The organism is Candidatus Nitrospira salsa, from assembly GCF_965152625.1.
The window spans coordinates 1,554,915-1,612,585 of the sequence record NZ_CBCUCO010000002.1; the positions used below are offsets into that span (position 1 = coordinate 1,554,915).

At 47.2% G+C, this 57,671-nt stretch carries 52 protein-coding genes and 2 pseudogenes (1 of these 54 only partly in view); 21 read left to right on the top strand and 33 right to left on the bottom strand.

The genetic code is table 11. The features are described 5' to 3' along the window. The 3 genes in view from ACWQXP_RS08980 to ACWQXP_RS08990 are tightly spaced (at most 39 nt apart) and all read right to left on the bottom strand, a layout consistent with a single transcriptional unit that may run on beyond the window. Nucleotides 1-323 carry the start of an HD-GYP domain-containing protein gene (locus tag ACWQXP_RS08980; protein ID WP_454062483.1) on the bottom strand. Its footprint begins 556 nt before the window's first position, so only the first 323 of its 879 coding nucleotides appear in the window; it begins with the start codon at nt 321-323; its stop codon lies beyond the left edge, outside the window. Next, nucleotides 320-697: a response regulator gene (locus ACWQXP_RS08985; RefSeq protein WP_454062484.1), complete on the bottom strand. Its 378-nt coding sequence runs from the start codon at nt 695-697 to the stop codon at nt 320-322. Before ACWQXP_RS08985 ends, ACWQXP_RS08980 begins: the two co-directional genes overlap by 4 nt. 39 nt (nt 698-736) lie before the next feature. After that, nucleotides 737-1,630, bottom strand: coding sequence for a tRNA (adenine-N1)-methyltransferase (locus tag ACWQXP_RS08990; RefSeq protein WP_454062485.1), 894 nt, complete (start codon nt 1,628-1,630; stop codon nt 737-739). A 246-nt stretch (nt 1,631-1,876) separates the two neighbouring features. On the opposite strand from ACWQXP_RS08990, the gene ACWQXP_RS08995 reads away from it, so the two are divergent. From ACWQXP_RS08995 to ACWQXP_RS09010, 4 genes are all read left to right on the top strand, one after another. Beyond that, nucleotides 1,877-3,235 carry an NfeD family protein gene (locus ACWQXP_RS08995; protein ID WP_454062486.1) on the top strand — a complete coding sequence of 453 codons (1,359 nt, stop codon included), beginning with the start codon at nt 1,877-1,879 and terminating at the stop codon, nt 3,233-3,235. 14 nt (nt 3,236-3,249) lie between these two features. Further along, complete coding sequence (locus ACWQXP_RS09000; protein ID WP_454062487.1) at nt 3,250-4,029, top strand: slipin family protein; 780 nt, start codon at nt 3,250-3,252, stop codon at nt 4,027-4,029. Nucleotides 4,030-4,095: 66 nt separating this feature from the next. Then, nucleotides 4,096-4,797, top strand: coding sequence for a potassium channel family protein (locus ACWQXP_RS09005; RefSeq protein ID WP_454062488.1), 702 nt, complete (start codon nt 4,096-4,098; stop codon nt 4,795-4,797). 87 nt (nt 4,798-4,884) lie between these two features. Continuing rightward, on the top strand, nt 4,885-5,958 hold the full coding sequence (locus tag ACWQXP_RS09010; RefSeq protein WP_454062489.1) for an SGNH/GDSL hydrolase family protein: 1,074 nt from the start codon (nt 4,885-4,887) through the stop codon (nt 5,956-5,958). Nucleotides 5,959-6,077: 119 nt separating this feature from the next. Here the strand turns inward: ACWQXP_RS09010 and ACWQXP_RS09015 are convergent, their stop codons facing one another. Beyond that, nucleotides 6,078-6,800: a hypothetical protein gene (locus ACWQXP_RS09015; protein ID WP_454062490.1), complete on the bottom strand. Its 723-nt coding sequence runs from the start codon at nt 6,798-6,800 to the stop codon at nt 6,078-6,080. A gap of 513 nt (nt 6,801-7,313) precedes the next feature. Between ACWQXP_RS09015 and ACWQXP_RS09020 the strand changes: the two genes are divergently transcribed. Beyond that, nucleotides 7,314-7,841 (top strand): DUF2141 domain-containing protein, encoded by a 528-nt coding sequence (locus ACWQXP_RS09020; protein WP_454062491.1) that lies wholly within the window; start codon nt 7,314-7,316, stop codon nt 7,839-7,841. On the opposite strand, the gene ACWQXP_RS09025 is transcribed toward ACWQXP_RS09020, so the two are convergent. The 6 genes from ACWQXP_RS09025 to ACWQXP_RS09050 form a co-directional block, all read right to left on the bottom strand. Next, the gene (locus tag ACWQXP_RS09025) at nt 7,838-9,235 is read right to left on the bottom strand and encodes a glycosyltransferase family 4 protein (protein ID WP_454062492.1); all 1,398 of its coding nucleotides are present in this window, start codon (nt 9,233-9,235) and stop codon (nt 7,838-7,840) included. The genes ACWQXP_RS09020 and ACWQXP_RS09025 overlap by 4 nt on opposite strands. Nucleotides 9,236-9,333: 98 nt before the next feature. Further along, on the bottom strand, nt 9,334-11,088 hold the full coding sequence (locus ACWQXP_RS09030; protein ID WP_454062493.1) for an ABC transporter ATP-binding protein: 1,755 nt from the start codon (nt 11,086-11,088) through the stop codon (nt 9,334-9,336). 161 nt (nt 11,089-11,249) lie between these two features. Continuing rightward, nucleotides 11,250-12,455 carry a hypothetical protein gene (locus ACWQXP_RS09035; protein ID WP_454062494.1) on the bottom strand — a complete coding sequence of 402 codons (1,206 nt, stop codon included), beginning with the start codon at nt 12,453-12,455 and terminating at the stop codon, nt 11,250-11,252. Nucleotides 12,456-12,477: 22 nt separating this feature from the next. After that, nucleotides 12,478-13,470, bottom strand: a complete 993-nt coding sequence (locus tag ACWQXP_RS09040) for an SGNH/GDSL hydrolase family protein (RefSeq protein ID WP_454062495.1) — start codon at nt 13,468-13,470, stop codon at nt 12,478-12,480. A gap of 305 nt (nt 13,471-13,775) precedes the next feature. Further along, nucleotides 13,776-15,035: a glycosyltransferase family 61 protein gene (locus ACWQXP_RS09045; RefSeq protein WP_454062496.1), complete on the bottom strand. Its 1,260-nt coding sequence runs from the start codon at nt 15,033-15,035 to the stop codon at nt 13,776-13,778. Between the two features lie 507 nt (nt 15,036-15,542). Further along, nucleotides 15,543-16,733, bottom strand: coding sequence for a mitochondrial fission ELM1 family protein (locus ACWQXP_RS09050; RefSeq protein ID WP_454062497.1), 1,191 nt, complete (start codon nt 16,731-16,733; stop codon nt 15,543-15,545). Between the two features lie 217 nt (nt 16,734-16,950). Here ACWQXP_RS09050 and ACWQXP_RS09055 point away from each other — a divergent pair, with 217 nt between their 5' ends. The 3 genes from ACWQXP_RS09055 (at nt 16,951) to ACWQXP_RS09065 (ending at nt 20,346) form a co-directional block, all read left to right on the top strand. Further along, entirely contained in the window at nt 16,951-18,333 is a 1,383-nt protein-coding gene (locus ACWQXP_RS09055) for a surface carbohydrate biosynthesis protein (protein WP_454062498.1), read from the top strand. Between the two features lie 141 nt (nt 18,334-18,474). Then, nucleotides 18,475-19,437: a class I SAM-dependent methyltransferase gene (locus ACWQXP_RS09060; RefSeq protein WP_454062499.1), complete on the top strand. Its 963-nt coding sequence runs from the start codon at nt 18,475-18,477 to the stop codon at nt 19,435-19,437. Between the two features lie 27 nt (nt 19,438-19,464). Further along, on the top strand, nt 19,465-20,346 hold the full coding sequence (locus tag ACWQXP_RS09065) for a hypothetical protein (RefSeq protein WP_454062500.1): 882 nt from the start codon (nt 19,465-19,467) through the stop codon (nt 20,344-20,346). Between the two features lie 388 nt (nt 20,347-20,734). Here ACWQXP_RS09065 and ACWQXP_RS09070 read toward each other — a convergent pair whose 3' ends face one another. The 10 genes from ACWQXP_RS09070 to ACWQXP_RS09115 all read right to left on the bottom strand — a co-directional run bounded on the left by ACWQXP_RS09070 (nt 20,735) and on the right by ACWQXP_RS09115 (nt 29,809). Continuing rightward, a complete protein-coding gene (locus ACWQXP_RS09070) occupies nt 20,735-21,121 on the bottom strand; it encodes a type II toxin-antitoxin system VapC family toxin (RefSeq protein WP_454062501.1) in 387 nt (128 codons plus the stop codon). After that, entirely contained in the window at nt 21,118-21,369 is a 252-nt protein-coding gene (locus tag ACWQXP_RS09075) for a type II toxin-antitoxin system Phd/YefM family antitoxin (protein ID WP_454062502.1), read from the bottom strand. Before ACWQXP_RS09075 ends, ACWQXP_RS09070 begins: the two co-directional genes overlap by 4 nt. Nucleotides 21,370-21,554: 185 nt before the next feature. Further along, entirely contained in the window at nt 21,555-22,715 is a 1,161-nt protein-coding gene (neuC, locus tag ACWQXP_RS09080; RefSeq protein WP_454062503.1) for a UDP-N-acetylglucosamine 2-epimerase, read from the bottom strand. A 5-nt stretch (nt 22,716-22,720) separates the two neighbouring features. Beyond that, nucleotides 22,721-23,758: an N-acetylneuraminate synthase family protein gene (locus tag ACWQXP_RS09085; RefSeq protein ID WP_454062504.1), complete on the bottom strand. Its 1,038-nt coding sequence runs from the start codon at nt 23,756-23,758 to the stop codon at nt 22,721-22,723. 54 nt (nt 23,759-23,812) lie between these two features. Beyond that, nucleotides 23,813-24,541, bottom strand: a complete 729-nt coding sequence (locus ACWQXP_RS09090; protein WP_454062505.1) for an acylneuraminate cytidylyltransferase family protein — start codon at nt 24,539-24,541, stop codon at nt 23,813-23,815. A gap of 261 nt (nt 24,542-24,802) precedes the next feature. After that, nucleotides 24,803-25,999: a serine palmitoyltransferase gene (gene spt, locus ACWQXP_RS09095; protein WP_454062506.1), complete on the bottom strand. Its 1,197-nt coding sequence runs from the start codon at nt 25,997-25,999 to the stop codon at nt 24,803-24,805. Next, nucleotides 25,996-26,247 (bottom strand): acyl carrier protein, encoded by a 252-nt coding sequence (locus ACWQXP_RS09100; protein WP_454062507.1) that lies wholly within the window; start codon nt 26,245-26,247, stop codon nt 25,996-25,998. The genes spt and ACWQXP_RS09100 overlap by 4 nt, the downstream gene beginning before the upstream one ends. Before the next feature lie 71 nt (nt 26,248-26,318). Beyond that, nucleotides 26,319-27,254 carry an NAD-dependent epimerase/dehydratase family protein gene (locus ACWQXP_RS09105; RefSeq protein ID WP_454062508.1) on the bottom strand — a complete coding sequence of 312 codons (936 nt, stop codon included), beginning with the start codon at nt 27,252-27,254 and terminating at the stop codon, nt 26,319-26,321. A gap of 31 nt (nt 27,255-27,285) precedes the next feature. Next, nucleotides 27,286-29,076: a fatty acyl-AMP ligase gene (locus tag ACWQXP_RS09110; protein WP_454062509.1), complete on the bottom strand. Its 1,791-nt coding sequence runs from the start codon at nt 29,074-29,076 to the stop codon at nt 27,286-27,288. 310 nt (nt 29,077-29,386) lie between these two features. Next, nucleotides 29,387-29,809, bottom strand: a complete 423-nt coding sequence (locus tag ACWQXP_RS09115; protein ID WP_454062510.1) for an HIT family protein — start codon at nt 29,807-29,809, stop codon at nt 29,387-29,389. Between the two features lie 411 nt (nt 29,810-30,220). Between ACWQXP_RS09115 and ACWQXP_RS09120 the strand changes: the two genes are divergently transcribed. The 3 genes from ACWQXP_RS09120 (at nt 30,221) to ACWQXP_RS09130 (ending at nt 33,225) form a co-directional block, all read left to right on the top strand. After that, complete coding sequence (locus tag ACWQXP_RS09120; protein ID WP_454062511.1) at nt 30,221-30,964, top strand: sterol desaturase family protein; 744 nt, start codon at nt 30,221-30,223, stop codon at nt 30,962-30,964. Nucleotides 30,965-31,198: 234 nt separating this feature from the next. Further along, on the top strand, nt 31,199-32,407 hold the full coding sequence (locus ACWQXP_RS09125) for a GNAT family N-acetyltransferase (RefSeq protein ID WP_454062512.1): 1,209 nt from the start codon (nt 31,199-31,201) through the stop codon (nt 32,405-32,407). A gap of 41 nt (nt 32,408-32,448) precedes the next feature. Further along, nucleotides 32,449-33,225, top strand: a complete 777-nt coding sequence (locus tag ACWQXP_RS09130) for an NTP transferase domain-containing protein (RefSeq protein WP_454062513.1) — start codon at nt 32,449-32,451, stop codon at nt 33,223-33,225. Here the strand turns inward: ACWQXP_RS09130 and ACWQXP_RS09135 are convergent. Then, nucleotides 33,222-33,962, bottom strand: a complete 741-nt coding sequence (locus tag ACWQXP_RS09135; RefSeq protein ID WP_454062514.1) for a phosphocholine cytidylyltransferase family protein — start codon at nt 33,960-33,962, stop codon at nt 33,222-33,224. The genes ACWQXP_RS09130 and ACWQXP_RS09135 overlap by 4 nt on opposite strands. Nucleotides 33,963-34,256: 294 nt before the next feature. On the opposite strand from ACWQXP_RS09135, the gene lptF reads away from it, so the two are divergent. After that, nucleotides 34,257-35,339: an LPS export ABC transporter permease LptF gene (gene lptF / locus ACWQXP_RS09140; protein ID WP_454062515.1), complete on the top strand. Its 1,083-nt coding sequence runs from the start codon at nt 34,257-34,259 to the stop codon at nt 35,337-35,339. Nucleotides 35,340-35,402: 63 nt separating this feature from the next. Next, nucleotides 35,403-36,470, top strand: a complete 1,068-nt coding sequence (gene lptG, locus ACWQXP_RS09145) for an LPS export ABC transporter permease LptG (protein WP_454062516.1) — start codon at nt 35,403-35,405, stop codon at nt 36,468-36,470. Nucleotides 36,471-36,490: 20 nt separating this feature from the next. Here the strand turns inward: lptG and ACWQXP_RS09150 are convergent, their stop codons facing one another. After that, nucleotides 36,491-37,414 carry a metallophosphoesterase family protein gene (locus tag ACWQXP_RS09150; protein ID WP_454062517.1) on the bottom strand — a complete coding sequence of 308 codons (924 nt, stop codon included), beginning with the start codon at nt 37,412-37,414 and terminating at the stop codon, nt 36,491-36,493. A gap of 260 nt (nt 37,415-37,674) precedes the next feature. Between ACWQXP_RS09150 and ACWQXP_RS09155 the strand changes: the two genes are divergently transcribed. From ACWQXP_RS09155 to ACWQXP_RS09170, 4 genes are all read left to right on the top strand, one after another. Next, nucleotides 37,675-38,826 carry a CDP-alcohol phosphatidyltransferase family protein gene (locus tag ACWQXP_RS09155; protein ID WP_454062518.1) on the top strand — a complete coding sequence of 384 codons (1,152 nt, stop codon included), beginning with the start codon at nt 37,675-37,677 and terminating at the stop codon, nt 38,824-38,826. 60 nt (nt 38,827-38,886) lie between these two features. After that, nucleotides 38,887-39,864, top strand: coding sequence for a diacylglycerol/lipid kinase family protein (locus tag ACWQXP_RS09160; protein ID WP_454062519.1), 978 nt, complete (start codon nt 38,887-38,889; stop codon nt 39,862-39,864). Between the two features lie 11 nt (nt 39,865-39,875). Further along, entirely contained in the window at nt 39,876-40,829 is a 954-nt protein-coding gene (locus ACWQXP_RS09165; RefSeq protein ID WP_454062520.1) for a hypothetical protein, read from the top strand. A 259-nt stretch (nt 40,830-41,088) separates the two neighbouring features. Next, on the top strand, nt 41,089-42,315 hold the full coding sequence (locus ACWQXP_RS09170) for a CDP-alcohol phosphatidyltransferase family protein (RefSeq protein WP_454062521.1): 1,227 nt from the start codon (nt 41,089-41,091) through the stop codon (nt 42,313-42,315). A 127-nt stretch (nt 42,316-42,442) separates the two neighbouring features. Here ACWQXP_RS09170 and glnA read toward each other — a convergent pair whose 3' ends face one another. The 5 genes from glnA to ACWQXP_RS09195 form a co-directional block, all read right to left on the bottom strand. Further along, the gene (glnA, locus tag ACWQXP_RS09175) at nt 42,443-43,852 is read right to left on the bottom strand and encodes a type I glutamate--ammonia ligase (protein WP_454062522.1); all 1,410 of its coding nucleotides are present in this window, start codon (nt 43,850-43,852) and stop codon (nt 42,443-42,445) included. 169 nt (nt 43,853-44,021) lie between these two features. Next, a complete protein-coding gene (locus tag ACWQXP_RS09180; RefSeq protein WP_454063013.1) occupies nt 44,022-45,278 on the bottom strand; it encodes an ammonium transporter in 1,257 nt (418 codons plus the stop codon). Between the two features lie 97 nt (nt 45,279-45,375). Further along, on the bottom strand, nt 45,376-45,714 hold the full coding sequence (locus ACWQXP_RS09185; protein WP_454062523.1) for a P-II family nitrogen regulator: 339 nt from the start codon (nt 45,712-45,714) through the stop codon (nt 45,376-45,378). A gap of 96 nt (nt 45,715-45,810) precedes the next feature. Further along, nucleotides 45,811-47,112: an ammonium transporter gene (locus ACWQXP_RS09190; RefSeq protein ID WP_454062524.1), complete on the bottom strand. Its 1,302-nt coding sequence runs from the start codon at nt 47,110-47,112 to the stop codon at nt 45,811-45,813. 27 nt (nt 47,113-47,139) lie between these two features. Further along, nucleotides 47,140-48,390: an outer membrane beta-barrel protein gene (locus tag ACWQXP_RS09195; protein ID WP_454062525.1), complete on the bottom strand. Its 1,251-nt coding sequence runs from the start codon at nt 48,388-48,390 to the stop codon at nt 47,140-47,142. A gap of 498 nt (nt 48,391-48,888) precedes the next feature. Here ACWQXP_RS09195 and ACWQXP_RS09200 point away from each other — a divergent pair, with 498 nt between their 5' ends. Together ACWQXP_RS09200 and ACWQXP_RS09205 are read left to right on the top strand one after the other, a co-directional pair. Beyond that, nucleotides 48,889-49,809 (top strand): mechanosensitive ion channel family protein, encoded by a 921-nt coding sequence (locus ACWQXP_RS09200; protein ID WP_454062526.1) that lies wholly within the window; start codon nt 48,889-48,891, stop codon nt 49,807-49,809. A 218-nt stretch (nt 49,810-50,027) separates the two neighbouring features. Then, the gene (locus ACWQXP_RS09205; protein WP_454062527.1) at nt 50,028-50,831 is read left to right on the top strand and encodes a right-handed parallel beta-helix repeat-containing protein; all 804 of its coding nucleotides are present in this window, start codon (nt 50,028-50,030) and stop codon (nt 50,829-50,831) included. Nucleotides 50,832-50,979: 148 nt separating this feature from the next. Here the strand turns inward: ACWQXP_RS09205 and ACWQXP_RS09210 are convergent, their stop codons facing one another. From ACWQXP_RS09210 to ACWQXP_RS09220, 3 genes are read right to left on the bottom strand one after another with little or no spacing between them, the layout of a single operon-like run. Then, a complete protein-coding gene (locus ACWQXP_RS09210) occupies nt 50,980-51,369 on the bottom strand; it encodes a DUF423 domain-containing protein (RefSeq protein WP_454062528.1) in 390 nt (129 codons plus the stop codon). Nucleotides 51,370-51,403: 34 nt separating this feature from the next. Then, complete coding sequence (locus ACWQXP_RS09215; protein ID WP_454062529.1) at nt 51,404-51,625, bottom strand: DUF2061 domain-containing protein; 222 nt, start codon at nt 51,623-51,625, stop codon at nt 51,404-51,406. A gap of 15 nt (nt 51,626-51,640) precedes the next feature. Beyond that, complete coding sequence (locus ACWQXP_RS09220; protein ID WP_454062530.1) at nt 51,641-52,144, bottom strand: RrF2 family transcriptional regulator; 504 nt, start codon at nt 52,142-52,144, stop codon at nt 51,641-51,643. Between the two features lie 891 nt (nt 52,145-53,035). Between ACWQXP_RS09220 and ACWQXP_RS09225 the strand changes: the two are divergent. Continuing rightward, nucleotides 53,036-53,261, top strand: a pseudogene (locus ACWQXP_RS09225) (DUF433 domain-containing protein). A 1,539-nt stretch (nt 53,262-54,800) separates the two neighbouring features. Here ACWQXP_RS09225 and ACWQXP_RS09230 read toward each other — a convergent pair. Beyond that, nucleotides 54,801-55,307, bottom strand: a pseudogene (locus ACWQXP_RS09230) (FAD-binding oxidoreductase); the annotation flags it as partial. A 433-nt stretch (nt 55,308-55,740) separates the two neighbouring features. Between ACWQXP_RS09230 and ACWQXP_RS09235 the strand changes: the two are divergent. Beyond that, on the top strand, nt 55,741-56,133 hold the full coding sequence (locus ACWQXP_RS09235; protein WP_454062531.1) for a CBS domain-containing protein: 393 nt from the start codon (nt 55,741-55,743) through the stop codon (nt 56,131-56,133). 73 nt (nt 56,134-56,206) lie between these two features. Here ACWQXP_RS09235 and ACWQXP_RS09240 read toward each other — a convergent pair whose 3' ends face one another. After that, nucleotides 56,207-56,512, bottom strand: a complete 306-nt coding sequence (locus ACWQXP_RS09240) for a plasmid stabilization protein (RefSeq protein ID WP_454062532.1) — start codon at nt 56,510-56,512, stop codon at nt 56,207-56,209. Nucleotides 56,513-56,664: 152 nt separating this feature from the next. Beyond that, nucleotides 56,665-57,591 (bottom strand): SDR family oxidoreductase, encoded by a 927-nt coding sequence (locus tag ACWQXP_RS09245; protein ID WP_454062533.1) that lies wholly within the window; start codon nt 57,589-57,591, stop codon nt 56,665-56,667. Nucleotides 57,592-57,671: the final 80 nt, after the last annotated feature.

The following is a 57,671-nucleotide window of genomic DNA, read 5'->3' on the forward strand; positions in this document are numbered from 1 at the left end:
TGCCCTCCCGTCTCTTCATCTTTGTATCGAGAAGCCAAAGATAAACGGACAATGGTTTCCGCATAGGCCTGTTCTAATTCTTGGTTTTTTCGTTGCTCGGCATCGTAGGACTTTTTTAAGTCCCGGGCATAGGCTTTCAACTGTTGGTTGACTCGAGTGATTTGTCTCGCCTTTGCCGCCTCTCGCTGAAGCAAGGTTTTCAGATCTGTCGCATAGCGTGCGAGTTGAGAACGTGAAGCTTCTAATTGACGTTGAACCGCAAGATTTGCGTCCTCAGGGACTCTTTCAGGAAATGGGATGCCACCTGACACTTCGGACGTCATCCGGCTAACGCTTTCTGAACGGTCTGGATGAGTTCTAAAGGACTAAACGGTTTCTGAAGGTAGGAAAAGATTCCAAGTGTTTGGATTTCTTCTTGATGATCACGATTGTCTTGGCTTGTGAGCAAGACAACGGCAATACCGGCCGTGATGGAGTTTTCACGTAACTTCCGAACCACTTCAAGCCCCGTGAGCTCTGGCATCACCCAGTCCAAGATCACAAGGTCCGGTCGATGGGCTTGAATAGCCTTGAGGCCCGCGGCTCCATCTTCCGCCGTGTACAAACGATACTGTGAATCCTCTAGCGTAATTTCGACCAGTTCCCGTATATCATCGTCATCGTCCACGATAATGATGGTTTTCTCTCTGGATTCCATGTCTCTTGTATCCTTCGCAGTTCAACAATGACACAATCGTTAGGTCTGCGTTTCTTCATGCGGTTCTTGATCCTCCATGATCATCTCTGTGTTTTCTGGGCTGGCTTCGAGTTCCTGATCAGGCAATTGAGTTTCCCATGTCCCCCTATCTATCTTGCGAGCAACGGTGATAAATCCTGAATGGGCGACCATGCGATGATCAGGTCTTACGCTACGACCTTGAATATTCCATGTGCGGAATAATGTCTCAAATGTTTCAATGAGGGCAAACTCCCGCGTCTCCTCCAACGCCGCGACCGTTTGCATAACCTGCGGAATTGTTGGCACAAAGCTCAAGTACAGCCCTCCACACCGTAATCCTTGAACCGCATGTGGCACGACCTGCCACGGTTCCGATAAATCAAGCACAATACGATCAAAGAGACCTTCCCGAAGGTCGTCTTCATGAATCCCTTGAAAAATATCTCCCAACCTCAAGGTAAAGTTTGGGACTGCTCCCATATAGCGCTCAATGTTTTTGGTTGCGGTCCTGGCAAATTCGTCCCGCATTTCATAACTCACGACAGTCCCTTGATCGCCCACAGCCCGTAACAGGGCCATGGTTAACGAACCAGATCCGACGCCAGCCTCTAAAACACGAGCCCCCGGGTAGATATCGCCCCAAACAGTGATCATGGCTAAATCTTTGGGATAGATAACCTGAGCCCCTCGTGGCATTTTCACTGAATACTCTGCCAATGTCGGATAGATGGCTAGCATCGCTTTTCCAGTTGAAAGATGGACCATGGTTCCATCCGGTTGCCCAATAAGATCATCATGAGCAATCTTCTCTCCACTCAATTGGAAGACATCTCCAGCCTTCAACGTGAGAGCATAATGACGATCTTTTTTGTCCACTAAATGAATTCTGTTTCCTGCTTGTAAATGTTTCATATGGTGGTCATTCTAACAAGCAGCTTATCCATTTCACACCCACTCTTTTGAGGGATTCTGGTGGGGTGACATATCTCGTCGTTCGTATCTCGTATCTCGTATCTCGTTTTCCGTCTCACATCTCCCTTCTTACGCTTCACGCTTCACGAACGACGTTTCCCACCTGACGTCCTTGAGCCTTTTCCTTGACACCGTTCTAATAGGAACGTAAGATCCAAATAGACGGGCCCTCACTGTTGGAGCCCCATGATTTTCTTTCAGCCACCACCAACGTTCTCCATTTTCTTGAGTACCATTCGTTTTTTTTCTCACCTTGCATGGATTGTATTTTTCCTTTTGAATGGCTGGGACGCTCCCGTCGCCTATTCAAAGCCACACCAGGTCATCGTGGCAACGTATGAAGGTGTGATCAATCCTGTTGCGGTAGAGTACTTACAAGAGGCTATTCAGATTGCTCAAGACACTGAGGCAGAGACCTTGGTCTTTCAACTGGATACTCCAGGAGGGTTGGATACCTCAATGCGTATCATGGTCAAAGACATCACGCAATCGCAGGTTCCTGTTGTTGTTTACATTGCCCCCACTGGTGGCCGTGCCGCTTCAGCTGGTGTGTTTTTGACGCTCGCCGCACACTTTGCGGCCATGGCACCAGGCACCAACATTGGGGCAGCGCATCCTGTCGCCATGGGAGGCGGTGAAATGGATGAGGTGATGATGGAAAAAGTTGAAAATGATGCCGTGGCCTATATTGTTTCTATTGCAGAGCGCCGAGGACGCAATGCAGAGTGGGCTGAAAACGCCGTTCGCAAAAGCGTCTCAGTCACCGCTCAACAAGCCTTGGATCTCAAGCTCATCGATTTTGTTCCAGAAAACCTGAATCAACTGTTGCAAGACCTTGATGGAAAAACCAGTTCAATCAACTCGCAGGCGGTGACGTTACATACGGCCGATGCGCAAATACAAGCCTACCCGATGTCCTGGCGCTTGGAAGTCCTTAAGGCATTGAGCGACCCGAACATTGCCTATGTACTCATGACAATCGGGACCATTGGTGTCATCGCTGAGCTCTACAATCCCGGAGCCATTTTACCGGGCGTTGTTGGCGCCATTAGTCTGATTCTTGCGTTTTATTCATTACAAACACTTCCTATTAACTACGCCGGGGTATTACTCCTGATTTTGGGATTGGTGATGCTTATTTTAGAAGTCACCGTGACAAGTTTTGGCTTACTAGCCATCGGAGGTATCACATCACTCATCCTGGGTTCCGTCATGCTGATTAAAGAAGGCTATCCGTTTTACGAACTCTCCTGGTCGATGATTATTCCTGTTGTCGCCTTCACATCTGGATTTATTCTTCTCGTTGTGTCCTTTAGTATCAAATCTCTCAAGAGTCGCACCGTCACAGGAAGTGAAGGCCTCATTGGTATGACCGGCCTAGTAAAAACCGACCTGAATCCCGCTGGCACTGTTTTTGTGCATGGAGAACTCTGGGAAGCCAGGAGTGAGACCCCTCTTCGCACAGGAGATTCAATCGAGGTAACCAAGATCGAAGGATTAACGCTTCATGTCAAACCTTCAGTCTCACTGCATCCAAACGTGTAACTATGGAGGTTATCGTGAATCCATCGTATGTACTCATTCTCATAGGCATTATTGCGTTAATCACGAAGGGCTTCTATGTCCTCCGAGAATACGAACGTGCGGTCATTTTTCGGTTTGGACGATTGGCCGGTGGAATTATTGGCGCGCATGGGCCTGGCGTGATTGTTATTCTTCCGTTCATTGACAAGTTAGTCCGCGTGAGTCTTCGAACGGTCACGATGGACGTTCCACCACAAGATGTCATTACCAAGGACAACGTATCGGTCAAAGTGAACGCAGTGATTTACTTTCGAGTAGTCGACGCACAGAAAGCCATTGTTGATGTCGAAGATTATTATTACGCCACATCGATGATTGCTCAAACAACACTTCGCAGTGTGTTAGGACAAAGTCAACTTGACGATCTTCTTTCAAAACGCGATGAAATCAACGCAGATCTTCAACGCATTATTGATCAGGCTACGGAACCTTGGGGAATTAAGGTGTCAGCCGTTGAGGTCAAAAATGTTGACCTCCCTCATGAAATGCAGCGTGCCATTGCTCGACAAGCCGAGGCCGAACGAGAGCGTCGTTCAAAGGTCATTCATGCCGAAGGGGAATATCAAGCCTCTCAGCGTCTCGCCGATGCCGCCAACGTACTTTCTCAAAACCCTGCAGCCCTTCAGCTTCGATATTTAGACACCATGATGAACATCGCTGGAGATAAAACCTCGACTATACTTTTCCCGCTTCCAATCGATATCCTAAGCTCATTTGTGAAGGCAGTCGAAAAACCACAATCCGAAGATCGTTAAAAATTTCTCAGGTGTGAACATGTTCACTCAATACTTGCATCATCTATTCGTGAAGGAATATTTTGGATGAAACGTTTTTTTGCCGTAATTGGACTTGGCCGATTTGGCTACAGCGTGGCTGAAACACTGATCAATAAGGGATGTGAAGTCTTAGCCATTGATCGCGATGAGGAAAAAATCCAAGCCATTAGTGACATTGCCACCTTTGCCGTCCAATGCGATGCAACTGATGAACGAGCGTTGAAAGCGGTGAGTGCTCAAAATGTCGATGTCGCCGTGGTCAGCATTGGCGAGAATATTGAAGCGAGCATTCTTATTGTCCAAACTCTCAAGGAAATGGGCATACAATCCATTGTCGCGAAGGCTGTTGCGCCCATTCAAGGGAAAATCCTCAAGAACCTCGGTGTCAATGAAGTCATTTACCCTGAACGTGACACGGCCATTCGTCTCGCCCACCGACTCATTTCGCCAAATGTCTTGGAATACCTTGAACTCGCACCCGGATACAGTATCGAAGAAGTTTCCGTTTCTGATAAATTATCTGGGTTAAGTATCGGTGAATCCAAAATTCGTCAGCAACATAATTTAAATATCATCGGCATCAAAAAACAGGTCACACGCATGGTCAAAGGACGAATGATGGTCGGAGAATCATTTAATTTCACACCATCTCCCGATGAGATCATCGAAAAAGGCGATGTCTTGGTCCTTATTGGACGAGAAGAAGACTTTGACCGCTTCAGCGACGCCGAGGACGACAAGGGTTGATATTCCCCCAAGTACGACCAATACTGTAGACACCCACCAGAAAATCCTTTCTGATTCTAACTACTACCGTCTGTTCATAATAGGACAATGAAGACAATCACAAAGCTGATTTTGACGAATGTAGCGGTGCTACTGGTTGGCCTGTTATCAGTCAACTTCTTTTTCTCGATCATCATCGACGGAGTGTATCTCTATAACAAAACCTTTGTCCGGATAGGACAACCCCTGTATCGTGAGAGCCTGCCAGACCAAGAGTCGGCGCAACAAATCTTCCGGGAGCTTCGTCAATTGACGAAACAGTATGTTCCGTATATGGGATGGTCGCGCAAACCGTTTTCTGGTGTCACAACCCATGTGGATTCCCAACATGGGGAGCGCATGACCCCTCACACGACAAATCGACAAAGTAAAAACATTCACTTTTTTGGGGGCTCGACAATGTGGGGAAGCGGGGTCGACGACCACAATACCATCCCAGCTCACTTCCATACGCTCCATCCTGATTACCGAGTCTATAATCATGCGCAATCAGGATTTATCAGCCGACAAGGCTTGGCACGGTTAGTCAATCTCGTGAACCAAAGTCATCCGATGGATGTCATTGTGTTTTATGATGGGTGTAACGACCCACTGACGCTATGCCGAAGTGATGTCTCAATTAATGGACACCGAGAAGAATCAAAAATCATTCAAAAACTCGAGCATGGATGGGAGATGCCAAAAAGTTTATGGAATTCAACACAAAAAGCCATCCAAACGATTTTCAAGCAAGGACATCGTCCTCCTTCTCGATGTAAAGATAATCCTGACTATGCGAAAACTGTCGCGACCACTCTGGTCAATAATTGGAAAATTTCCAAAACCGTGGCAGCGATGAATGGGGCAGATTTCCATGCCATCCTTCAGCCAGTTGCAAGGTTCGGCAAACCGAATACTTCTTACTTAGATGAAGACTTCGATGGGTTAGAATGGAATGCGGTATATCCACATATCCAACACATCAAGCAACAAGAAAACCTGACCTGGCTTCACGATTTCTCCGATGCCTTTGATCGGAAAGAACCTATTTATATTGACCTGTGTCACGTCAACAGCTTGGGAAATGAAATAATTGCCCAAAAAATTAGTGACATCATTTCCCGTAGCAAACCTTCGTCATAAATTCGCATAGACATATTTCAACAGAGTGTTTTTAGGAATTTCTCAAGTAACCTCAGAAGACAAGGGGAATATGGGAAAACGAAAGAGAGTTCTGACACGCGAGGAAGAAACGGAAATCCCTAGTAACTTTCAGATGCTTGTTGTGAAACACCGAAAATCCGAGAAAGTCGATCAATGGAAGTCAAACGCTTAATCGCCACCATAAAAACTTTTCGCATACGACCTTCCGGACAATGAATTTCTTTCATGCCATGCCACGAATTGGGCGTTCGAGAAAAGAGCAGACTATAATTCCCCATGGCACGCGAAGGAATATTGTTATGGAATTCCTCAAAATCTGGGGCAGACTTGCGAGCAAGGGTTCCCCCATCATCAAGAATCAGTGTTTCCCCTCCCCATTCAGAATTCCAATCGGTCGGGGTACTAAAATAAAACAGGTGAGCGCCAACCTTATTTTTATGATCGCAATGGGGTGAGATGGAACAGCCATTCGGTGTGTAAAACCAGAAAAAATCCAGCTCAAACGAACGGCAATTAAGAAGGGATTTGAGGAATGCTTCATACCTTTTGCCTTGAAGCTCTCCGATAAATTCAGCCCATGGCGCGTTTAAGCTTAAACCCTGATGATACTTCAACGTATAACGATCATGACTTTTTTGACCGTATTTCCTCGCACGTCCAAACGTTGTGGTAAATAATGAGAGATCCGGCAAGGCATGAATCAAGGACTGATACGCCTCCTCATGCAACAGGCCATAGGGATTCACCCAAGGATAGGGCATTTGTTGCCGATAGGCATCAGCATCAATCGACTCAAGAACTTCTAAGTTAAGATAGGTCATATACGTGTACCGAAAATCAAAAATACATGGGAAACCATCTCGGACATCAACTATAGCAAATCCAAATAAGTTCCAGTTGTGCCTAGGCCACGAACGCTCAACGCATCACTGGCCTTGTCGTTTCAATCTTTACTGAGAATCCCTAGGTTCACTCACTATAGTGGTCATAGTGGCCCTAGACCACGAACGCCCAATGCACTACGGGCCTTGTATGTTCAATTTTTACTGAGAATCGTTAGGGTCACTCACTATTGTGCTCATAGGTGGTCTAGTGGCGACGATTGTTGTGTGATCATGCGTAACCTCAATAGCTAACTGACGTTCAACGCGGTCCTGCTCCTGAGGTGGCGACTTGAGGTCGCCAAGCCTGCGTCATTACCCACATCATACATTGGAAGTTAATTGAATCGGCAATAGCGCAAACTAAAGCTCACAACCCAAGATGTCAAGATATGACATGACGACAACACTTTTGAAGAATAGTGTGACGTTTTTCTTATCAGAGCAGAGGCTATGGACATTCACTCGATCTGGTTGACAAGGTTCAGAGGCCAACGGCAAAGAACGCCGGCTTGCCTACAGGCTTTAGCCCTCTTCGCATGCCTAGGCATTTCGACAACACTGTCGGCTCAACCGACATCAGAGACGATACCGGCGTACTGTGATCAGGCTTTACACCCTGTTATCATTACCGTTTTAGGTGTTCGCAACAACCAAGGCTCTATAAAAGCAAAACTGTATGGCGACAAACCAGAAGACTTTTTGGTGTCAGGCAAAAAACTTGATTCCAAACGTGAGTCCGCACAGGTTACATCGACACTGATTTGCCTGCAAGCGCCTCATCCAGGAACCTATGCCATTGTTGTCCATCATGACGAAAATAACAACAAAAAATTAGACCGAAACTGGATCGGACTTCCAATCGAAGGAGTCGGATTCTCGAAAAACCCTGAGCTTTTTTTTGCACCACCCGCTCACAATGATGTGTCGTTTCAGGTTCTTGATGGCGTGAACAGGCTGGACATCACCTTACAATATTAGGAACCACCTGGCGATTGAATCCTGCTTGAATTATCATGATTCGTACGACGCGGCCATATCTTTTTTTTCACAATGCCCAGTAACATGGAGAAGATCTGTGTCCAAACATTCAGATCATAGGGTTGTTCTTTTAAAGCCAATCCCACCAGTTCTCTTGCTCGACGCCATTCCCCTAATTGGATCAGCATTTTTGAGCCTCGTACATGCTCACACGCCTTCATCCACTGTTTTATTTTTGGTGTGAAATCATCAAAACACCCTGACGTATGCCAAGAGGCATGTCGCACTTGTTGGAACTCAACGCCGGGGTCCTTCTCATTCAAAACTGTTCGAGACTGGTTCACGCGAAAGTTTTCGATGGCTATTTCATAAAGTCTGGCTAGACGTACTTGGGTCTGACTCCACGAACGCTCTTGCATCATCGTGGCCCTGGCCTCTTGACCAATTCGTAGACTGAACTCACGATTGGCAGCAAGAGTTAATGTTGTTCTGACGAATTCGTCAGGACTATCAAATGGAACCACAAAGCCATTACGTTGATCTTTGACAATATCAAGAACAGCACCTACCGGTGTTGAAACACAAGGAATCCCGCTCGCCATCGCCTCAAGAAGCGGGACCGGCCCTCCTTCGATTCGAGAAGTCACCCAATAGACATCCAGGGCTCGATACATTCTAGCAATTTCATAATGGTCCAGTTGATAAGGAATGTGAACGGCCATAATGCCTTCTGCCTGAAGTCGACCTTCAAGGTCTTCCCATCCTGGCCCGATAATTAACGTGGCCAGATGGGGATAAGCCTGACGCATATTCTTCAAACTTTCGAGTAAACAATCAGTTCCTTTCCTCCCGTCATTATCACTCGTTCGTCTTCCCGAAAATCCAATCACAAAGGCATCTTCTGCGAACTTCAGTTCATGCCGAAGATGGCGTCGCTCGTCTCGACTTCCTGGATGAAAAGTCTCACAGTCAACCGCGAACGGGACAACCCCTAATCTCTGAGAAGAAATACCTAAGTCAATTAAATATTGATACCATTGGCCAGACACCGTCATGACCGCATCACAGTCCTCAAGATATTTGACGTTAGTACTGGCATCGATATGATGAAGCGTGGTGACAACGGGCAAACGACCACAAAATGGCTTCATCGTTTTCGTATTCAAAAAATGAACAAGGTCAAACGAAAGGGGAAAAGACCGATATCGCTTCGTATACTGCCTGATCACATATTGCGAACAAATGACAGCCTCGAGACGTGGGTTCTTCTTTGTCACTTGGTGAGCAAAATGACCAATCGTCCAATACATCGAATCGACAACTAAGAGAACACGAAGGCATGCACGTTCTTGAGGCCTCTCTGGATCACACGACTGAATTGACCACTGACTCAATGCTTAAACCTCCGGAATACTCTAGGCTTCATACAATATAGATTGTATTACAGAACGTGGGAGAATGGATTCGTCTCCATATAGGGAGGGCACGACTATTAGTGGCCAACAGACGGTCCAGATGCGGAACGATCCTCAACTAATATGGCTTGACGATGTTCTAAGCGATACACCCGATCAGCCGCATCAATGAGTCCAGCCTGATGAGAAATGGCTAAAATCGTGACAGTTCCTCGAAGCTCTCGTAACGTCTGGCAGATTTCAGCTTCGGTCTCCGAATCAAGGGCACTGGTGGCTTCATCTAAGATGAGAAGTCGCGGACGATGGGCTAAGGCCCGAGCAATGGCGATTCGTTGACGTTGTCCGCCGGAAAGACTACTCCCATGTTCACCGACAGACGTCTGGAGCCCTTCAGGAAGCTGCTGAACAAATTCCCAGGCTCCGGCCGCACGGAGGGCCAATTCAACATCACGATTCTGAAGATCCGGATCCCCTAATGTCACATTTTGATAGACCGAATCATGGAGTAGCAATGTTTCTTGCGGCACGTACCCGATGGTTCGTCGCCAGGCTTTGAGATCAACCGTTTCCAAAGGTAGGTCGTCAAGAAAGACTTCACCTTGCTGAGGTCGGATCAGGCCAATCACCAAATCAACAATGGTTGTTTTCCCGGCACCAGATGGACCGACGATAGAAGTAAAATCGCCTGCAGAGACTGTTAATGACACCTGCTGAAGCACCGTACGTTTGTCGTAAGAAAAGGTGACATTGTCAAATATTACTCCGCGGTCTAAGACTGGCATTTGATCACCGGAAACATCTTCACATTGCTGTTCTGCATGATCGATCGTTTCACGAAGTGACCAGTACGCACTCTCAAATATCACCATATCTTGATACTGACGTTGAACTTTCCCCAGTCGACTCACCATCTGAGCCAGCAATAAGATCAAAACCATAACGGTAGCAAATGGCATTCCCCATTTCACTAACGCAATATACAGTCCAAGAGCGACCAATATCGTCAGCATGGGTTCTTGAGACGCCCGTAGGGCTTCTCGACTTATAACCTGCTTTCTAATGGCTTTGTTTAACTTTCGTGTTTCGGTTTCCAACAGTGAACTAAACAAGGCTTCACGCGCCATCGCCTTGAGAGGTTTAACGGAACGCAGGCTGTCCGTCATCACAGCCAGCAACGATTTCAACAGCTTTGTTTGTCGCTTGCCAGCCCGCTTCGCCATGCGAATCAGTTTATTTAACACCAATAATAAACACACACTCGCGACAATCGCGGTCAACGTCACCTTCCATGACACCAAAAATGCCACACACATATAGACGAGAATTTGAATGGAAACAGCGGTAACATTGGCAGCAAAATGATAAGCACTGGCTGAACGTTGAGCTTCAGTAGCCACGGCATTCACCAACGTTCCCGCAGGTTGCCGAATATAATATTCCCATCGAGTTTTAAGCAACGCGCGAATGAGTGCCAGACGAAGATCGGTAGCCACATGTGCCATGGTATAGCCGACCTGCCGATTGGCTAACATTAAAAACACGTTTTTGAGCAGTATCCCGATTACAATGACGATGAGGAAAATCTCAAGTGAAGGTGAAAGCCCTACCTGACTCAACCCGTCCATAATCAACTGTCCAGGACCAACGTCAGGATCAGAACCGTTCCTGCTGGAAGCCGTTGACGGATGCTCTTGGTTATTAATGGCCGTACTTAACAATGGAAGAAGAGTCGACAAACTCAGTCCCTCCATAATGCCAGCTAACAACAGAGAAATGAGAGTGAAGAAGCTTGGCCAAGGGTAGGCACGACCGAACGCAAGAAGTAAGCTCATACCAATTTGCAGACAGTCTTTCTAGCTGGAGCGTTTAATAAATTGGGATGATCCTCAATTGAGACTGAGAGAAGAAACCCCAGACAGGGCATAGCACAGACAATCAGGCAATTCCAAGAAGGCGGCTAGACGACCTGAACCTCGACAGGTTCAGGCACTTATCACTTCTTGCTGAGTAATCCGTATTCTCGCAATTGCCGAGCCAATGAAACAGCAACCAACTGATGAGATTTGGCCGTCATATGTTCATCTTCAATGCTAAAATACAGGCCAGTTTCTCCCTGACGTTCCGCCTCAACCAACACAGTCAGTGAATCAAGCACTGGGATACCGGCTTCTTCACCAAATTCCTTAAACATGCGATTAATACGAGTAAGATCCAGCTTCAACTGTGGGTACACTTCTTGAACCTTGGCTTGATAGTCAGATTCAACTTGTAGCTTTGGGGCCATGACAGTCATGGCAAATGTTCCGCCTTGCGCTGATACTAATTCACGCATACGCAAGATCAGCGCTTTGGTCACCGACCACCCTTCTTCCCAGAGACGGGTATAGTCCTCAATTGACATATCACGCGTTGAATATTCAGGAGAAAACTCCGCAAGGAACGGCCATCCAATAAAGATATTCGGATCTTGAAATTTCGATGTTTTAAAACTACTCACAACCATTTTACCAAGACGATACAAGACCTGTCGTTTGTAATAAGCTTTCAAGCGTTCTTCCGGCAACCGGTCTTTCTCTTTTTCATAGAACGGCGAGACATGACTGAGATCGAGCTGTAGTTGCCCACGTTCATCAAGGCTCGCATACGCTCGAACCGTTTTCTTCTGGTGAAGTTGTTGTAAGGCTAACGTATTCGTTTGAATATCCGTATTGGGACTAAATGCCAGAATGACGAGATCTGGCTCATAGGAAAGACCTTCTTCTTCTAAAAACAATAACTCCTGTACGGTATTATAGGTGGCAAACCCACCGTTGATGAGCTCAACCTGATCAGTCCCAAGCTCTTTCGCCAAACGTGCAGGAATGATCTGATCAACCGGAACACCACTTCCAAACGTGGTGGAATCGGCGACAAGAAGAATTCGTTGACGATGATCTTTCGAGCCGATATCCGGCCCGCGCAACCCCTGTGCATTGATGTGCACAGATACATTAAAGTCCAGTTCCTGATGCGATCCGGTCAAACCAGGACCATAAGCAATCGTGCGCGTTGGATGAGGAACCGTAAATGAAGGACTGGAAAATGGCTGTGCAAGAGAACTAAAAAAATACAATCGAAGAAAACCTTCCATCACGACAACCATCATCACTATCGTCATGAAGACTAAACCCACATTGAGTAACGGCGTCTGCTTCTTCATGGAAATTGTCTGTTCACAAGATTTAGGGAGTAAAGAAACTAGGAAAATTTTCTGTAAGGGCCTTTTGCAGTCTGCGGGCGAATAAATTCCCGGCTTTGCCATTTGGATGCGCATCCGTAGGGGTCACCCAGAGCGAATGAGGCTCTTCATGTTCAACGGCAGGCAAAAGATCGAGAAATGGCACATCCAAAATCTCAGCGAGTGTCGCAATTCGCTCGGTGACTTGGGCAAAGGGATACGGAGAGACCTGGTGCAACTCTGGATAATTGACCACCATCAAGTTAATATCCTGTTCCCTGCAAAATTCAACGAGTTGTCGAATAGCCTGCTGCGCAGCCACCCACCCGGATTGATTCTCAACATAGAGATTTCGGTAATAATTCAACCAATCTCCTCGGTCAAAATAACTTCGCATGAAGACATCAAGACGACCGGCCAAGAATACTGCTGCATAGGAATGTTCCACGAATACATTTTGAGTGCGAGACGGAGTCGGCTCCGCATCATTAATGAAATAGTTTAACACCACGATGTCCGGACGATACCGAAAGCCTTCATGAAGGAAATACGCAGTTTGCATAGCCGTATTGGTGTTGCCAATTCCTGTATTCAATACCTCATACTGTTGCGGAGCCCCATCGCGATTTAGAATGGATTCGAGAACATTGGACGTGATGCCTTCTGGCGGAGCCCCCCACCCAAAGGTCACAGAATCTCCAAGCATCATAATGCGGACACGATTGCTTGGTTTTTCTAAATCATATTCTTGATCCCGCCACCCGACAGAATTGATCTCGACAGGTACGCCCATATAGGTTCCAGATCGATGGGGCACGTGCTCGTGCCCCATACCCGGGATCTCGCTAACACGTTTGACGTCACGCGCATAGCGCCACATTTCAATATCAAAATTATTGACATCCGATTGTGTCACCCTTACGTATGCCTCAAATACACCAAAAACCACAAACAGGCTCACGAGAGCCATCAACACCCCAAAGACAAAATTTTTCATGATATGTATAAGAACACGATAATAGATCCATACAATCTCCGGACAATCGAAGACCGATGATTGGCATTATGGCCAGCGAGTGTAAGCCTTGGCTCTTGATGAGACGGATCGTGATGGGAAGACCGGCTAAAGGCAAGCGTACTATCGCAAAGTATGTAGAAAACTTCTAGACTACCTCGTAGCGCACTCTTCTTTATCGAAAGTCAACACGGTTCGTCAACCGTATCTTGTGAAAACTATTTCAAATTTGAGGCGTATTTTATCGAATGACCGCAGAAGAATAAATAGGTCTCTTGACTCTACTTTTAAGAAAGGACGTCTCGTACATCCTCGATACAAACTGAAAAATTATCGCTCACGCGAGGATGCGAAATGACATCGCGGGTTGTAATACACCTATACTTCAAATTCAAGTCTACAGAAAGACGAAAATAGGCATCTGTTGCACGCGAGGGAAACAACTCAATCACTTGGGTCCCAGGATCGCAGAATACCAGATTAGCTAATCCAGAACCATGAGGTGCCACAATGACTTCAGCACCTTGAAATAACGCCACTTGTTCAACAAACGACAATTCTTCCAGGACGCAGGCTTCAAACCCTTGCTGACAGAGAAAATCGACTAACTCTTGCTCGTTCGTCACCATTCGTCTCTCGGCTAGTGCCCGGGACACATAAATCTTTCGTTTGGGCTTCAAACGGACATCTTGCATAGGCAAAAATGTTTCACGTAGCCAATTACACACCCACCGAGGGAAATGGTATCCAAAGAAAACTTGATGACAAGGGACCACAAGTTCATCACCACTGACCCAAGGAATCTGCATACTATTGATAATCTGATTTTCAGACATACACCTCAATTGATTGATGGTTTCGACTTGAAATGAATGAGAATATTGCAGGAAATAATAGTCGGTTTTTCCGTAAAACTCCTGAACCTTGGCAAGACGTGGGAGAACATCAAAGAGCCAATGCGAGTACTGATGTTGATTTTGAGATGTTAGAACCGCAATTCGCCCGGAAAAATGTCGAGGACGTAGATGACGCGTACGATAAGCGACCGGAACGCTATCCCGCCATCTCCGGCGACGATATTTTATTCGTTGCCTAAAAGGATGACACGCCTCTAGGACAGGTCGACTATTACCCTCAAACACAAACCCGTCCTGATCGGCAGATCCCTCGGGTATGAGCAGGGTATGATTGAGTGTCACATGAGAAGGCGTAGGACGATCCCAAAACTTTTCATCCAACACCACATGACAGCTGGCATAATCGAAACGCTCTGGAGGACTAAATGTTTTATCAATAAATTGCGAACCGGAGATTGGAAGATAGGGAACAATACCAAACCAATGGCCAACGCGTTCTACTCCGAAAAAGGGATAACACAGACATGCCAGCACATGCTTGAGCATCGCTCGGAATTTATCGACTTTCCAACGCTTTTGGGTCGGAGCGCTCTTAGGAGAAACGATTGCGGGATAGAGGGCATCCTGCTTAGCGAATAACCCATTGCGAGTCACAGGAGGCGAAGCATGGTCCTTTACCAGCTCAGGCACTATTTGTCCCTCTCAGTTTTCTGCACACATACTACGTGACGGACCCGAGTGATCCGAACACCCACGCGCGATGCAATCAGTTTCACCCTTGAGCATTCTGACAGTACGCAAGGTACCTCTCAGGAACCTGTACGAGAAACGATCTATCCAAGAACAGAACCCGACAACACAGGTTCAACTAGAATGGAAGTCCCGGTTCTGCCTGAGACCATTTCTGACATCTATCTCACGTCATGACCAGCACGACATCAATGTCAGAAAAACATTCTTGCCTCAAAGCAGATGATTCAACGTCCAGAACGGCAACGCAGGGGAAATATTTGATAAGAAAAAAAGGATAAATACAGGAAGGATGAAGGTAAAAACGGAGAATAAAGCATTGAAGAATATATTGTGAATAAAAAACCTACCGGAAAAATCAATAAAATCAAAAGACAGCACACGTAAAATAGTAAAATAAATGTTTAGTACAATTGAGATAATATTATTGTATCACAATAGCAAAGATTATGAGTTGAGAAAACCTAGAAGAGACTTCACTTTTTGGCTTACAACATTCGACTCACGAAGAGGTTTATGTGTTCGAATTTCATGATCTTGACCAAAAAAATATGCAAAACCCTGATCAACCAACACCTGGTGAAACGCATTCAGATCACGAAGCGGCCTCACAAACCCTTGACGCAATAAAAAGGCACTGAAACTTCTAAGTCCGCGGCTCCAGAAACTTCCTTGTTGATGTTCATATAACCATGCTCGACCTGCGACAACGATGGATTCACGCAGACGGGCAAATTGCGTCATGGGTTTTTCAGGTAATGCATATATAAAAACAGGTTTCCCGATTGAGACACTCTCGCCCACCATGGATTCACTATCTCCTGTCACAATAATGATATCGGCCACCGCAAGGTACCCCCAGTAGGGATTGGGTTGCTGCCCAGGCGTCCATCTATGCACAATGCCGGAGTTTCCGAGAGCTTTACTCAGGGCTTCTGTCGCTTGATTCCCCGTACGACGACTGGTCACAGCATGCACCATCCCGCCTGTTTTTTTGACAAATTCGGCGACATCCTTTCCTAACTGTCGCGCAACAGACTCATCCAAGACATTCCTCACTGTGCTCCCACCAACCAACAGCACCATATGAGGTCGAGGAGCGTCATGATAGAGGCCTGACCATTCTTGAGCTGCCGCTTCGAGCTGTTGATTGTTGACGCGATTTAACGGAGCCAAAGTCTCGATACGCTGCTCATTCGGCCACATACGGCAATATCCTGGAGCAATCGACACGTCGCCTGGCTGTACCGCTTGACTCCCCTTTCTTCCAAGCTGAATGAGCTTGGTTTTCTCCTGACTCTGCCTTCGTATCCACCGTGCGACAGGGGCCGTACGACGACCAGCACTGATCACCACATCGGGCCATGGGGGGACAAGTAACTGTGAAGACTCGCGATCCAAACAAATGGTGGTTGCACCAAGAAGACGTTCGTGAACTTTATGGAGCCACGCCAGACGAGAAAACCCAAGAGACTTAACGGTATAAGACCAGCCAAGCGCATCAGCTAACCCCAAGGACTGCGTGGAATTTCCAGGTCGATCATCTGTTAAGACCCAGACGGCCGGATGAAGTTGTGTCGTCGACGGATGATCAGCTTGGAACATGCGATCTTGTTGTGGGGATACGTTTTCACTCATAGCATAGAAATTCATAATGTCTGGCCAGTTATCGTGGTGTCACACCAGACAATAATCAATACCGCAATGACAGATCCAGATAGCAAGAGGCAATGGATTCAACCGCGATAATCCCAAAAAATCTTGACATTGAGACTGTAGGCGAAACACAATGCAAGACTGAACTCTCTCGTATTTGCGCAACAAACGCCTCCAGTAGCCTTATACACTCCATTCCATGTTCCAAGCCGATCTTATTTTACCCATAGAAAATCAAGTCCGTGAATTGGACGCCAAACTTCTTCTGGCTTGTACTGCAGCACAGAGAGGCTACTCCGTGATCATTGGGTGGAAAAGTGACATCGAACAGGGAATTTACCGTTTTCGTTCAGGGAGCCTCTACCTCGCAAAATCTTTTGCGCCCGTCAACTTGAAGATGTTGCGCATCTTAAAAGAATTAGGTCATTACGTCATCGCATGGGACGAGGAAGGTCTCGTGCATTACCCGCCCGACATCTACTTTGGTCGACGATTTTCAGGTGATGTTTTGCCGTATGTGGATAGAATTATTGCATGGGGAGAGGACAATGCCCAACTCCTCCGGCAATACCAATCTCCATTCCCTCTGCCAATACATGTCTTAGGTAACCCCCGGGGAGACTTATTACGGTCCGAATTGCGTCCATTCTTCGAATCAGCAGTCAAGGACCTCATTGATCAGCATGGACACTATATTCTCGTTAACACCAATTTTCCATCCGTCAACTGCTTTGATCCAGCCCTTAACACCTGCTATGAAGACATCAATGCGCCTGAAGGATTGGGGTTAGGAAGAGGAAGTCGCGGCATGCCGGAAGACTTTGCACGCGGCCGTTACTCGCATTTGAAACTGCTATTTGAGAAATTCAAAGAACTGTTACCATGGCTCGCAGAAACGTACCCAAATCATTCGATCGTACTTCGGCCCCACCCATCCGAAAACCAGGATTTGTGGAAACAAGAAGCTGATCGATATCCCAATATCATTATCAAAGCCACCGGGAACGTGATTCCCTGGATCTTGGGAAGTGCCGTCCTCATCCATAACGGCTGTACAACGGCCGTTGAGGCCTTTGCGATGGACAAACCAGTCATCTCATACGAACCTTATCAAAATGAACGCTACGACAACCATCTACCGACCGATTTAAGTAAATGTTGTACAACCTACGAACAAATCAAGATAAGCATCGACCAATACCTCAAGAATCCAACGCCTCATCCATCAGAGTTTCAGCGACTACAATTAACCAGATTTCTAGCGGCAACGGATGGAGCATTAGCAAGCGAACGCATTACGGACTTGATAGACTCGATGCAAGAAGACAGCTCTCTTTCACAGCCCACTCCTTCATCACGGATGAAAACCCTCGGCCAGGCAATGGTAAGACATGCTCGAAAAAAAATAAAACGTATCAGAGGCAATCTTCAATATAGTAAAGCTTTTCAGCAACAACGCTTTCCAGACTTAAACCAAGTGGATCTTGATCAGAAAGTACGTGATTTCAATCATTTATTAAAGTTTTCTAAGCCCGTAAAGTTGGATCCGTTAAAAACAAACATCATTAGAATAACTACCTAATTTGAGAAAAATGAGCGCTTCGCGTACAGTACGGCCTGCTAGCTGAGACCAAATCAAAGAAGCTTGAAAACTGAGTCGAATTTTACTCCTTCATACAAACACAGACTCTACCCTGTTAGCCGATTGAGAGGAACGTATCCCTTGTCAGATACATTAACCAATATCACAATTGAAAAATCCAAAGCGCAAGAAATTCTTGCACCATTCATCTCGAAACAATTACAGCCAAACGATCCAGAAATTCTAACCGAAATCGCGAAGCTTGATAGGCGATGGAAACGAAGAAGGTGGAAACGACAATTGTTAGGGTGGCTCCCTACTGGGATGCAAATCCCTCGATTGCTTCGTGGGGCGCGTAACCAACAATATGTACTGGAAAGTTATAACGCGAATTGGGAAAGAGTTGACTGGCCAAGCCCTTCGACCCCTCCCCGACCAAGAGAACTTGTATATGCCCAATGGGAAAATGGATACCTCTTCATTCGAAGCGGAGCATTATCACGAATTCATCTCGCGCTCATGGCCGATGTTATTGAGGAACTGAAACCACGCACAATACTTGAAGTTGGAAGTGGGAATGGATTAAATCTGTTCACGTTAGCGAGTCGTTTCCCCGAAATCGAATTTACCGGAGTGGAACTCACTGACAATGGTGTCGCACAGGCCCAAGCTGCACAACAAAGCCATCCATTACCTCACACGCTTGTTGAGTTTTTCCCATGGCCAATGAAGGATGAACAGGCATTGCGTCAGCTCACCTTTCGCCAGGGTGATGCCTGCGCACTCCCTTTTGAAGACTCAAGTTTCGACTTAATATTCACACGCCTCGCATTAGAACAAATGGAAACAATACGGGACAAGGCCTTACGAGAAATATCGCGAGTCGCACGTCATCACACCATGATGGTTGAGCCATTTGCTGAATTCAATCAGGATTCAACTCGATTCAATTATGTAAAGAGTAAGGACTATTTTTCATTACCCTATGCCCAACTCGAACAGTTTGGAATAGAACCCATTTATACCTTTTCGAATTTTCCACAAAAGTTAACACTTGGCGCTGGTCTTGTCGTGGGTAAAGTCGGGACTCATTCAGCTACATAATGACCACTTCATAATTTTCTAGTACATATGTCTCCTAGATTCCTTGATACTTTCCGCAAAAAATCACTTGATCCATCACGAAGCGATGCTGTTTTTGCCACGTACGATGAAGAGCGTGGCTATCGGGCATATCATGAGCATTGCCACACGTTGCTAAAAAAAACAATCAATAATGATGCGAATGATACACTCAGCCAGCAAGGCATTGAACACATACAGGCCATAGATACAACTGTGGCATCAGACACGCTCAGCACAATCATTTCTGAGTCCAATGTGTTAGCACAAAAGGAAACCATTGACTACTCTGAAATGCTGGCAATGCCAAATACACATTTCATCGAAAATCTGTGTGTGAAAATCTTTACGCCAGCGTTCGAGCAAAAACTAGTTCAGTATTTTAAAAGTGAATATTGTATCTATTGGCACACGATTCTCCGTGCCAGTCCCTCACCTCAAGCACGCCGTTCGTTTCTCTGGCACTGCGACAAAGGACCGAGCTGTCATATAAAATTATTACTCTACTTGAATGGCACGGAAGAGCATGGAGGAAATACTAAGTTCCTTGACCGCCATACAACTAAGCGCTTCGCTGAAACGGGCTATCTCTTTGGTCCTGTTGACGCAAGACAGCCAGACCTTTCCTCACTAGCGAAGGCCGCAAACATTGAGTATCACCCTCAGCAGTGGGACATGCAACCTGGAGATGGGATTCTCTTTGAACCGTCTCAAATCCTCCACTGTGGAATTCTACCAACCAAAGGCCCACGTTACGTAATCGCCTTTTGCTTACTTCCTAGTCCCCTACCATGGCATGAAGCACTTCAACGCACTCAAGGTAAGAGCATGAGCCAAGGCTACGCCTGGCACGCCAATGCTGACGACATTCGCAAAGTCCTACATAGCTAACACTTAAGACCTATATCTGAATCCCGTCGTAGTCATTGGCTCGAAAAATTTGTTGAAAAATGCGCCACTCTCATTTTTGTTATTACTGATGCACCTTGATGATCCTTTACGGGGCACCCACTCGGAATCAGCTGAACTCAAGACTCAATCGCTTCGCCGTCCGTTGTTTCCAGACCTGTCGACCAAACGATGAGTCTCGATTGACGCTTTGTCGAATGGCCTCGACTTTCATCTCTGAAAAAGGAAAATGAGGTGGCCCGGAATTAACTGATACAGGAAAAAGGGACACGACTCTCTTGGGAGATCTCACAGGAGCCTACGCAAGACTTTTACCACGAATGAAATGAGGTTCGATGCAATTTGAGAAAGCCTACGTATTGGGGTGGGCCTACCAAAATGCCCGAACGGGGTATTGAGTGATATGTTCATCAGGCGTGACAATTGTCAGTTGATGATGGATGGCTTGGCAGATGAGCATTCGATCGAAAGGATCTCGATGGTGGGATGGAAGTTTAGGTAAGTGAAGAGTTGCATGTTCTTCTAAGGGCAAGGCCATGATGCCATGTCGATCGCGTTGGTCCGTCATGAACTGATCGAACGGTATAGGTAGATGGAGTCGTCCAAGTGAGAATTTCACCATGATCTCCCAGACGGAGACGGCACTGAGAAACACTTCATTCGAAGGATCGCTGTAGACGGTTTTGCTGGCTGGAGAAAGTGTGTCGTCATCTGTTACCACCCAAAGGAAAGTACAGGTGTCGAGCAGAAATTTCATGAAGTCTGACCAGAGAACGCATTGACAAGATCCTCTGGCAGGGGAGTAAAAAATTCTGGGGGTATGGTGATTTGTCCTTTGGCCAAGCCAATTCTTCGTTTCCGAAAATCTTTTTTCTCGAGTGGTCGAATTTCGGCAATTGGTTCATTGCGTTTACACAGGATAAGAGTCTCACCTTGCTTGAGTTTGGCAAGATGTCGAGAAAGGTGCGTCTTAGCTTCATGAATGTTCAGCTTCTTCATGGTCATATATTAAACCATAAAGTTAGTTCAGTCAAATTCCTTATTTGTTGATACGATGAACAGAGCATTATATCGCTGATATTAAACGAGAATTTGAGACTTCTAGGCTTCGATCAGATAGTGGTGGCACAACGCAGAAAACCTATCGAGACAAGTCAATGAGGTGAGGTGGCCGCATTCTTCTTTTCGAATCAATACGTCAGTTTCTTCTCAAACGTCAGCGGCACATCAGCCAATAACTCGGCAATCTGCTTACCTGCATCCCCGGTTCCGTAGAGAGGATCCTCCTCTACTCTTCCCAGCGCCGCTTGCGTTTGAATGGCCGTAAGGATGTCGTGTCTGTCGTATTCCACATCGATCACATTGACACCCCGGTCACGTCCGGTTTGGCGACTGCCGATATTCACGGCAGGAACACCTAAATAGGAACATTCCCGAATGCCTGCACTAGAATTCCCGGCCAAGCATTTACTGTGATAGATGGTTTGCACAAAAACATCTGGTGGTAAATTTCTAAAAAAGTGGACATTGGGAAGCATATGATGCTCTCGAAACACACGAATCCCTTGCGATGTCCCGTCCGATCCGGCATCGACATTCGGCCAAAACCATAATGTCGGAAATCCGCTCGCGCTCACGGCATGCAATGTTTCTTCAATATGTTGCCGCGCTTGTTGAAACTCAGTCGTGACGGGGTGTTGTAAGACCACGATGTATCCCTTCGTCACATCAAATTCGTCCCCGACACCTCCATACTTCTTAAAAAACGTATCCACGCTCATCTGAGGACGCGCAATGGCGTGCTTGGCTAAATCAATGGATGGGCATCCGGTCACAAATACACGATCCGGCCGTTCCCCCATCCGCACAACTCGTTCCCCGGCTCGTTCAGTGGACACGAAATGCAGATCGGCCAACTTCGTCACAGCATGTCGAACTTTTTCATCAATCGATCCGGTGATTTCGCCCCCCTGAATATGCACCAAGGGAATATTCATATAGGCCGCACACACAGCAGTCGCCATCGTTTCAAACCGATCCGCAATCGTCACCACGACATCAGGCTTGAGATCATCGAATACGGTCGCCATCTCCGCAAGCCCTAACCCGGTCGACTTGGCAGAAGTCACGGGATTTTCACCTTCCACGATCATATAAACTCGACGATTGATGGTGAACCCATCTTTCTCAATTACGACATTCGTGCTTCCATAGCGGTCCAAAAGTGCGGAAGCGGCAACAACGAGTTGCAACTCAAGACCCGCATGATTTTGAATAGCCTCTAACGCCGACCGAATTCGTGAATAACTCGGTCTCGCCGTAATAACCACACAGACTTTACGTTTCCCCATACCGACTACTCCACATCCTCAATCTGAATACAGGCATCACGTTTCACTTCGCGACGAAGAGAACGGCCGAGCAATGTTGACAGTTGACTGGGCGGAACCCCTGTCCCAGGTTTTTTAATGGCGAGATGCTCACGGGCTAAGACCGTTCCTTTTGGCAAATCATCATTCGCCACAAGACTTTTCATGAAAATGTCTCGCAGAGACGCTATATCCTCAGGCAACGAGGATTTCACAACCGGATGCGCTTTCATCGTTTCGATCACACGAATACCGTCAACCAACTGTCGCAGTTCTTCTGTTGTAATGGAGGCCGGAACGTCAGGTCCAAACATCTCACGACTGAGCGTGACATGCACTTCTAATACTTCAATACCCGTCGTCGCTGCCGCTAACCCAGGATAGATTGTTCCAGAATGATCCGACAAGCCGACGGAACACCCATACCGCTCACGAAACATGGGCAACACATTCAACCCAATTTTCTCTGGAGGGCAAGGATAGAGTGACGTACATTGAAACACGGCTAAAGCTTCCGTCTGCTCACGCACATGTTGAACCGCGAGATCTATTTCATCAATCACGCTCATCCCTGTTGATAAAATAATCGGCAGATTCGTCGCGGCCATCGATTCCAATAAGGGAAAATTCGTGATCTCACCAGAGGGGACTTTCCAGGCTTCCACACCAACGTCGGTCAGCAACTTGACTGCCTCAAGAGAAAAGGGAGAGCTAAGAAAACACAATCCTCGCTCCTTCGCATGTTTGCGTAAACTCACCCATTGCTCAGGAGTAAATTCCATACGACGCCAATAGTCGTATCGTGTTTTATCTTGAAGACTAAATGACTTTCGCCAGGGTTCAGCAGCGGTACTTTCGGCTGCAGCAATATGGGTTTGAAACTTGACCGCATCGGCTCCCGCGTCGGCAATTGCATCAATAAATGCGTGCGCCAGGCCTAAACTCCCATCATGAGATTGACCAACCTCTGCAATAATGGCACAAGCAGAACCCGGGACGGGTTGTTGGAGCCACGTAGGATTCATTGTTTGCTCATTCGTAGGATTTAAAGGATTACGGTTGAATAATCATCATGGCGATTATTGCCCGGTCTTGGCGGCCTGTTCACGCTGCAACACCACATTGGCAAGCTCAAGCTCAAACGGCTCATCAATATTAATAATGTGCCGGTCTATCACCACTCCGACACAATCATCTTCGACAATATGTCCATTCGTCAAAAGCGTCTCTCTCGTCACGGCATAACACAATCCATTCCGCGAATAATAGGGAGGAATCGTTTGTCGTAGCGAATGCTGTGCCCCACCTTTCACATAAAAATCGAGGGAGCCAGACGGAGTCAATGTGAGCAATTTTTGAGGCGTAAAGTGACCCGGCACACGGCTCACCGTCGCGGCGGCATGATGCCCGCCGTCAACTAAGGCCTGCACCGTTCGCTCAACTTCTTCCGGCTGTCGTAAAGGAGTTGTGGGTTGCAAGAGAAGAGAAATCTCAAACCGACACTGATAGTAGTCTTCGCTTTGCTTCCAAGCATGTTGCCACATACCCACCGAAGATGCCTGATCATCTGCGAATTCTGCCGGACGAAGAAAGGGGACATCCAGACCATGGGCACGACCTTCTTCTGCCATTTCTTCATCATCAGTAGAGATAATGGCGTGGTCTATCCATTGAAGCGCCTTAACGGTTTGAGCCGCATGTGCAATCAACGAATACTCGCCCACCTTACATAAATTTTTCCTGGGTATTCCCTTACTGCCTCCGCGAGCGGGCACTACTGCCAAAATACGCTGTCCCTGCCAAGCCACAACATCTCCTGTGAAATATCATATCGCTACAGTAAAAAACGGATCACGTTCAGCTGAGTTATTCAATCGGCCATAACACAATTACATGATGCGAGTATCGAACGTTTATCGGAACAGCGCTAGACGGATTGATCAGGTCGCACAGCATTGACTGAATGGGCTCCGCAATCACGAAGTCGGGTGACACAAGTTTTTAGCACAAACGACAGAATGTCAGTACATGACTCAATCGTCGCGCCAAGACTTTTGAGCCCCCGAGGTCTATGCCTGCAATTCACTTAGCTTTTCTTTGAGGGAAGCAAAAGTCTCACAAATATACGTGAGCTGATCAGCGGTATGAGCTGCACTCACACTACAGCGCAGTAAACTGAGGCCATTGGGTGTCGCGGGGGGCAGCATCAGATTGACATAGACACCCTGTTCAATGAGACCATTCCAAAAGGCAATGGCATATTCCTTTGACGGAACAGTCGCCGCGACTACGGGAGAGACTTCCGGCCCAAGCGCGAAGCCAACCTTTTGTAACCCCTCATACAGGACATGACTATTTTCCCACAGTCGTTCACGCAATTGGTGATTTCCTTCAAGGATTTTTAAGGCCATTCGTGTTGAGGCCACCACCGATGGGCAGAGAGATGCTGAAAAAATATAGGGACGGCTCATGTATCGTATATAATCGAGTTCTGGCCGTCGACTCACGCAAAACCCGCCAGTCGATCCCAAGCTTTTACTAAACGTTCCCACAATAAAATCTACGCTGTCTTCCAACTTGGCCTCTTCGGCCAGCCCACGACCATGTGAACCGAGAACCCCAAGTGAATGCGCTTCATCAACGACTAAACAAGCGCCATATTTTTCTTTGATCGCGACAATAGCGGCCAAGGGTGCCCGATCACCCAGCATACTATAAATGCCTTCAAGGACAATCAGCGTTCTTGTTGCGCGTGCACCGAGTCTGACTAATCGCTTCTCAAGATCATTCACATCATTATGTCGAAATCGAATGATTTCCGCGCCGCCTAAACGACACCCATCGTAAATACTTGCGTGACTATCCGCATCAAGCAGGATGACATCTTCGGGACCTGCAAGGGTAGACAAAATTCCCAAGTTTGCTTGGTACCCGGTCGAGAAAACAATTGCGGTAGAACAACCATAAAATGCCGCAAGTTCCTGCTCAAGAGCCACATGGCCTTCAAAGGAACCATTCGCCATACGCGATCCAGTGGTCCCTGTCCCATGACGTTCCAACGCCTCGCGTGCCGCGGCAATGCATTGCGGATCAAACGTCAATCCCAAATAATTATTGGTACCAGCCAAAATGGTGCGGCGATTGTTGATCATGGCTTCTGTTGGAGAGAGGACTTGTTGGACAATGAGTCGAAACGGATCGACACCGTTGTCGACAATCGCCTGATGCGCGGTCCGAACCGGGGTAAATTTATCGAAGAGCGTCATGAGGATGGAACAAGCAGTTTTGAAATTTGAACAGCAAGGTCGTCAATCGTTCTCACGTCTGGAACAATATTGAGTGGCACGGAAATATCAAACTCATCTTCAATCGTTGACAACAGTTCCATGACTTGCATCGAATCAAGGCCGAGATCAGCCACGAGCTGTGTGTCTGGCCTCAAGGTTTTCCCTTCTTTGACAAAAGGGGATAGGACCTCGTAGAGCCTTTCGGTTATGTCACCATGATTGACCATCAAATCCCCCTTCTCGGTGTCGTGCATACCAGCATCAGATCATCAAGCAAAAGAACATCTGGAAGTCGAATTTAGGAAACGCGATCATCAGGATGCAATGAACGTCGCACCCCTTCTTCTAACGATATTGACGGCTCCCATCCTAACAACTCAGTCAGTTCTGTATTATCACAAACCCAATTAGGATGTCTCAATTCTCGCACTTTACCATAGGTCAATATTGGTTCATACTGAAAAAATTTTGCGAGTGTTTGGTTGATTGATGCCATCATACTCAGCACGGCTTTTGGAACCACGAATCGGAACACCGATTTCCCGCCCACCAATTCAAAGACCTCTAACCAGGAATACCCACTCGCATGTCCATCATGAAGCTCAAACGCCAAACCCGCGTGAGGTCCGCGTTCCAACCACATCATAACCGCGGAAGCTAAATCATCAACATACAACAATGAAAACCTGGAGTGCCTCTCCCCTAATTGCACGCCAATGCCTCGTTCAATCCATTGAAATAACGGAAGAGTTGCTCGGTCATGCGGTCCATAAACCGCTGGAGGACGAAAAATAATCCAATCCATCCCTCCTGCCACTTCTTGAAGGGCGACCTCTCCCTGCTGTTTACTCCAGGCATAGGCTGAAAGGGTTGGCTCTCTCGCTGCCAGTGATGATAGAAGGACGAAACGCGGAGGGCGATGTTGCGAGGCGGCGATACGTGCAATTCGACTCACACCCTCAACATTGCTTTCTTGAAACTGTGCGAGGTCAAGCCCTCGAATCCTCCCTGCACAGTGAACAACCGCGTCGACGCCATCGACAAGAGCGAATAGCCGCTCTTCATCTTGTAACGTCCCTTCAATATATTCTTTATGATGGAGTTCGTCTCGATGCCGATTGGCAAAAGAAGGACGGACTAATGCACGCACCGTCCACCCGGACTCTTCAAGACGCCGCCATAACACCTGACCGATAAATCCCGTACCTCCTGTTAAGGCAACTATTCGGGACATGGTCAGGGCAATGACGTATGGCGAATAATGATTAGAGAGAAGCTAAACTCTCAGAAGGAGCAGCACATAAGGCAAGATCTGGCGACTCGTTCCAATTGCCTCGTTTTAAAAAATCTTCACGAGCGCGAGATCTGGACAACTTCCCAGAAGAGGTTCGAGGCAAGGTTCGAGGAGGAATCAACTCAACAAAACAGTCAATTCCTAATTCTTTGTAAATAATTGGCTTTAATTGCTCAATTAAGTGTTCTCGTTTTTCAGAGTCTGTTTCACGACATTGAATGACGACCACAGCAGATTCTTCTCCACTCGACGATTTGACAGAAAATGCCGACGCATCACCTGGTCGAACACCTGGAAGACATTCTGCGAGGTACTCTAAATCTTGAGGCCAAATATTTTTCCCATTAATAATGATCAAATCTTTCTCACGTCCAATGATGACGAGACTTTCACCAATGCGATACCCAATATCGCCAGTATTTAACCATCCATCAGAGGAGAGAACTTCTTGGGTAGTGACAGGATCACCAAAGTATCCAGTCATCAGCCCTGGCCCTTTAACATAAATCACCCCGGCACATCGCTCAGGAAGGATGTCACCGAACTCATCACGGATTTCAACGTCACAATCCGGAATTGGGTTCCCGCAGTTCACATAGCTGCTTTCTCGAACATTGGTCTTTGAGCTTGGCGTGTCATCATCCAAGGGGATCGCTTCTTTATATTCCGCTAAATGATCCCCATCGACATAATCCACAATCAGACCTTGATCAAGTGGAGCAAAACTCACAGCCAATGAACATTCGGCCATTCCATAACATGCCACAAATGCCTTTTTATTAAAGCCACTGGGCTCAAGCGCTTTCGCAAACTGCAACAGGGACTCAGCGCGAACCGTTTCGGCTCCCACACCGGCGATACGCCAATTTGACAGATCGAATTGATCACGGTCCCGTTCGGCCAATCGCCTCAGGCATAATTCAAATCCGAATGAAGGACTGAACGATATCGTGGCCTTACTCTGCGTCATGAGATTCAACCATTGCCGTGGTCGCATCGCAAAATCTCGCGTGCTGAGATAATCCACAGACAACTGAGAAGCCAGTGGACCCAACACAAACCCCACTAATCCCATATCGTGATAGAAGGGCAACCATGAAACGCATCGGTCACCAGATCGGACCTGAAGTCCATGTTGGATGATCCCTGACAAATTGCTCAACACAGCCTCTTGCGTGATTTCCACACCACGAGGCCAGCGAGTACTTCCGGAGGTAAACTGTATGTACGCGAGTTCTGATGATCCCAGGGGACGTAACTCTTGCGCAGCTTCTGGAAGGCTGGCAAATACATCTGCCCCACCTTGAATCTCCAGATCAAGGCCTTGCGAAGCCTCCTCAAGATACGGAACAATTTCTTCCGGAGCCACTGCAGCAGAAGCTCCGCAGGTCATCAACAAACGATTCAATTGTTTGACGTACGCATCATGTCCGCCAAGGTGCATGGACACTGGGAGAGGAACAGGCACAAACCCAGCCATTTGACAAGCAAAGAAAAACCGAAGGAAATCAGGGGTTGTATCTGCAACTATCGCCACTCGTGCTCCACGTGGCAATTGAAGAGACAACAAACGCCTGGCAAGGGCACCGGACTGCTGATAGAGATCTCGATAAGAAAGGGCGACTGAAAGTTTCCCTCGGCTTGTGAAGAAATTACATCCGGTCGTTCCTTGTGCTGCATACTCAAGTGCATGCGACAAGCTTTGAAAGTTTCCCGGTCGAAGAGGAATTCCACTTTGAGTTGGGGTCACAATACTTTCCATTAATCTAGCCCCCTCATCTGCCACTTTCGTGAAGTACGAGACAGTACATTTCTCTCAACATCCATTTCCAACATTCTCCATCTATCCCTACCTATAAAAATACCTAAGTATATAATCTCATAGCAATTTACTTGGCACATGAAGACACAACCGAACCTAGGCTTTACTAAGCAATACACATACCAAAACGATAACGTGAAATTGTCATATATTACAGCCATTTTCTTTATTATTTTCACTACCTTATTGAAAAACTGTTGCTTAACTGCAACTGAAATGAGTCCATTTAGACACACTGCAAGCAAAAAATTTAATGAGACTTGAGGTGTGAAAGAATCAATTGATTGAGTTCGCTACCCGTCGTATTTGCTTGCTTAAAGTTAGGGGGGCCGGGCCAGCCATGATCCAAAAATTCTTGCTCAGCAAAGAGCTTGTGCCCAGAATATCTTGGGATGACATGAAAGTGCACATCTGGATCGACCATCATCAACATGAGGTAATTAATCTTTTCGTAAGAAAACGCACGAGCCAAAACACCTTCAACGTACTTCGCAACCTCACGTAACTCTAGAAAGGACTCTGCACTAAGCTCAGAAAAGGCTGAAACGTTTTCTTTGCACACGATCACCAAAGAACCGAGGGTTATCTGTTGCGGACGCAACAACACAACCCACTGATTAAATATTTTCAATCGAGTCTCTGGATCCCCGAATTTTTGCAAGGTCGCATTCATTCTCTCATTCTCCCTATTTTTTTTGAGGTTCCATCCTACAGACTTTGGACAGCAAGATGAAATTACCATATGATGAGAAAGGAACATATGGTGAGAAAGGATCATATTGCCACAGATCAATTGAACCGATAGGCCTAGACGCCTGTTCACGAATAAGAACCAAGACAAGCAAAAGTGAAGCGCCTGTTTAACCGATAGGGATACCGATAGGGATGTTGTATGAAAATGCGCTCAATCGTTTCAAGCTTCCACCAACAAAAACATCCTCCATCTTTTGCCGGGCCGATAAATACACCACTCGGAACAATCAAACGAGGTCCCAATCAGCGCCTGCTTGAGTTCACTTTCTCTGCTGCCTATAATTGTTACTCAAGATCAACATTCATCAGGGTAAGCCAAGCCATATAAGCCATGAATGCTTCAGGAAGTTTTTGGCGTGAACGCACGCATCACTTAGACAAGATGACCTTACGCGAACTCGTGATCGCGTACTTTCAATATCCAGCTGTCATCGCCTATATCATCTTACTTTTCCCAAGTTCCTACATGGCAATTGTTCCATGGCAAGAAAATTTTGCAACTCATTGGTCACTCTTGCTTCTTGCAGCCATGACAGCTGTCCTCGTCTATCCGGCTGTCTGGTACCTCCTCCACCGATTTGTGTTGCATGGCCAGTATCTTTACCGATCACCACTGACAGCCGCCTTATGGAAACGAATTCACTTTGACCATCATCAAGATCCCAATAATCTTCGAGTCCTCTTCGGGGCCCTCTACACCACCCTTCCGACCGTCGCCATCGTCACCATGACTGTTGGCAACCTTATCGGAGGTTATCAAGGTGCGGCAGCCGCATTTGCAGCTGGACTCGCGACGACGTTGGTCTATGAATTTTGTCATTGCATTCAGCACTTACGCTACGTGCCGAAATCTCAATTTCTTCGAAGGATTAAACGACTGCATTTGCTCCATCATTTTCACAACGAAAACGGCAATTATGGTATCACCAACTATTTCTGGGATAAACTGTCCGGTACGTTTTATGGACAATCAAATGATGTCCCTTCAAGTTCTACGGTCTTTAACCTTGGGTATAGCGAACAGGAAAGTGATCGCTATCCCTGGGTCGCCAAACTTTCCGAGTCCAATCAGTAGTGCGTTCGTACAGTGACGCGCATCATCCTCAATAGACGCATTTCCATTCGACTTCCCTACACTCATTTGCTATATGAGCCATGAGGCCGAGACTTTCGCCTTAGACTATTCACACAAACAGTAGGAAATTCGATTGACTGACATTGCCGCTAAGACGTCGTCTCTAGCGGCCATGAGGACGGTTTCGCTCAAAACCAATACAGTGCCAGGAACGACTGACCTGCACCCCATATCATGTCCGACTATGTCCAAATGAATTCGCACACTCACAAGACTTTTCAACAGTTGATCACGACCAATGAAGGCAACGCACTTCGTATTGTTCCCGTAGAAGATTCTCGAACCGTAGAACAGTTTATTCGTGTCCCGTGGGCAATTTACACCCATGATGAAAACTGGGTCCCCCCGCTCTTACTGGAACGGAAGCAACACCTTTCAAAACGTAATCCCTATCTTTCGCATGCCACCGTTCAATTATGGATAGCGTACCGCAACGATCAACCCGTTGGGCGCATCAGCGCACAAATCGATAGATTCCACCAAGAACGCTATCGAGACCACACAGGGTTTTGGGGTATGCTGGAAGCACATGACGATCAAGAAGTTTTCCATGCACTGCTGAATACGGCTGAACAGTGGCTACAAGAAAAGGGCATGCGTCGAACCCTCGGCCCTTTCAACCTTTCCATTAACCAGGAATGCGGACTCCTTATTGACGGAATGAATTCACCACCAATGGTCATGATGGGACATGCCCTCCCCTATTACCCCCAGCACATTGAATCGTACGACTATCGAAAAGCCAAAGATCTCTTCGCCTATCGCGTTGATCTTGACTTCATCATTCCACCCATTATTCAAAAAGCGATTCGCAAAGCCGAATCGTCTATCACTTTTCGTCAACTGCGACGGAATGATTTCAAAAATGAACTTGAAACAATTCACCGCATCTTCGAAGAAGCCTGGTCCGATAATTGGGGGTTTATTCCATTTTCCGACGAAGAATTTGCCGCGGTTGGCCAGGAATTACGACTATTAGTCGATGATAGTTTTATTCAAATCGCCGAAGTCGACGGAACACCGGAGGCCATGCTTGTCGCCTTCCCCAATGTGAATGAACTCATCCGAGATCTCAATGGACGCTTATTCCCAATAGGCTGGATGAAATTTCTCTGGCGTCTTAAGGTTTCACACCCTCAAACAGCGCGAGTCGTATTAATGGGTGTCAGAAAAAAATATCAAGGCACGCCACTAGGGGCAGTTCTCGCATTTGGCATGATCGACTCTGTTCGGCAGGCAGGACGAAAATGGGGAATCAAACACGTCGAATTGTCATGGATCCTGGAAGATAATATCGGCATGAAAAGTATGTTACAAGCGATCGGATGCGAGCAGTACAAGACGTATCGCGTTTATGAAAAACACTTGACAAAGAGGCAATAATCATCAAAGCCACACCACATCGTTCGACTTTTACGGCCATTGTGTTAGCTGGAAGCCGCGCCGCTCACGACCCCGTAGCTGAAGCTGCAGGAGTACCCTGCAAGGCGTTGACTCCGATCGGAAATACACCAATGGTATTTCGTGTACTTGAGACACTCAAGACAGCACAAACGATCTCACGTCGAATTCTTTGCGGCCCGGGTTCGTCCATCATTGACCAAGAGCCCCGGCTCCGTAGCTGTATTGACTCACAAGAAATCGAATGGATTGCACCGCAGTCGACTCCCAGTACCAGCGCCGCGTTTGCCATGCAATCCATTCCGCATGAGACACCAATCCTCATTACGACAGCCGATCATGCATTACTCACCCCTGAAATGGTCGACTATTTTTGCTCCAAGGCTCAGGCCAGCCAGAGTGATGTCATTGCCGGCCTTGTCCCCTCTGATATCGTCCAAGAGGCCTTCCCGCAATCCAAACGAACCGTGATGAAATTCAAAGATCAAGGCTATTGCGGCTGCAATCTGTTCGCCTTTCTCACCCCACAAGGTCGAACGATGGCTACATTCTGGCAGCAGATCGAACAAGAACGGAAAAAACCGCTTCGTCTTATCGGCACGCTCGGCTGGATGGCTGTCTTGCGATTTTTGACAGGGAACCTATCGTTGGCTCAAGGACTGGCAGGTATCTCAAAAAAACTGAATCTGAAGATTAATACGGTTTCGCTGCCATTCCCGCAAGCGGCTGTCGATGTGGATACAGTGGCTGACTGGGAACTTGTTCAGAAAATTGTGCAGGAACGGTCCGTCGGAACCTAGGGTTTTCCCGCATCATGTAAGCTTTCGACCAGTTTATGCGCATGATCAAGATCGGCTGAACTATCAATTTCTCCCCATTTCAGCCCGCGAATAGCACTGGTCCATACAGAGCCTGCTTGAGCCAACTCATCGATAATCGATAAATACCATTTTTTCAAAGACTCTGGTCGACGCAACGCCTGTTCAACGGCCTGACGAAAAACTGTTGGGCCTTCGTCACGGAACACCATCATGCCGATTGATTCCCCATGCGTCTCGCCAATGGGTATGGTTTTCCCCACCCTTGCCAGTTTCGTCCCATCAAGAATGACCTTCATATCATCGGCATCGTACGTTCCCTTGGAATCCGTCACGAGGGTCACCGGATGACGAGGTGAGGCCAGCAATTGCCGAGGCACGGCAGACTCGAACAACGTATCACCGTTTAACAAAATAAATTCATCGGTCATTTCTCCTCGAGCAACCCAGCAACTTCCTAAATTGTCAGCCACAGCATAAAAAGGATTGAAAATAGTACGAACCCAATTCTCATACCCTTGCTGCTGAAGGAGCTGCTCCACTTTGTCCGCACCATACCCCACTACAACAGACACTTGCTCAATGCCGCATTGACGCAGTTCCTGTAATTGCCATTCAAGAAGAGACTTTCCACCAATTTGGAGTAGACATTTTGGATTTTCAGCTGTGAGAGGCAATAACCGTCGACCTTGACCAGCACTCAGAATAATCGTTTTCATGATCACCTACATTAGAATGATTGTCCCAGCCCCTCTTCTACCATATTGCGTCTCATTTTTGAAATTCACCAAGAACTTCATCTTTTTTCTTGTCAATCCGGCCTGAGATTCAATACTCTTCCGTATCACATCGAAAAAATCCATCTCCACCAAGACAAAACAGGCTTTAGGCATAAAGCGATAGTGAGAAGAACGTTCCCTGGGGATTTTTCAAACAGGATTTCATCTCATTCGGATTTATACTCGTCGACAATGCCTCGATTCATGATACGGTAATCTAAACGTTGAGCCAGCATGATGTTATTAGAACGATATCTCGCCAGAGAAATTCTCAAGCCCTTCCTCGGCATTTGCGCAATCCTCATTACCATGTTTGTGAGCTTTAATTGGGTTCGCTTCTTAGGACGCGCTGTCGAGGCTCAACTGCCGTCCAGCATGATCTTCACCCTCATCATTTTCAAGGTAATTATTGCATTGGAAGTGCTACTCCCTGTTGCCCTCCTGTTATCCATCGTCCTTGGACTCGGACGTCTTCATATGGAATTAGAAATGACTGCTCTTTCTGCCTGTGGGGTGAGTCCCTTGAAACCTTTCAAGGTGGTGTTCTTGTTTGCCCTCGCACTCTCACTACTCGTCAGCTGTTTATCGCTGTTTATCCGCCCATGGGCCTATCAACAAAGTTACGACCTCCAAGCCAAAGCCGACACTGGATTTCGCGTGTCAGATCTTGAAGCCGGCCGATTTTATGAACGAAAAAAAAATGATGGCTCATTCGTCCTATTCATGAAAGACATTGACGTGAAAGACGGAAGAATGAAACAGGTGTTTGTGCAGACTGAAAAAGGGGACAATATTCGCATCCTGTCTGCGAAAGAAGGTTATGAACGCCGCGATCCTATCACCAATCAAATGTTACCCGTTCTCGTCGATGGATACGAATATAAATTGTCACGCCATGAAGGTATTAATCGCATTACGGCCTTTAAAGAACTCACCATTTTTCCAAGTGATAACCAATCGGTCTACTATACGCGAAAGGCATCACCAAACACTCAATTGGCCAAATCATCCAACCCCAAAGAGTTTGCTGAATTTCAATGGCGGCTCTCAACTGGTCTCTCGACTTTGCTCTTAGCTTTGCTCGGCATTCCGTTAAGTCGTGCCACTCCGCGCCAAGGGAAATATGCCAAACTTTTTGTTGCAGTCATCGCCTTTGCGATCTATTACAACCTTGGTGCCATTGCCATGACTTGGGTAGAGCAGGGCATCGTGGATCCAATCTTCCCTGGTATTTGGTGGGTCAATGGAATCCTGCTCATGGTGCTCCTCATCTATTACTGGCCACCCACGTTGATTCGCCAAGGACGAACGTCATAAGGTCACCATTCCACGGATATCTCCGGGACCAATAAAATTCCCATTGCTCCCGGGACCACTGACATGAAAATTATTGATCGATATATCGCGAATTCCGTCATGACGAGTTATGGGCTCGTCCTGGCATTATTTGTCACGATCTTTAGCTTTTTCATCTTCGTCGAAGAACTCGACCAAGTCGGGACCGGACGCTATACACTTTTTCATGCCATCACTCATGTCCTCTTGACGATTCCCGGTCGCATTATTGATCTGGCTCCCATCACGGCCCTACTCGGCAGCATCATCGGCCTCGGAACATTGGCAAATCACCGGGAGCTGATCGCGATGCAAACCGTCGGAATTTCCACTCTACGCATTGCTTGGTCCGTGCTGCGAGTCGGCATACTGTTTATGCTCATGGTTGTCGTGTTCGAGGAATACATTCATCCACCACTCGCGCATTATGCCCATAACCAAAGGACATTGGCCTTAGCTGAATCCCAAACATTATTGAGTGAAGATGGATTCTGGTTCCACGAAGCATCGAGATTCATAAAAGTCGGAGGACTTCGATACGGAAAACTTCCCGAAGACATTGATGTCTATCAATTCGACGAACACGGAGAGCTGCAAGTCTTTACTCACGCTCGCACAGCCGAGATCGTGAATCCCAAGCAATGGATTCTCAGGGACGTCGAGCAGAAAGCCATTGACCACAGAGGCGTGACGTCTCAACACCTTGAAGAACTGACCTGGGATTCGTTTCTGAGTGCGCAGCAAGTCGGGATATTTTCGACTCCTCCGGAAATGTTTTCCCTCACACAGCTCTATGCCTATTTAGAATACCTGCATGAGACAGGTGCGAACTCAAACCGCCTTGAGCTTGTCTTTTGGCAAAAAATTGCCATGCCCTTCACAGCAGGCGCCATGGTTCTTCTCGCCATACCATTTGTCTTTGGCCCACTTCGGTCGGCCACGGCAGGGAAACGCATTCTGATAGGAGCAGGAATTGCTATTGCCTTTTATTTCCTCAATCAAATTCTTGGACATGCGGGATTGCTGTTTGGCCTCAACCCTCTCCTCATCACCTTTGGGCCGATCGGCATTCTCATCGGCATAGCCATCTGGCTATGGAAACAGCACATCTAGGCAATCAATTTAATAAAACGCTACGATACGGCGAGGTGTTGCTCGTGATCAAGATGGAAACGTTGCGTCTCAGCAGAATACGCATAGACCTGGACTTGAATATCCCACGTTCCTGACCGTTCTTTGACTGAATACAGATGATAGTGCGCTCGGCGATCCGGTGTCGCCCCGACTGCCGAGGCCGAAGGCACTCCCAAAACGGGAATTGGCTGTGTAGGCGTCGAAATCGACGTCATGATTGAACGGTGCGCATGACCATGAAGCACTAATTCAGCTCCGCATTGAGCAAGAATCGCTTCAAGAGTAGAAGCATTCGTCAAAGACTTTCGCCACTTGACAATCCCAGACAACGGAGGATGATGAATCAACACAACTCGACAGAGGTCTTGGCGGCCTAATTCACGCAACACCTCTTCCAGCTTCGACAACTGTGCCGCGTCGAGAGTGCCAGTTGCTAAAAACGGCAACGTCGGCTGCGCACTCGACAACCCGATGAAGGCCACACGTCCTCGAATACGGACCGTGGGAAACACGCCCTCAGCACTGGAGAGTAACTCTACTTCGTTCGCCTGATCAGAAAGCAGATAGGGGGCCCAATGGGCAAATGTTTTCTCCCATGCTGTGGCTACATAGGTTTCATGATTCCCAGGAATCACGGTGACGTGTGTCGCCGGCCCAAGGTCATGAAGCCAATCTTTGGCTTCTTCAAATTCAGCCGGTAGTCCCAAATGCGTGAGATCTCCTGTAATGACAATGTGATTGGGATTTTTGGTACGCACATCATCAACGAGCCTTGCTAAAATCTCTCCTTGATGTTCCGTCCGTCGGTGCGAACGCCAAGAGAGATATCCCAACACTCGTTTACTGAACAAATCCCCTATTTCAACATTTTCGAGCGTCGTCAAATGAGGATCTGATAAATGGGCAAAAGTATAGTCACTCATCGTATATTTTGACCTTTATGCATATTCGTTCAAACTTGTGGACAATTGATTCTTTACCCCAGGTATCGCATTAGTATACGATCTCGCGTTCGATATTCCTATAACCACCCTCAACCCCAGATCGTCTCTTGGGTACAAAATAAAGAGAAACAAGGGATTTTAGTAAATTCTCTAGAATTTCCATGCCAGGGTACCTCTACATAGTCAACGAGTCTCCGGTCTCTCTTTGGGGATTAACTTCTCATGAGCGATTGAAGCGAATGGTTCAACGCGCGGGCAATCTCACGTTTCTCGAAAATCTCCAGACACTCCCGGCTGATTCTTCCGTCCTCATTCTACGTGGAGACTTCCTCTATGAGGATCGGATTATTAAACGTCTCGCCAAAGTAGAGCAGACCATCCTGCAAGTCTCCATCAAACAGACGCTCATTCCGGTAGCCGCCGTCGTCTCGACTCAGTTTGCTCGACAAGCGGAAATGCTCCTGATGGAACAGACATCAGCAAGAGAGATCCCTGACGTCCAAACGGTTGAACTGCAAGACTGGGCTTCAGGCTTTCAGGAGCAGCTACGCAAGTTTGATCCTCCCTATGTTCTTCCAATTACTGGCGACAGACAACAAGACTTTGAAGAACATTTGTATTCCGGTTCCTATAAAGGGGTCACCGACCTGATCACCAAATGGGCCTGGCCGATTCCGGCTAAATGGGCAGCACGGTTGTGCGTGAAAGCTGGGATTGCCCCTAATGCTGTCACGACACTCAGCTTGATTCTCACCATTATTGCGGGAATATGTTTTATCAAGGGACAATTTGGAATTGGCCTCCTAGCCGGATGGCTTATGACCTTTCTCGATACGGTTGACGGAAAATTAGCACGAGTGACGGTCACCTCCAGTAAATTTGGACATGTCTTAGATCACGGCCTCGATATTATTCATCCTCCGCTTTGGTATATCGCCTGGGGCCTGGGTTTGGCCGCCTTTACTCCTCCTACAGCCTGGCTGACACTTCATACAATTTTTGGCATCATTCTCCTCGGCTACATTGTCGGCCGATTATGCGAAGGATTATTCCAACTCTGTCTAGGCCAATTTGGCTTATTTTGCTGGCGTCCCCTTGATTCCTTCAATCGTTTAATTACTGCTCGTCGAAATCCCAACCTTATCTTACTCACAGGCTCACTGTGTATAGGTCGCCCTGACTTGGGGTTACTCGCCGTCACCGCATGGACCGTCCTCTCAACCGTCATCTTACTCCTTCGACTGGGATTCGCCTTCAGTGTCCGTATGATATCTGGCAGTCCATTGCGCCCATGGCTAGCAGAAATTGGGACCATCGTGGACAGGAAATCGTTAGCGGCGAAAACATTCACTCGACCTCCACTCACCACAACCATTCAATCAACAGATTGACTCTGGTACTATCACACAAGAAGCCTAAGCCGAACGTTTTCCTTAAAAATGAGGACAGCATTGCCAGCACCCGCACGAACATATCGCCTTGGAATTGTCTCTAACCCCCTCAGTGGACGTAATAAAAAAAGTTCTGTTGATCTAAAGAACATCCTGGAAGCCCATCCGACGATTCTTCAATATGAAGCACGGACAGGACACCAGATCCAAACCGCCGTCATAGAGCTTGCCCGAGAACAGGTTGATATCATCGTGATCAATGGTGGCGACGGAACGGTACAAGGCGTTCTCACAACACTGTTTCATCAGCAACCGTTCGAAACACCCCCCTTGTTAGCCATTCTTCCTTCCGGCACGTCGAATATGAATGCAGGCGATGTTGGGCTCCGCGGCAATCGAACGGCAGCACTCCAAAAACTGTTATTATGGGCAGAAGGACAAGGCAATGCTCCGACGATTCTCACACGACAGGTATTACGCGTTCAGCGAGTCCCCAATGAAGATCCCATCTACGGAATGTTTTTTGGCGCAGGAGCCATCTACCAAGGCGCACAAGTTGGCTGGAAAACGAAGCAGTCAGTCGGACGGCTGGGCGAAGTTGGCGCAAGTCTCATCATCAGCCGGTTTTTTCTTTCACTGCTGTTTGGTCGACAAACCCGTATCAACCCTATTCCCTTGACCATATCCCGCGATGCGCATCCTCCCATTCAAGGCGAGTTCCTCACTATTCTCGTCACAACCCTAGAACGACTCTTCCTTGGATTACGGCCGTATTGGGGAAACGAAACCCACCCGTTACACTACACAGCAGTTCGAAACAAACCCACATACCTCAAAAGAACGCTCCCCTCACTGCTGTTTGGACGCTCGCATCAATATGGAACACCAGAACATGGATACAGCAGTCATAATGCGCAAACACTGGAACTTCATATGCAAGATGGATTTACCATTGACGGTGAGGACTACAAACCTGACCCTGAACTGGGCCCCGTGCGCCTAACCACTGGCGGTCTGGCCTCCTTTATCCGTTTTTAATCATATCGATTGTGACTATTTCACCTGAACTACAACAGCTCGTCCATGGCCAAGATGCGGAGAATGTTCCTGATTCGATCCATGCACTGAGTGAAGCACTCCTGAAGCGGCATACTGACGCGATTCAAGCCATCCTGTTTTACGGTTCTTGCTTACGATCAGACTCAGACATCGAGGGTATCGTAGACTTATATCTTATCGTCGATACTTATAGTCTAATATATGACACGACGTTCTTAGCGATTGCGAATAAACTCCTTCCGCCCAATGTATTTTACATTGAAGTTCCATTTCAAGATCGTACCGTACGAGCAAAATACGCCATCCTTTCTTTACCAGATTTTCAACGCAGCACATCCATGAAATGGTTTCATTCCTATTTCTGGGCACGCTTCGCACAACCCACAAAAGTGCTCTATACCGCGACGCCTCAGGTCGAACAAAAAATTTACTCCACGCTAGCCCAAGCCATCATGACGTTTCTCACAAGGACTCTCCCGCAAACGCCGCAGTCTTTTGATGCACTCACGCTCTGGGAAACAGGCTTGTCACTTACTTATCGAGCTGAGCTTCGAACAGAGAAACCAGGACGAATCAAGCAAATCGTTGAAGCGAATCGAGACTATTATCAGCAGACCGCTGACGCGGCTCTTCCTCAACTGTCGCCCCCTGCCATCATCGACCGATCAGTCCAGCCTCCTTGTTTTCAGGCACCCTGTTCATCAGCAGTCCGTCAGCTCAATAGCGTCACCTGGCTGCTTCGTCGAGGACAAGGAAAGGTCTTATCCATCTTACGGCTGATCAAAGGACTCTTTACGTTTCAAGGGGGTGTCGACTATATCCTGTGGAAAATAGAACGCCATTCCGGTGTCAGCATTGAACTCACGCCTCAGCAACGAAAGCATCCGCTCCTAGCCAGTCCTGTTGTTTTTTGGAAGCTATATCGAAAAGGAGCATTTCGTTAATGCCCCCTCGTCCTTGACATACAAAACAGTGTAGCGATCCTCGATAAACTAAAGTACTCCCTGATGATTCCTTATGAAAATATTTTTCTCATCGTGCATCACAAGCCAACCTTATACTCGACCAAGGTCTTTACCGATGTCATGATATTCGTTACTATGAGGGCTCGCGATACAATATCCCTCAAGCCGACAAATACGTAACACATCTCAATACTTCAATCGTTCATCTTAATGCTTTTCACGTAAGAAACAATCCGTCATGTCGCTGTATGCCCATATCATCGGTGAATCGCCTCTTGAGTTATGGGGACTCACCTCTCGTAAGCGATTAACCCGAATGCTGGAACGCATAGAGATTAAGCAGGTGATTGATGATTGCGCCTTGCTGCCTTCAGATTCCACCCTTCTCCTGATTCATAGTGATTACCTCTATGATGTGCGGGTATTGAATCACCTCATGGAGCAGAAAAACGTCCTTTTTCAATTCATGGTAGAAGGGAAAGAGGTCCCCATTGCAGCACATGTTCAGGCCAGGTTCGCCATACAGACATTGCATGCCCTTGAACAAGGCATACGGCCTGAGTCAGTGCCCCTTCAATCGATTTCCTTAAATTCCTTAACAAACACATTTAGTAAAAAACTCCGAAAAGTTGCTCCCGCCTACGTGTTTCCCATCACCAACGATAATCAAGACGCACTCGAAGAACATCTCTATTCCGGATCATATAAAGGCATTACCGACCTTATTACGAAATGGGCCTGGCCAATCCCTGCTAAATGGGCCACACGAATCTGTGCAACCCATGGCATCAAACCGAACTACGTGACGTTTCTTGGACTCATCCTGACAATCATTGCCGGTGTCTGTTTTGCCAAACAGCAGTACCTCATTGGCCTTCTAGCCGGTTGGTGTATGACCTTTCTTGACACGGTCGATGGAAAATTAGCTCGTGTGACCGTCACCTCTAGTCGATTCGGCGACATCTTCGATCATGGAATAGATCTCATTCATCCACCCCTCTGGTACCTCGCCTGGGGCATCGGCTTATCCACTTTTCAGACCGCTGCCTGGTGGCCATGGTCACTATCAACCACGCTTTGGGCTATTTTCATTGGGTATGTATTAGGAAGAATTATCGAAGGATCGTTTCATCAATTGGTCGGCCGATTCGGCATATACTGCTGGAAGCCGATGGATTCGTATTTTCGATTGATCACCGCGAGACGAAATCCCAATCTGATTGTACTGACTGCAAGCGTCATCATTGGGCGGCCAGATTGGGGCTTGATGGGTGTCGCCTTTTGGACAGTCGCATCAACCACCATTCTCCTCATTCGATTTTTAATGGCTTTAGGAACAAAGAAAAGCTGTGGGGAAATTAATCCATGGCTAGCCGACATTGGCACCAGCATCGATCGCGAGTCACTTACCGCCAGGCTCTTCACCCGCCCTCCGTTTACAAAATCTATTCAATCGAAAGACTGACTCTAGCATCGTCTATAGCTCCAACAAGGAACAGTTGCCCCTCTCAAAGACAAAAAGAGCGCTCACCTTCTGAGAAGATGAGCGCTTTGTAAATAACTCTATGAATAGAGATTCTTGCTACTGGAACCTACACATCATAGTACATCAGGAACTCGTACGGATGTGGTCGAACTCTGACTTTATCCACTTCGTTCTCACGTTTGTACGCGATCCAAGCTTCAATAATGTCTTCGCTAAATACACCACCCTTAAGCAAGAATTGATGGTCGTCCTCCAGATTATTCAAGGCCTCTTCTAAGCTGACTGGAAGCGTAGGAATGTTGCTCGCTTCTTCAGGTTCCAAATCATAAAGATTCTTATCCATCGCTTCACCTGGGTGAATTTTATTTTGAATCCCATCAAGCCCGGCCATCAACATCGCACTAAAAGCGAGATACATATTGCATGAGGGGTCAGGGAATCGCACTTCAATTCGCTTGGCTTTTGGGCTTGGCGAGTACATAGGAATCCGGATACCCGCCGAACGATTACGACTCGAATAGGCCAACAACGTTGGCGCTTCAAATCCTGGGGTCAATCGCTTATACGAATTAGTGGACGGATTCGTAAAGGCCGCAAGCGCTTTGGCATGCTTGAGAATCCCGCCGATATAGTACAAACATTGCTGCGACACACCCGCATAATCTTTTCCGGCAAAGGATGGCTTTCCGCCCTTCCAAAGGCTTTGATGCGTATGCATACCCGTTCCGTTATCACCAAACATGGGCTTGGGCATAAAAGTCGCCGTCTTTCCGTGACGACGTGCAACATTCTTGACGATATATTTGTACATCATCATTTTGTCAGCCATGCTCAGGAGCGTATCGAACCGAAGATCAATCTCTGCCTGTCCGCCCGTCGCAACTTCATGATGGTGTTTTTCGACGTGAATACCAACTTTCTCCATTTCACGCACCATTTCGGAACGAATATCTTGCTGAGAATCAGTTGGAGCGACGGGGAAATACCCTTCCTTATGACGAGGACGAGACCCAAGGTTATTGCCCTCATCTCCGGAGTTCCATATCCCTTCTTCTGAATCAATAAAATAAAATCCGGAATAGGCATTCTGATCGTAACTGACATGATCAAAGATAAAAAATTCCGCTTCCGGTCCCCAGTAGGAAGTATCAGCAATCTTGGTGCTCTTGAGATATTTCTCGGCATTTTGCGCAATGAAGCGTGGATCCCGCTCATAACCTTGTCGGGTGATGGGATCTTCCACATTCCCTACCATCGAGAGCGTTGGAATCTCTGTAAATGGGTCCATCCGTGCGGTATCGGGATCTGGCACCAGCAACATATCGCTATTTTGAATCGCTCGCCATCCACGGATGGACGATCCATCAAATCCTGATCCGTCTTTAAAGAGATCCAGCGTCAGCTCAGAGGTCGGGACAGAGAAGTGCTGCCATGTCCCTAAAAAATCCACGAACTTTAAATCAACCATTTCTACTTTGTTCTTTTTGGCATAATCCAAGACTTCACGCGGAGTCATGTAATACCTCCTTCAGGAGAATTGTTCATAAAAACTTGCTTGATCAAACAAATACAATCGGGCCTACCGTTAACACGAAGGTTCTCTGTCACCCGCACGCAACTCGTGGAACAAGCTAAAAAGAAAGGGAGTGAGTGAGAACATCATAAACCTTCAGGCGCAGATCTTATTACGAATACGCTCGCTCACTATGTTGACTGAGATCCAACCCAATTTCTTCGTCCTGCGACGATACACGCAGTCCTATCGTGATATCAATCACTTTTAAGATCAGATACGTCCCGACCAGGGCAAAAACCAATGTCACAACGGCCAAGAGAATTTGCGTGACAAATTGACTGGCATTGCCAAAAAATAGCCCCTGAGCGCCGATCGACGCAAAAAGTCCAGTTGCTAAGATCCCGGTAAACCCGCCAACCCCATGAATACCGACCACATCAAGAGAGTCATCGTATCCCAGCCTGACTTTCCATACAACGGCCACGTAACAAATTGTTCCGGCAAATAATCCAATTAACAGCGCAGACAGCGGACCGAGAAAACCTGCACCTGGAGTAATGGTGGCTAATCCGGCAATAATTCCACTCGCCACGCCCAGCACCGTAGGCTTTCCTCGATGGACCCACTCCGCAATCATCCAACCGATTCCCCCCGCTGCGGCGGCCGTATGGGTCGAGACAAAGGCCGCAGCGGCAACCTCATTGGCCCCCAATGCGCTTCCGGCATTAAATCCAAACCACCCAAACCACAAAAGGCCAGTTCCCAACACCGTCATAGGCAAATTATGAGGAGGCATGGGCTCTGTTCCAAAGCCTCTGCGTGGGCCCAACATGACCGCACAGACCAAGGCCGCAATCCCTGAACTAATATGGACGACCGCACCACCAGCAAAATCCAAGGCGCCCATCTGGCCAAGCCATCCACCACCCCACACCCAATGGGCTAACGGTGAATAAATACACAAAGACCACAACACCGCAAACCAGAGTAACGCGGTAAACTTCATTCGTTCGGCCACACTTCCTGTGATTAATGCGACTGTGATGGCTGCAAACATTAATTGAAACATCATGAATACTTGATGAGGAATGGTCGGAGCATAATCAGGGCTCGGTGTCAGCCCCACGTTTTGCAATCCAATCCAATCAAGCCCTCCGATCAGACCGCCAACATCAGGGCCAAAGGCAAGGCTGTATCCACAGAGAATCCAAAGAAGACTCACCATGCAAAGAATAATGGCCGTATGCATAATGGTGCCTAGGACGTTCCGGCTTCGGACTAACCCACCATAAAATAAGGCAAGCCCGGGGAGCATCATACAGAGAACAAACGCAGAAGAGACTAAAATCCACGCAGTATCCCCTGTGTCGATCGTCAAACCCACCGCCTCTTCAGCCCATGACACCGTCGGCTGTCCACACAACATCCAGACAATGAGGAGAAGTCCAATCACACCGAATCGCCAACCATTCACAGTATTACCCCACAATCAAAAATTCTCTCGCAGGCTCGTATTTGAACCATTACACAGCCGACTCATCGGCTTCTCCAGTTCGAATACGCATCACCTGACTCAAATCAGACACAAAAATTTTCCCATCACCAATACTGCCGGTCTTGGCTGCTCGGCCAATCGTTTCAATGACCTGCTGCACCATCGAATCAGTTACGGCAATTTCCAACTTGATTTTTGGAACAAATTCGATTTGATATTCGGTTCCTCGATAAGTTTCTTTATGACCTTTCTGTCGTCCAAATCCCTTGACTTCCACCACGGTCATTCCCTGAACGCCTATCTCGATCAGCGCATCTTTGACTTCATCTAATTTAAACGGTTTGATAACGGCTTCAATGAGCTTCATGGGTTGCATCCTCTCGCTTGGTGAATAATTGGTAAATCACATCACCCTCATCGGGAGGCCTATACTGACGGTCTCACAGGCAAGATGCAAGTGAAATTATGCATAGGCCCGTTCACTATGTTGACTCAGATCCAACCCAAGAATCTCATCCTCTTTTGACACTCGCAATCCGATTGTCAAATCAATGGTTTTCAAAATGAGGAACGTTCCCACAAAGGCAAACACCCACGTGGCCGTGACACCAACAGCTTGGATAACCATTTGTGCCGGATTTCCAAAAACCAGCCCAGTACCACCTCCCACACTCGCAAACAACCCTGTCGCTAGGGCTCCCCACGTTCCACCAATTCCATGAATACCGAGAACATCAAGTGCATCATCATAGCCCAATTTATTTTTCACAAATACACCAAGGTAACAAACGATTCCTCCGCCCAATCCAATTAGAATCGCGAACACGGGCGTCACATATCCGGCGGCTGGCGTAATCGCCACGAGCCCAGCCACCGCTCCGCTTGCTGCACCCAACAAAGTCGGTTTGCCGCGGTATCCCCATTCGACGGTTAACCATGCCAAAGCCCCCGAAGCCGTCGCCACATGCGTCGCGACAAACGCACCCGCGGCAAGCCCATCCGCAGCTAATGCACTCCCGGCATTAAATCCAAACCATCCCACCCATAACAGACTCGCCCCCACAACAGTGAGCGGAAGATTGTGTGGCGCCATATTCTCACTGCCATATCCATGCCGTTTCCCAAGCACCAGCGCACAGGCAAGTGCCGCGACACCAGAACTGATGTGCACCACCGTGCCACCAGCAAAATCCAACTCTCCAAGCCCGGCCAACCAGCCACCGCCCCATACCCAATGCGCAAGAGGCGCATAGATAAATGTCACCCAGAGTATGGAAAAAACCACAAACGCACTAAATTTCATCCGTTCAGCAATCGCTCCGCTAATGAGTGCGACCGTGATGCCCGCAAACATCAGCTGAAAGACCATAAAGGCCAAATGTGGGATTGTTGAACCCTCAAGAGGATCAGGGCCAACCCCGTCCAATCCAAACCATTGCAAATTGCCAATAATCCCTCCAACGTCTGGCGCAAACGCTAAACTATATCCCCAGAGCACCCACACCACACTGACGAGACACACCGCAATAAAGCTATGCATCATCGTGCTGAGAATATTTTTACTTCGCACCATTCCGCCATAAAACAAGGCAAGTCCGGGAATCGTCATTGCCAACACCAGAGCTGAAGACACCAATACCCACGCGGTATCTCCAGCACTAATCGTTGATACTTCCTCGGCAAAAGCTGAAGGCACTAATATTCCTAAAAGTCCTACAATACTTACTATCGATACACTAACCTTATATGCCAGACGATTGAACATAACGGCTCCTTTATCCTCTCCGATGAATTAGAAGAGGTACGCCACCTCAGCGGCTAAGGTCTCCTGATGATTGGCAGACCGGGTACCAACTTGAAACGTATTCCGATTCGATTTATCGTAACGAAATTCTAGGCGAGTCAATAATGAAGGGACCGGTTTATACTGCAAGGTTAGCGTGCCTTCCCAGAGCGTCTGCGAGGCCGGGGCAACACCCCCAAAACAGGTATTGGCATTCCCCGCCGCTCCCACGGAACCACCACACCCCAGAAATCCAGCCGCATCTTCAAAAACTTCACCACGGATACGGACACCCCACTGATCTGTAAAATCGTGAATGACATATCCGGCGACACCATTCCAGCGCGCATTGACACCAGGGGTCGCATTGGCTTGATTGGCGTAATAGGCTTCCACGACAAACTCCGTCTGGTCTGTCGCCTGAATATCAATGATCGCACCAACCAGAACGCGATCAGCATTCTTCGCGCCTAATGCACCTTCGGGTCCCCAGAATCCAAAGAGAGAAACGCCTAACCAATCAACTGGCGTCAGACCCAGTAGGGCTTCAACGGATTTACTCCGATTGAGATCGGCCTGGGCACCGGTAAAGGAATTAATCCCGCCAACGGAAAATGTCACGCTTTCCGAAAAGGTATAGGTCCCTCGAATACCAGTTGTAGTAAATGGTTCGCCCAGTCCAAAAAGCCAGGATCGCGAAAAGTTCGGGTTAAAAGGGCTTTCAATCACTTCGTATCCGATCAAGGTATTCATGCGTCCAATGCGAAGATCAAGTCCATTTCCGACAGGCGCCACGTATTGGGCATAGGCCTCTTGGAAATCTACTTCATCTGAACCGGTGTTGCCGCCGGTAAATTTCGCATCTTCCCCGAAATCCAGCTTAATGCGAAACCCTGCGCGATCAACCATGGCCCCATCAACTCTTCCTTCTTTTTCAAACACGATTTGCGCCATGTTCGGTCGAAACGAATTCGCATCACCATCAAAAATCCTCAGGGCATTGGCTTGGGAATTCGGGTTGTTAAAATTATGTGTATACGAAGCTGACACATAGCCGTACAATGAAAGATCAAATTTCTTGGTCAGGGATTCTTCATCTGTTGATTCTTCAATTTTTTCTAAACGTTTCAAGATGTCCGACGTGTCATCTTCTGCCACACTCAGACTCGTCATACCAATATAGATAATAAAACTCGATACAAACAGAAACAAAACTCGTTTAGTCCGAAACTTAATATTCAAATACGATATCTCTTGCATGCTATCTCCTTGACGAAAAGGGTTGAAGGACTCGTGCAAGCCGTTCTCACTGTCCATGCTCGTGAACAGGCATGTCCCAATTGTTCATGAGATCGCACGATGACCTTCTCATACTCGGCAGAAATCCTTAAAAACTTAAGGTAAAATAAACAAACACACCGAAACTTGACAGAACGAAAACGGCAAAAAAAAAGCCCTCATCCCCTTCTTCGGGGTGAGGACTCCTTCGTCCAGAGCGTATTAAGTTTTTTAAATCAGCACGTTTGGGGACAACGCTGTCTCCGCACGTTAGCTAAATTTGTATCACTTGAATTCCAAACTGTCAAGATCAAAATTAAAAAGCCGATGCACCTAGCCACATTGGCTCATTTTACGATACACCTGTTTATTCTAAAATTTATCTGCACGTTGAATGACCAAAAATTTTTATTACGAGACCATGCATGTCACAATAGAGAAGATCATTTCGATACCACCGAATCAATGGAGGAACCACTAATGTCCGATTTGAACTATGAGTATATTTCGACTTGGCTGCTTCATAATATGACCGCGTTGATCGAAGCCGGCGCCAGAATTGTATTCATTCTGGTTATGGCATTCCTTGTTATCCGCTCGATCAAATTTGGCCTGACCCGACTCGAAGGGACCATCATCAAACGTCGAGAACAAGAAGAAACCTATCCAGGCGCAGCCTCCAAACGGATCAAAACACTGACAGGTCTCATGGAGACCATTAGTCTCGCAGTCATTTGGGTCATTGCAGTCATCATGTCACTTGATCAAATCGGACTGGATGTCACGCCCATTTTAGCCGGTGCCGGAATTATTGGATTGGCCGTTGGGTTTGGCGCACAAAACCTTGTCCGAGACATTTTCAGCGGATTCTTTATGATCCTGGAAAATCAAGTCCGAGTTGGAGATGTCGCCATCGTCAATGGCACAGGAGGACTGGTTGAACGAATTACCTTTCGAACCATCATCCTTCGTGACATGGCAGGAGTCGTCCACGTCTTCCCAAACGGAACCGTCACGACCCTGGCCAATATGACCAAAGAATGGTCCGCGTATCTGATGGAGATCGGTGTCGCCTACAAAGAAGATACTGATCGAGTCGTTCAGGTGATGAAAGATGTTGATGAAGAATTACGACGCGACCCTGAATTTGGCTCACAAATTCTCGAACCCATAGAAGTCTTTGGCGTCGATCAATTTAAAGAATCAGAAGTCGTCATTAAAGCACGAATTAAAACTCGCCCCATAAAACAATGGAGCGTCGGACGAGAATATCGTCGTCGACTCAAAAAGGCATTTGACGCACAAGGCATTGAAATTCCCTTCCCCCATCGCACACTCTACATGGGTGAGGCCAGCTTGCCGTTTACGATAAAAACAGATCCGGTGAAACTCTCAGCATGAAAACAGCGTTTACCAGCACACGGGGTGGATCATGTCCATTCGGTGTGCACGCATTGAGCTTCGCAATCGCGTGAGGAAATCATTGCGCCTTGACACCATACAACTCACGAACAAATAATAGGGACGCATCACGTTCATGACATGATTATCCGTGTGTAACCCGACATGCTATGCCAGACCACTCATCCCCACATTCACAGGAACAGCCAGACGAGGCCGTGACACCTAAAACAGACGAAGGCATGGCTCCTCCAACTCTCGAAGGAGGCAAGACGCTTTTCGTCGATGCCAACGATCCGCAATGCTACCCCAGACCCAGTGCCGCGCTAAAAGATGCAGGGCCTGAAGATCAAGTCTTTGTCAAACCCGGGATCTATGAAGATCGCGTGTTTGTCGCCGACCGCAATATTCGCCTCATTGGAGCCGGACGCGACAAGGTACAAATTTTCAGCCGGCGCAGTAGTCCCTTGTATTTACAACGCGTCACGAGCGGACGAGTGGAAGGCCTGACTTTTCGATATGTCGGAAGTGATCAACATTCCGCCATGAACATCCTTGATTCCGTGTGTACGATAACTAAATGCCGGATACTTGAGGGAATTCTATCTGGCGTCGTCATGTATGGACCGGAATGCCGGCCGACATTTTCAGAAAATGAAGTCTGCTATAACCGGGAATCCGGAATTTTTTCATTCGCTGGCGCTCGTCCTTACATCAGTCAAAACACGTGTTTCGGTAATCATCACTTCGGAATCGCCGTTCGTGATGACGGCACTTCTCCGGACATTGTCCGAAACATCTCCCGCGACAATATGCTCAGCGGCATCCTCTTGTTTCATTCAGCTAAAGCCTTGCTGCTCAACAACCACTGTCACGGCAATCAGCATTGGGGCATCGTCATGACACCTGACTGCCAGTCGTCACCCGCACAAGAAAATCTACTCGAAGCGAATACCTTAGGCGAAAATCCACGCGGCTCGCTCATTATCACGCATGAACCACTAGCCGAAATTGGCCGATAAGTATCAAATTTCTTTGATGTGTATGAGGCCTTTCCTTTACATGGAAGTGTGTAATGCGACTTTGGTTAGGGCGTGATGTCTGCCTAAGTGAGGAAGAGTTTGAGGATCAAAGCATGAACATTTGACAGAGCAAATCGGAACGAAACTGTTACGACAATGTTTTCGGTTTAGCCAGTTTCCAAAACCCAATGCCTAAGAGCATCCATCCCACAATAAAAAAGAGTCCGCCCAGAGGGGTAATGGCTCCCAACCAACGCATACCGGTTAGCGACAGCACATACAAACTTCCGGAAAACACAAAAATACCGGTCAAAAACGACCATATAGCCCAGCGAAACAGTGGAAGCTGATACACGGCCAATGCTCCGCCTGACACCATGAGCCCGAACGCATGATACATCTGATACCGAACGCCCGTATGAAACACCTCCAACATGTGCTCAGACAAGATGGCACGAAGACCATGCGCACCAAAAGCACCCAATGCCACTCCGAGCAATGCCATGATGGCCCCAACTGACATCATACGAAATCCCATTTATACCTCCAGGTATATCCCAGAACGACTCAGCTTAAGGCGAGCTGGTTGGCGGGATATGTCGACCCCATTGAATATGTTGCCAGCCCCGTTCATGTGCCCAAAATAATCCAATTTTCACTAACGAATCGCTAAAACCCGCAAACAAGGCCATCGCGGCCTCACCTGAAATAAACCACACGACGATAGTGGTCACGAGCGTGGCAATAACTCGCCAACTCAGGCCTTTGACTACACTACGTAGATGCGTTTCCATAGTATCGACTCCCGTCTATTTGGACGACGATGGTTTTTTCTTTTTTGGACCAGTTTTCGTGCGAGAATTGGTGACTTTTTTCAGAGAGAGATTTGCCTTACTCACGAAATCCTCAAGGGTATAATGATCAAGAATCGCCGCAATGGCATTTCGTACTTCTAACATGATGCCTTGAATCGCACAGGCGGATTTCTCTGCATACGGACAATCTTCACATTTTTGATACGCCGTTTGGCTCACACAGCCGATCGGCGCAAGCGGGCCATCCAAGGTTCGAATAATATGACCTAACGTCACGTCCCCCGGATCTTTCAATAAACGAAACCCGCCATCCACCCCTCGCCGACTACTTAAAATCCCGGCATTCTTCAGAGTCAAAAGAATCCCTTCCAGAAATCCCAAGGGAATTCGTTGCTCCTTTGCCAACGTCGCTCGTTGCACCGGCACCACCTGATCGTAATTCGCCGTCAGTTCAATCAGCGCCCGCAACGCATACTCACTTTTTTTGGAAAATCGCATAATCTTCTTATAGCCGATTAAATAACTTTCAATACTTGCAGTCGATAACTACGCGATGGTTGTCAGGGTGGTTCAACTGACGTTTATCATAATACGCTATAATGTTAACTAATTATATTAAGAATAGCAAAAGACACAAAATTTGTTTGTTGATTTGCACTATAGTTTTTTAACTTTTCATTAAGACCTATTTATCTGGAAAGTGCTATGGCCGACTCAGTTATACCGAAACGATAAAGCACCACCGTGTGCAAGTGCCATCCAATACGTGAAAAGGCAACGTCAAGCATTGTCAGTCAAGTCAAGCGGGTATAACCTTCCGATGTTTGGCGTTTGACACCAGCTCAACCGAATTGAGATTCGCCATAGTGGTATGTTCTTGTTTGAAACGTATTTAGGTTTGCTATAGTGTCAGAAGAGCTTTTGCTCAAGAACATTACTCATTCACATTCTCTCATGCATCGCATGCATTTCTTATCGTCCTAGGTTTTTGCTCTCTGCCGGGGGTTCGTCCCGGCGGCCGAGGCCCTTTTGTTTCGGCAAAAGGACCCAAAACCATGAACGCCCAGGCCAGACTCATCGGATGAGATGAACCCCGGTTGGTGGGACGGGCTAACTCTCTGCGCTCAAACAAGCCCGCCCAGTATGAAAGGCGTTCCCTCAACGGACTGGCCTGCAGGCGTCAGATCATAAGTACTGAGAAAAAGCTAAAAACTATAAAATAATCGCTAAATGGGCCAGATCATTCCATCCGCACAAGCTATTGTTATAGAATCCCTTCCTATACTCTCTCTGTTTTGCAAGTGACATCTATTTCATGCCAAGTTAGAATGACAAGAGCACAAGTTCCAACATTCCTGCAATCAGAAATGACAGCCAATGTCTCACTCCATGCACGACAAGCCAAACGTCATTCATCGTGATCCAGACATCTTAGGTGGAACCCCCTGTATTTATTGGTACACGGATTCCTGTCCAAGCATTACCGGATTACCTAGAAGGTGATCATGCACTCCATGAATTCCTTGATGACTTTCCATCAGTGAGTCAAGAGCAAGCCATTCCAGTCTTAGAACAAGCCAAACGGGCATTGATTGAAAATGCGAGTCCTGCTTAATGCTTACTCTTAGGGATAAAGCAATTTCACCTCAAACCATTACCTGCATGGCAAAGGGTATGTTTTTCGCCAAATATTCGAGACTGACCCTATTATATATTTAAAATTTCCGTATTGTTTTTTTCATTGACCGTCAGAATTTTCATACATTCATGCCATAATTTATACGTTTCAGCAAGTTCTTTGTCTCATATTTAGATGAAAAAGTCTATAGTGAGAACACTCCACGTCAATGCATCAGTGCGTCAGACATTCAGGGTCAGGCATACTTATTGATATAAACAGAATCAAGAAAAGAAGGTATTCAACCTCTATCAAAGTTCGTCTACGAACGCATAGCATAGAGGTCATTTTCACAACAGCTCAATCACGATACCCGCTCTCATGTTGCACTACTCGATTCCGTGCGAAAGCATTATATGGAATACGCTCTACCCACAGAGGCACGTTATGGCTGTACTCACCCTTCGATTGGATGATCACTTAGCACGGAATCTCAAGCAAATCTCTAAAAAGCTATTTCGTAACAAAAGCATTTGTTTATTGACCTTGGGGATGGCGATCGTCTTTCCGGACAGCTTGAAAACAACCGCCTGAGCTCCGCGATGAGTTACATTCTGTTGTTCTTTCAACGTGTCAAAAGCTCCTACGTGGTTAGCGATCGCTGAAGTCTCGGTGAAAAAGACCATCCGGGTCGTATGTTCGGCGAAGTAACTGGAGGCGTTGCCAGTTCGCAGGCGCGAATGACCTTTCAATGCGCGATGGTTCCGTTATAATATCTGATTCACCTATGTAATGCCCCACTGCAAACGCGTGCAATGCCGCTATCGTCTCACGATGCCAGGCAGTGTTTGTGTCATCACCCTCAGGCTGCTCCCAGATCGCATAGCACAGAAGTAATGTCTCGGCCATCATCGAGAATGCAGCCTCGGGCTGAACGACAGTACAATCTTCTGCTCCGGTAGAAAACACACACACCGCCAGAGACTCCGGTGAGGGTGCTTTCAGAAAATACTCCCGTAACGTCGACAGCGGCTGCGAAGGTGGTGAGTTGGACCAAACCGTATCGGCAAGACAACGGTGGCGCTCCGGCCACAACATTCCGCCCATCTCGAGTAAAGTTTTCAGTGAGGTAGGCTGGAGTACTTCCTTTCCTAAGCATTGAGATAAAACTGGGCAGTTCTCCAAAAGACTAAGCGTCGCGGCAGCTTCACTTCGCGTATCGAGGAATGCTGTGGCACTCAAGATACACATAAAACCGTTGCTGGATCGACACTGCTCGCCCAAAGCAGAAGGCGCTGGTGAACAAAAAATCGTCAGCTCCACCGATCGCGGCAACTGTCTGGCAATATTTCCTGTCCACGCACCAACTTCATCAATACATTGTAACGGAAAATAGTATTTGCTAGTAGTTATCGCGCGCGGTACAGGATAAAGCTTGACTAGGTATTGAGTCACAACTCCAAAGAATCTAGGCCCCGCCCCACGAATCGCCCAGAGCAAATCGGCGTAATGCTTCTCATTTGCAACAACGAGGCGACCATCAGCCGTCACGACATGAGCGGCTTCGATACTGAAGCAGGCCGGCCCCCACTCATTGGAGTTCCAACCCAAACCGCCATTTAACAAAAATCCACTCAGAGGAACGTTCGGGCAGTGCCCAATTGGAAAAGCCAGACCATGTGCGGCCAACTGCTGATTGAGTGCCTGCCCAGTGACCGCCGGCTGAATCGTTGCCGTGCGCGTATGGAGATTAATCGCAACCTGTGTAAGGCGCCCAAGATCAATCAATAGACTCCCATCACACAGTGGGAGCCCAATCCAACTATGTCCTCCACCACGCACCGCAATTTTCATATTGTTGGCACAGGCGTACTGGACGGCTTCGACAACATCATTCTCACTCGCGACTTGCACGACCAATTGCGGGTAGCGCGTTGGCGTCAGCTGATTCCAAATAAGGTTGCGCCTGAGTTGTTCGTATCTGGGGTCGGTCGAAGTTGTCACCTTCCCCTCGATGCGACTCTGCAAAGTCTCTATATTCATCTTGGCATTATACGTTCGGGAATTCTTGAAATGTTCATATGATTGGACAAGTTCCGATAGAGCTTAAGTCTTAGGTATAGCCGTTACAAATACCTTCCGACAGTTTGAGACACTACAAGAAATTAATAGCTTTCGTTATCATTAATCAAGCATTCCGACTTCACAGATTTCCTTCATCTCTTTCAGCCATACTTCATTGTTTTGATCACCAAAGCTCGATTAACCCAGGGTTTATAAGAGTATCGCTCAAATTAATTTCAATCTAAGGTGAAAAGAAACGTGTGAGCGATTTCGTAAGATTTCTGAATAAGGAAATCCCGAACACTTTAAGAGGCGATGGGCAGGAAGCTCACAACTCTATCGGATATGAGGCCGGCAGGCCAAGCAATCGCCAAAAGCAATAATCACATAAATACGTGTTTAGGAGGCAGAGATGGTCATTACGGATATTATGAAGCCGGTGGATGAGGTGGTATATGGAGGATTTCCTTTAGATCAAACAATCCGAATAATGGAACGACTTAAGGTGGAAAGTCTGCCAGTGATCGATCATAATCGATTTATTGGAATCCTCACGAAACACGATATCGAGTTAAGAAGTAAAACCAAAGAATGGGATCCAACAAGATTGCTTGTACGAAATGTCATAACGAGAAGAGAGATTACGTGTTCTGATAGCCACAGCCTTCAGGAAGTCTTCCAACTCTTGGAACACATGAATGAGACATGTCTGATGGTTCTTAATCGACAGGGGCAACCCCTTGGATTAGTTTACAAGGAAGATATTTACTCAGGTTTGCTTCAAGAGTCATGTCATTCTTCATAATCTTTAAAAGAGAACGAATTTCTGATCGACCATTCTATTTTCAATTTACATAAGAGTTAGAAGACAAGTTTCCTTATTTCTTGTTCTGCGCTCTTGTTCGAGCCGCCTTTTTAGCAGAAGCTGATTTTGCTGAGGCCGATCTTGAGGCAGAGGCCTTCCCTCCTTTGCGCCCTCCTTTTTTAGCCGGCTCCGTATTGAGAGGTTTTCCCCGACCAGAACCACCCTTCTTCTTTCCTCCACCTGTCATTTTATTCACCGTAGCCCACGCTCGCCGTTCGGCTTCTTGTTCAGGCACCCCTCGCTCCTCATATCCTTCTTCAATTTTTTCCGCTTGACGTTTCTGCTTATCGGTATATTTGGATTTATCACCTCTGGGCATGACATCCCTCCTAGTATTAAATGATAAATAGGTCTCTTAGCATGACGCGTAATAGCTATGAAAACATGAGAGATTAATTATCATAGGACAATAATATGGTCCAACTCCTGATAACTCTGCTTGTATGAATTCCATCGCAGATTTTAGGCAGCCTAACGGGTGGTTGAGGATTGTCCAGTGGGAGCGAGAATTTCTCCTGTATAATAACGGGCATCTGATGACGCCAAGAAAACAAAGCTTGGGGCAATTTCCGCGGGTTGAGCTGGTCGTTTCCAAAAAGAATTGGAGCCGAAGGCATCCACTGCCTCTTTTTTTCTTGTTGAAGGAATTAATGGTGTCCATACTGGACCCGGCGCCACGCAATTCACTCGAATACCTTGCTCGGCCACAATTTGAGCAAGTGACAAAGTAAAATTATGAATAGCGGCTTTTGTGGCTGCATAATCAACTAAGTGTTCATTCCCTTTCAGCGCCACCACAGACCCGGTATTAAGAATCACATCTCCTTCCTTCATGTGCGGGAGCGCTGCTTGCGCCATCCACACATAGGCATAAAAATTGGTTCGGAAGGTTCGATCGAGTTGCTCGGGTGTAATATCTAGAAAATGACTTTGTTCATTATGGAATGCCGCATTATTAACAAGGATATTGAGTGAACCAAACTCCCCGACTGCTTGTTCGACCGCCTGCCGACAATGATCGGGCTGTTGGAGGTCTCCAGACATTAACAAAGCACGACGTCCAGCTTGTTCAATCCATTTCTGTGTTTCTCGAGCATCTTCCTCTTCGTTATAATAGGAAATAGCAACATCTGCTCCTTCTCTCGCAAAGGCAATAGCAATAGCCCGTCCAATTCCGCTATCACCGCCGGTGATCAGCGCCTTTCGATTTTGAAGTTTTCCAGCACCTCGATAGGTATCTTCCCCATGATCCGCCTGTGGTCGCATAGCCGATTCCCGGCCCGGCCATTCTTGTTGCTGTGGAGGCACTCCATCAGCGGTTCGGTCTTCTACGAACGGATTGGGATTAACTTGTAAACCGCTTGAATGGTTTTTTAAATCACCTGGTGATTTTCCCATAGCCTTCCTTCCCCCTCCCTTCTATTCTTTGTTATCTTTGTTAGCGTCTCTCTTGTTCATGTTTTCAATCTCGATAAGCT

Excerpts from the sequence above, each read along its gene's own strand:
- ACWQXP_RS08985 (WP_454062484.1), bottom strand. The coding sequence starts at position 697 with ATGGAATCCAGAGAGAAAACCATCATTATCGTGGACGATGACGATGAT.
- ACWQXP_RS08990 (WP_454062485.1), bottom strand. The coding sequence starts at position 1,630 with ATGAAACATTTACAAGCAGGAAACAGAATTCATTTAGTGGACAAAAAA.
- ACWQXP_RS08995 (WP_454062486.1), top strand. The coding sequence starts at position 1,877 with ATGATTTTCTTTCAGCCACCACCAACGTTCTCCATTTTCTTGAGTACC.
- ACWQXP_RS09005 (WP_454062488.1), top strand. The coding sequence starts at position 4,096 with ATGAAACGTTTTTTTGCCGTAATTGGACTTGGCCGATTTGGCTACAGC.
- ACWQXP_RS09010 (WP_454062489.1), top strand. The coding sequence starts at position 4,885 with ATGAAGACAATCACAAAGCTGATTTTGACGAATGTAGCGGTGCTACTG.
- ACWQXP_RS09015 (WP_454062490.1), bottom strand. The coding sequence starts at position 6,800 with ATGACCTATCTTAACTTAGAAGTTCTTGAGTCGATTGATGCTGATGCC.
- ACWQXP_RS09020 (WP_454062491.1), top strand. The coding sequence starts at position 7,314 with ATGGACATTCACTCGATCTGGTTGACAAGGTTCAGAGGCCAACGGCAA.
- ACWQXP_RS09030 (WP_454062493.1), bottom strand. The coding sequence starts at position 11,088 with ATGAGCTTACTTCTTGCGTTCGGTCGTGCCTACCCTTGGCCAAGCTTC.
- ACWQXP_RS09035 (WP_454062494.1), bottom strand. The coding sequence starts at position 12,455 with ATGAAGAAGCAGACGCCGTTACTCAATGTGGGTTTAGTCTTCATGACG.
- ACWQXP_RS09040 (WP_454062495.1), bottom strand. The coding sequence starts at position 13,470 with ATGAAAAATTTTGTCTTTGGGGTGTTGATGGCTCTCGTGAGCCTGTTT.
- ACWQXP_RS09050 (WP_454062497.1), bottom strand. The coding sequence starts at position 16,733 with ATGAGTGAAAACGTATCCCCACAACAAGATCGCATGTTCCAAGCTGAT.
- ACWQXP_RS09055 (WP_454062498.1), top strand. The coding sequence starts at position 16,951 with ATGTTCCAAGCCGATCTTATTTTACCCATAGAAAATCAAGTCCGTGAA.
- ACWQXP_RS09065 (WP_454062500.1), top strand. The coding sequence starts at position 19,465 with ATGTCTCCTAGATTCCTTGATACTTTCCGCAAAAAATCACTTGATCCA.
- ACWQXP_RS09070 (WP_454062501.1), bottom strand. The coding sequence starts at position 21,121 with ATGAAATTTCTGCTCGACACCTGTACTTTCCTTTGGGTGGTAACAGAT.
- ACWQXP_RS09075 (WP_454062502.1), bottom strand. The coding sequence starts at position 21,369 with ATGACCATGAAGAAGCTGAACATTCATGAAGCTAAGACGCACCTTTCT.
- neuC (WP_454062503.1), bottom strand. The coding sequence starts at position 22,715 with ATGGGGAAACGTAAAGTCTGTGTGGTTATTACGGCGAGACCGAGTTAT.
- ACWQXP_RS09085 (WP_454062504.1), bottom strand. The coding sequence starts at position 23,758 with ATGAATCCTACGTGGCTCCAACAACCCGTCCCGGGTTCTGCTTGTGCC.
- spt (WP_454062506.1), bottom strand. The coding sequence starts at position 25,999 with ATGACGCTCTTCGATAAATTTACCCCGGTTCGGACCGCGCATCAGGCG.
- ACWQXP_RS09100 (WP_454062507.1), bottom strand. The coding sequence starts at position 26,247 with ATGGTCAATCATGGTGACATAACCGAAAGGCTCTACGAGGTCCTATCC.
- ACWQXP_RS09105 (WP_454062508.1), bottom strand. The coding sequence starts at position 27,254 with ATGTCCCGAATAGTTGCCTTAACAGGAGGTACGGGATTTATCGGTCAG.
- ACWQXP_RS09110 (WP_454062509.1), bottom strand. The coding sequence starts at position 29,076 with ATGGAAAGTATTGTGACCCCAACTCAAAGTGGAATTCCTCTTCGACCG.
- ACWQXP_RS09115 (WP_454062510.1), bottom strand. The coding sequence starts at position 29,809 with ATGAATGCGACCTTGCAAAAATTCGGGGATCCAGAGACTCGATTGAAA.
- ACWQXP_RS09120 (WP_454062511.1), top strand. The coding sequence starts at position 30,221 with ATGAATGCTTCAGGAAGTTTTTGGCGTGAACGCACGCATCACTTAGAC.
- ACWQXP_RS09125 (WP_454062512.1), top strand. The coding sequence starts at position 31,199 with ATGTCCGACTATGTCCAAATGAATTCGCACACTCACAAGACTTTTCAA.
- ACWQXP_RS09135 (WP_454062514.1), bottom strand. The coding sequence starts at position 33,962 with ATGAAAACGATTATTCTGAGTGCTGGTCAAGGTCGACGGTTATTGCCT.
- lptF (WP_454062515.1), top strand. The coding sequence starts at position 34,257 with ATGATGTTATTAGAACGATATCTCGCCAGAGAAATTCTCAAGCCCTTC.
- lptG (WP_454062516.1), top strand. The coding sequence starts at position 35,403 with ATGAAAATTATTGATCGATATATCGCGAATTCCGTCATGACGAGTTAT.
- ACWQXP_RS09150 (WP_454062517.1), bottom strand. The coding sequence starts at position 37,414 with ATGAGTGACTATACTTTTGCCCATTTATCAGATCCTCATTTGACGACG.
- ACWQXP_RS09155 (WP_454062518.1), top strand. The coding sequence starts at position 37,675 with ATGGTTCAACGCGCGGGCAATCTCACGTTTCTCGAAAATCTCCAGACA.
- ACWQXP_RS09170 (WP_454062521.1), top strand. The coding sequence starts at position 41,089 with ATGTCGCTGTATGCCCATATCATCGGTGAATCGCCTCTTGAGTTATGG.
- glnA (WP_454062522.1), bottom strand. The coding sequence starts at position 43,852 with ATGACTCCGCGTGAAGTCTTGGATTATGCCAAAAAGAACAAAGTAGAA.
- ACWQXP_RS09180 (WP_454063013.1), bottom strand. The coding sequence starts at position 45,278 with ATGTTGTGTGGACAGCCGACGGTGTCATGGGCTGAAGAGGCGGTGGGT.
- ACWQXP_RS09185 (WP_454062523.1), bottom strand. The coding sequence starts at position 45,714 with ATGAAGCTCATTGAAGCCGTTATCAAACCGTTTAAATTAGATGAAGTC.
- ACWQXP_RS09190 (WP_454062524.1), bottom strand. The coding sequence starts at position 47,112 with ATGTTCAATCGTCTGGCATATAAGGTTAGTGTATCGATAGTAAGTATT.
- ACWQXP_RS09195 (WP_454062525.1), bottom strand. The coding sequence starts at position 48,390 with ATGCAAGAGATATCGTATTTGAATATTAAGTTTCGGACTAAACGAGTT.
- ACWQXP_RS09200 (WP_454062526.1), top strand. The coding sequence starts at position 48,889 with ATGTCCGATTTGAACTATGAGTATATTTCGACTTGGCTGCTTCATAAT.
- ACWQXP_RS09210 (WP_454062528.1), bottom strand. The coding sequence starts at position 51,369 with ATGGGATTTCGTATGATGTCAGTTGGGGCCATCATGGCATTGCTCGGA.
- ACWQXP_RS09215 (WP_454062529.1), bottom strand. The coding sequence starts at position 51,625 with ATGGAAACGCATCTACGTAGTGTAGTCAAAGGCCTGAGTTGGCGAGTT.
- ACWQXP_RS09220 (WP_454062530.1), bottom strand. The coding sequence starts at position 52,144 with ATGCGATTTTCCAAAAAAAGTGAGTATGCGTTGCGGGCGCTGATTGAA.
- ACWQXP_RS09235 (WP_454062531.1), top strand. The coding sequence starts at position 55,741 with ATGGTCATTACGGATATTATGAAGCCGGTGGATGAGGTGGTATATGGA.
- ACWQXP_RS09240 (WP_454062532.1), bottom strand. The coding sequence starts at position 56,512 with ATGCCCAGAGGTGATAAATCCAAATATACCGATAAGCAGAAACGTCAA.
- ACWQXP_RS09245 (WP_454062533.1), bottom strand. The coding sequence starts at position 57,591 with ATGGGAAAATCACCAGGTGATTTAAAAAACCATTCAAGCGGTTTACAA.